Origin of the sequence: Paenibacillus shenyangensis (assembly GCF_000346635.1) — a bacterium.
In the GTDB taxonomy this organism is placed as follows: Bacteria; Bacillota; Bacilli; order Paenibacillales; family Paenibacillaceae; genus Saccharibacillus; species Saccharibacillus dauci.
The window spans coordinates 57672-115342 of record NZ_AOIG01000006.1 but is presented as its reverse complement, the minus strand read 5'-3'; the positions used below and the strand labels follow the sequence as shown (position 1 = coordinate 115342).

At 47.8% G+C, this 57671-nt stretch carries 44 protein-coding genes and 1 other RNA gene (2 of these 45 cut by a window edge); 44 read left to right on the top strand and 1 reads right to left on the bottom strand.

The genetic code is table 11. The features are described from left to right. From hrcA to thiI, 42 genes are all read left to right on the top strand, one after another. Positions 1-914 carry the 3' portion of a heat-inducible transcriptional repressor HrcA gene (gene hrcA / locus H065_RS0104655; protein ID WP_017811856.1) on the top strand. It extends 118 nt beyond the left edge of the window, so 914 of the gene's 1032 nt are visible here — the last part of the coding sequence; the start codon falls outside the window, past its left edge; its stop codon occupies positions 912-914. Between the two features lie 98 nt (positions 915-1012). Beyond that, positions 1013-1612, top strand: a complete 600-nt coding sequence (grpE, locus tag H065_RS0104650; protein WP_017811855.1) for a nucleotide exchange factor GrpE — start codon at positions 1013-1015, stop codon at positions 1610-1612. Positions 1613-1804: 192 nt separating this feature from the next. Continuing rightward, the gene (gene dnaK, locus H065_RS0104645) at positions 1805-3637 is read left to right on the top strand and encodes a molecular chaperone DnaK (RefSeq protein ID WP_017811854.1); all 1833 of its coding nucleotides are present in this window, start codon (positions 1805-1807) and stop codon (positions 3635-3637) included. A gap of 262 nt (positions 3638-3899) precedes the next feature. Next, complete coding sequence (dnaJ, locus tag H065_RS0104640) at positions 3900-5021, top strand: molecular chaperone DnaJ (RefSeq protein ID WP_017811853.1); 1122 nt, start codon at positions 3900-3902, stop codon at positions 5019-5021. Positions 5022-5186: 165 nt separating this feature from the next. Further along, positions 5187-6164, top strand: coding sequence for a 50S ribosomal protein L11 methyltransferase (gene prmA, locus H065_RS0104635; protein ID WP_017811852.1), 978 nt, complete (start codon positions 5187-5189; stop codon positions 6162-6164). Positions 6165-6167: 3 nt separating this feature from the next. Next, a complete protein-coding gene (locus tag H065_RS0104630; RefSeq protein WP_017811851.1) occupies positions 6168-6851 on the top strand; it encodes a site-2 protease family protein in 684 nt (227 codons plus the stop codon). A gap of 411 nt (positions 6852-7262) precedes the next feature. Further along, entirely contained in the window at positions 7263-7826 is a 564-nt protein-coding gene (gene ahpC, locus H065_RS0104625) for an alkyl hydroperoxide reductase subunit C (protein WP_017811850.1), read from the top strand. A gap of 39 nt (positions 7827-7865) precedes the next feature. Then, positions 7866-9395 carry an alkyl hydroperoxide reductase subunit F gene (gene ahpF / locus H065_RS0104620; RefSeq protein ID WP_017811849.1) on the top strand — a complete coding sequence of 510 codons (1530 nt, stop codon included), beginning with the start codon at positions 7866-7868 and terminating at the stop codon, positions 9393-9395. 487 nt (positions 9396-9882) lie between these two features. Continuing rightward, positions 9883-10653, top strand: coding sequence for a 16S rRNA (uracil(1498)-N(3))-methyltransferase (locus H065_RS0104615; RefSeq protein ID WP_017811848.1), 771 nt, complete (start codon positions 9883-9885; stop codon positions 10651-10653). Positions 10654-10656: 3 nt separating this feature from the next. Continuing rightward, the gene (mtaB, locus tag H065_RS0104610; RefSeq protein WP_017811847.1) at positions 10657-12003 is read left to right on the top strand and encodes a tRNA (N(6)-L-threonylcarbamoyladenosine(37)-C(2))-methylthiotransferase MtaB; all 1347 of its coding nucleotides are present in this window, start codon (positions 10657-10659) and stop codon (positions 12001-12003) included. A 174-nt stretch (positions 12004-12177) separates the two neighbouring features. Beyond that, the gene (locus H065_RS0104605) at positions 12178-13548 is read left to right on the top strand and encodes a class I SAM-dependent rRNA methyltransferase (RefSeq protein ID WP_017811846.1); all 1371 of its coding nucleotides are present in this window, start codon (positions 12178-12180) and stop codon (positions 13546-13548) included. A 274-nt stretch (positions 13549-13822) separates the two neighbouring features. Next, positions 13823-17344 carry a helicase-exonuclease AddAB subunit AddB gene (gene addB / locus H065_RS0104600; RefSeq protein WP_017811845.1) on the top strand — a complete coding sequence of 1174 codons (3522 nt, stop codon included), beginning with the start codon at positions 13823-13825 and terminating at the stop codon, positions 17342-17344. Continuing rightward, positions 17337-21341 (top strand): helicase-exonuclease AddAB subunit AddA, encoded by a 4005-nt coding sequence (addA, locus tag H065_RS0104595; protein WP_017811844.1) that lies wholly within the window; start codon positions 17337-17339, stop codon positions 21339-21341. Before addB ends, addA begins: the two co-directional genes overlap by 8 nt. A gap of 275 nt (positions 21342-21616) precedes the next feature. Further along, positions 21617-22804, top strand: a complete 1188-nt coding sequence (locus H065_RS0104590; RefSeq protein ID WP_017811843.1) for an exonuclease SbcCD subunit D — start codon at positions 21617-21619, stop codon at positions 22802-22804. Between the two features lie 158 nt (positions 22805-22962). After that, positions 22963-26406 (top strand): AAA family ATPase, encoded by a 3444-nt coding sequence (locus H065_RS0104585; RefSeq protein ID WP_017811842.1) that lies wholly within the window; start codon positions 22963-22965, stop codon positions 26404-26406. Positions 26407-26460: 54 nt separating this feature from the next. Continuing rightward, positions 26461-26829: a histidine triad nucleotide-binding protein gene (locus tag H065_RS0104580; protein WP_017811841.1), complete on the top strand. Its 369-nt coding sequence runs from the start codon at positions 26461-26463 to the stop codon at positions 26827-26829. 300 nt (positions 26830-27129) lie between these two features. Continuing rightward, positions 27130-27303: a 30S ribosomal protein S21 gene (rpsU, locus tag H065_RS0104575; RefSeq protein ID WP_005547957.1), complete on the top strand. Its 174-nt coding sequence runs from the start codon at positions 27130-27132 to the stop codon at positions 27301-27303. A 15-nt stretch (positions 27304-27318) separates the two neighbouring features. After that, positions 27319-27762 carry a GatB/YqeY domain-containing protein gene (locus H065_RS0104570; protein WP_017811840.1) on the top strand — a complete coding sequence of 148 codons (444 nt, stop codon included), beginning with the start codon at positions 27319-27321 and terminating at the stop codon, positions 27760-27762. A gap of 263 nt (positions 27763-28025) precedes the next feature. Further along, entirely contained in the window at positions 28026-29447 is a 1422-nt protein-coding gene (locus H065_RS0104565) for an NfeD family protein (RefSeq protein WP_017811839.1), read from the top strand. 273 nt (positions 29448-29720) lie between these two features. Further along, entirely contained in the window at positions 29721-30725 is a 1005-nt protein-coding gene (gene floA / locus H065_RS0104560; RefSeq protein WP_017811838.1) for a flotillin-like protein FloA, read from the top strand. A 15-nt stretch (positions 30726-30740) separates the two neighbouring features. Further along, entirely contained in the window at positions 30741-31355 is a 615-nt protein-coding gene (locus H065_RS0104555) for a YqfB family membrane protein (RefSeq protein WP_017811837.1), read from the top strand. Between the two features lie 224 nt (positions 31356-31579). Then, positions 31580-32551: a PhoH family protein gene (locus H065_RS0104550; RefSeq protein WP_026136033.1), complete on the top strand. Its 972-nt coding sequence runs from the start codon at positions 31580-31582 to the stop codon at positions 32549-32551. 69 nt (positions 32552-32620) lie between these two features. Next, complete coding sequence (locus H065_RS0104545; RefSeq protein ID WP_017811835.1) at positions 32621-34867, top strand: HD family phosphohydrolase; 2247 nt, start codon at positions 32621-32623, stop codon at positions 34865-34867. Continuing rightward, entirely contained in the window at positions 34864-35364 is a 501-nt protein-coding gene (gene ybeY / locus H065_RS0104540; RefSeq protein ID WP_017811834.1) for an rRNA maturation RNase YbeY, read from the top strand. The genes H065_RS0104545 and ybeY overlap by 4 nt, the downstream gene beginning before the upstream one ends. Further along, the gene (locus H065_RS0104535; protein ID WP_017811833.1) at positions 35364-35732 is read left to right on the top strand and encodes a diacylglycerol kinase family protein; all 369 of its coding nucleotides are present in this window, start codon (positions 35364-35366) and stop codon (positions 35730-35732) included. Before ybeY ends, H065_RS0104535 begins: the two co-directional genes overlap by 1 nt. Before the next feature lie 454 nt (positions 35733-36186). Beyond that, entirely contained in the window at positions 36187-36591 is a 405-nt protein-coding gene (cdd, locus tag H065_RS0104530; protein WP_017811832.1) for a cytidine deaminase, read from the top strand. Between the two features lie 85 nt (positions 36592-36676). Further along, the gene (era, locus tag H065_RS0104525; protein WP_017811831.1) at positions 36677-37579 is read left to right on the top strand and encodes a GTPase Era; all 903 of its coding nucleotides are present in this window, start codon (positions 36677-36679) and stop codon (positions 37577-37579) included. A 208-nt stretch (positions 37580-37787) separates the two neighbouring features. Next, entirely contained in the window at positions 37788-38537 is a 750-nt protein-coding gene (gene recO / locus H065_RS0104520; RefSeq protein ID WP_017811830.1) for a DNA repair protein RecO, read from the top strand. A 586-nt stretch (positions 38538-39123) separates the two neighbouring features. Further along, positions 39124-40002, top strand: coding sequence for a glycine--tRNA ligase subunit alpha (glyQ, locus tag H065_RS0104515; protein WP_017811829.1), 879 nt, complete (start codon positions 39124-39126; stop codon positions 40000-40002). Positions 40003-40004: 2 nt separating this feature from the next. After that, a complete protein-coding gene (glyS, locus tag H065_RS0104510) occupies positions 40005-42080 on the top strand; it encodes a glycine--tRNA ligase subunit beta (RefSeq protein ID WP_017811828.1) in 2076 nt (691 codons plus the stop codon). Between the two features lie 139 nt (positions 42081-42219). Further along, a complete protein-coding gene (locus H065_RS0104505; RefSeq protein WP_017811827.1) occupies positions 42220-42702 on the top strand; it encodes a YaiI/YqxD family protein in 483 nt (160 codons plus the stop codon). 42 nt (positions 42703-42744) lie between these two features. Further along, positions 42745-44577 carry a DNA primase gene (gene dnaG / locus H065_RS0104500; RefSeq protein WP_017811826.1) on the top strand — a complete coding sequence of 611 codons (1833 nt, stop codon included), beginning with the start codon at positions 42745-42747 and terminating at the stop codon, positions 44575-44577. A 41-nt stretch (positions 44578-44618) separates the two neighbouring features. After that, the gene (rpoD, locus tag H065_RS0104495; protein ID WP_017811825.1) at positions 44619-45746 is read left to right on the top strand and encodes an RNA polymerase sigma factor RpoD; all 1128 of its coding nucleotides are present in this window, start codon (positions 44619-44621) and stop codon (positions 45744-45746) included. A gap of 165 nt (positions 45747-45911) precedes the next feature. Continuing rightward, positions 45912-46739, top strand: coding sequence for a hypothetical protein (locus H065_RS0104490; protein ID WP_017811824.1), 828 nt, complete (start codon positions 45912-45914; stop codon positions 46737-46739). Next, positions 46736-47506 (top strand): tRNA (adenine(22)-N(1))-methyltransferase, encoded by a 771-nt coding sequence (locus tag H065_RS0104485; RefSeq protein WP_026136032.1) that lies wholly within the window; start codon positions 46736-46738, stop codon positions 47504-47506. Before H065_RS0104490 ends, H065_RS0104485 begins: the two co-directional genes overlap by 4 nt. Beyond that, positions 47482-48597: a Nif3-like dinuclear metal center hexameric protein gene (locus H065_RS0104480; protein WP_017811822.1), complete on the top strand. Its 1116-nt coding sequence runs from the start codon at positions 47482-47484 to the stop codon at positions 48595-48597. Before H065_RS0104485 ends, H065_RS0104480 begins: the two co-directional genes overlap by 25 nt. A gap of 113 nt (positions 48598-48710) precedes the next feature. After that, an RNA gene (rnpB, locus tag H065_RS26850) (RNase P RNA component class A) lies at positions 48711-49114 on the top strand. 498 nt (positions 49115-49612) lie between these two features. Continuing rightward, positions 49613-50113: a YpuI family protein gene (locus H065_RS0104475; RefSeq protein ID WP_017811821.1), complete on the top strand. Its 501-nt coding sequence runs from the start codon at positions 49613-49615 to the stop codon at positions 50111-50113. A 172-nt stretch (positions 50114-50285) separates the two neighbouring features. Beyond that, positions 50286-51122: a GNAT family N-acetyltransferase gene (locus tag H065_RS0104470; protein ID WP_017811820.1), complete on the top strand. Its 837-nt coding sequence runs from the start codon at positions 50286-50288 to the stop codon at positions 51120-51122. 166 nt (positions 51123-51288) lie between these two features. Next, positions 51289-52122 carry a lytic transglycosylase domain-containing protein gene (locus H065_RS0104465; RefSeq protein ID WP_017811819.1) on the top strand — a complete coding sequence of 278 codons (834 nt, stop codon included), beginning with the start codon at positions 51289-51291 and terminating at the stop codon, positions 52120-52122. Positions 52123-52339: 217 nt separating this feature from the next. Next, on the top strand, positions 52340-53485 hold the full coding sequence (locus H065_RS0104460; RefSeq protein ID WP_017811818.1) for a cysteine desulfurase family protein: 1146 nt from the start codon (positions 52340-52342) through the stop codon (positions 53483-53485). Positions 53486-53494: 9 nt separating this feature from the next. Further along, a complete protein-coding gene (thiI, locus tag H065_RS0104455) occupies positions 53495-54721 on the top strand; it encodes a tRNA uracil 4-sulfurtransferase ThiI (RefSeq protein ID WP_017811817.1) in 1227 nt (408 codons plus the stop codon). Positions 54722-54907: 186 nt separating this feature from the next. Here the strand turns inward: thiI and H065_RS0104450 are convergent, their stop codons facing one another. Further along, positions 54908-55588: a TerC family protein gene (locus H065_RS0104450; protein ID WP_017811816.1), complete on the bottom strand. Its 681-nt coding sequence runs from the start codon at positions 55586-55588 to the stop codon at positions 54908-54910. 346 nt (positions 55589-55934) lie between these two features. Between H065_RS0104450 and H065_RS0104445 the strand changes: the two genes are divergently transcribed. Then, positions 55935-56432 carry a hypothetical protein gene (locus H065_RS0104445; protein ID WP_017811815.1) on the top strand — a complete coding sequence of 166 codons (498 nt, stop codon included), beginning with the start codon at positions 55935-55937 and terminating at the stop codon, positions 56430-56432. A gap of 155 nt (positions 56433-56587) precedes the next feature. Further along, positions 56588-57671, top strand: the 5' portion of a protein-coding gene (gene typA, locus H065_RS0104440) for a translational GTPase TypA (protein ID WP_017811814.1). Its footprint extends 761 nt past the window's final position; 1084 of the gene's 1845 nt are visible here — the first part of the coding sequence; its start codon is at positions 56588-56590; its stop codon lies off the right edge, out of view.

Sequence of the window (57671 nt, the reverse complement as noted above, 5' to 3'; positions counted from 1 at the left end):
CGACCATTCGTAATGAAATGGCCGATCTGGAGGAACTGGGATTCCTGGAACAGCCGCATACTTCAGCCGGACGTATTCCTTCCCAAAAGGGATATCGTTATTATGTGGATCATCTGTCCCCGGTTGAAGCGGTCAACACCGCCGAAGTCAAGGAACTGAAGCGTTTCTTTGCTGAAAAGCTGTCCGCAGCGGAACAGCTCATGCAGCATGCTGCAATGGTGCTGTCCAATGTGACCAACTATACTTCCATTTTACTGGGGCCTGAGGTATTCCATACCTCACTGCGTCATTTCCAGCTGCTGCCACTCGATCATGAGACAGCTATCGCTATTATGGTTACCAGTACAGGACAGGTCGAGAATCGCAAAATCCGGATTCCCGAGAACGTGTCCGCTTCCGAACTGGAACAGATGGTGAATCTGCTCAACAGCAGACTGGTAGGCGTGCCTTTATATAAATTAAAAACCCGCATTTTCACGGAAATCAGCGAAGAGATGCAGCGCCATCTGGAGCATTATGAAGAAATGATGTCCACGCTGAACTCGGCATTTGATCACGAACAGGAACAGAAGATTTTCCTGAGCGGTGCGACCAATATGCTGATTCAACCGGAATTCAGGGACATGGACAAAGTCAAAAGTATTCTGGATTTGCTGGAAGAGACGCCAACGCTTACCCGCCTGATGGCAGAAGCTTCTGCTCCCCATGGCATACAGGTACGTATTGGTGCAGAAAATGCGCACCAGGCTTTTGAAAATTGCAGTCTGATTACAGCCACCTATGAGCTGGATGGCGAATCATTGGGTACTATTGGTATACTGGGACCTACACGCATGGAATATGCAAGAGTGATGGGCATTCTGAATATGCTCTCACACGATGTGACCCGAATACTCAAACAATGGTATCGTTAATTGTTCTCTCTGATGACTAACATATATCGTTTGAATGTATCAGGAGCTGTAGTATGAATCATAATGAATGACGAGCTATTATAAGGAGGTGAACAATCTTGAATAAAGAGCAATCCTTTCAAGAAAACAACAACCCGGAAGATCAGGACATGATGAATGATATCCAGGCTGAAGACAACAATGTGGCTGAAGAAACTGTAGAAAATGCAGACTCCACTACAACGTTTGCAGCTGAGGAAGTAGTATCCCGTGCTGAGCTGGAGCGTGTGCAGGCACATGCAGATGACCAGACACAGCGCCTTTTGCGCGCGCAGGCAGACTTTGATAACTTCCGTCGCCGTACACAAAAGGAAAAGGAAGAACTGGCGAAGTACGCTTCTGCCCAGCTCATTACTGAACTGATCCCGGTTATTGATAACTTTGAACGTGCGATGGCAACCAAGCCGGAAAATCCGGAACTGGAATCTTTCTCCAAAGGCGTAGACATGATCTTCCGCCAGCTGTCCGACGTACTCAAAAATACAGGTCTGACTCCAATGGAAGCGGTAGGACAACCGTTCAATCCGGAATTCCATCAGGCAGTCATGCAGGTAGAGTCCGACGAATACGAAGAAGGAATCGTCGTGGAAGAACTGCAAAAAGGCTATGTACTGAAGGATAAAGTTATCCGTCCAGCCATGGTCAAAGTCAGCGGCTAAACGCTTGGCATTCGCAAGCGTAAGCAAGCAGCTGGTATGTTAAACGCGAGCAAGCGCTTGGTGCTATAAACGTATACAAGTGCCTGGCGTTATACACCGAAGCTTCTATACTTCGATAAAAGTAATTTTGCTTGAGTAAAATATCTAACATTCTTTCAAAAAAACATAGACGTTACAAGGAGGAAATTAAGCATGAGCAGAGTAATTGGTATCGACCTTGGTACAACGAATTCATGTGTGGCAGTAATGGAAGGCGGCGAGGCAGTCGTTATTCCTAACCCGGAAGGCGCACGTACAACCCCTTCCGTAGTTGGTTTCAAAAAAGACGGCGAGCGTATCGTTGGTGAAACAGCAAAACGTCAATCCATCACGAACCCTGATCGTACAATCAGCTCCATCAAGCGTCACATGGGTACAGATCACAAAGAAACTATCGATGACAAAAACTACAGCTCCCAGGAAATCTCCGCGATGATCCTGCAAAAGCTGAAATCCGATGCAGAAGCTTACCTCGGACAAACAGTAACTCAAGCAGTTATCACGGTTCCAGCTTACTTCAACGACAGTCAGCGCCAGGCAACCAAAGATGCTGGTAAAATCGCTGGTCTGGAAGTTCTGCGTATCGTCAACGAGCCGACAGCTGCAGCACTGGCATACGGTCTGGAGAAATCCGAAGACCAAACGATCCTGGTCTATGACCTGGGCGGCGGTACATTTGACGTTTCCATCCTGGAACTGGGCGATGGATTCTTCGAAGTTAAAGCAACCAGTGGTGACAACCACCTCGGTGGTGACGACTTTGACCAAGTCATCATCGACTATCTGGTAAGTGAATTCAAAAAAGATCAGGGCATTGACCTGAGCAAAGATAAAGCAGCTGTACAACGTCTCAAAGACGCAGCTGAAAAAGCGAAAAAAGAACTGTCCGGCGTACTGACAACGACAATCTCTCTGCCATTCATCACGGTTGCAGACGGCGTACCTCAGCACTTGGAAGTTAACCTGACTCGCGCGAAGTTCGAAGAGCTGTCCGCTACTCTGGTAGAGCGTACACTCGGTCCTACTCGTCAAGCGATCAAAGACTCCGGTCTGAGCGCTAGCGAAATTGACAAAATCGTACTGGTGGGTGGTTCCACACGTATTCCTGCTGTACAGGAAGCAATCAAAAAACTGACTGGTAAAGAGCCTCACAAAGGCGTTAACCCGGATGAAGTTGTTGCACTGGGCGCAGCTGTTCAAGCAGGCGTACTGACTGGTGACGTGAAAGACGTAGTCCTGCTGGACGTAACTCCACTGTCCCTCGGTATCGAGACTGCTGGTGGCGTATTTACCAAAATGATCGAGCGCAACACAACGATCCCAACAAGTAAATCCCAAGTGTTCTCCACGTATGCGGATAACCAGCCTAGCGTTGAAATTCACGTTCTGCAAGGTGAGCGCGAAATGGCAGCCGGCAACAAAACACTGGGACGCTTTATGCTGGGTGATATCCCTGCTGCACCACGCGGCGTACCACAAATCGAAGTTAGCTTCGATATCGATGCCAACGGTATCGTTAACGTATCTGCAACAGACAAAGGTACAGGCAAGAGCCAAAAAATCACGATCACTTCTTCCAGCGGTCTGAGTGATGAAGAAGTAGAGAAAATGATGAAAGATGCTGAGCTGCACGCTGAAGAAGACCGTAAACGCAAAGAACTCGTTGAAGTTAAAAACAGCGGCGACCAGCTGATCTACCAAGTAGAGAAAACCATCAAAGATCTTGGCGAAAAAGCGGATGCTGGTGAAGTCGAAAAAGCAAATGCTGCCAAAGACAAACTGAAATCCACGCTTGAAGGCGAAGATGTAGAAGCGATCAAAGCAGCTACAGAAGAGCTGAGCACTGTTGCACAGGCTCTGGCAGTTAAACTGTATGAGCAGGCTGCACAGGAAGAACAAGCAGCTGGCGGCGCAGAAGGCGCTCCGAAAAACGACAATGTCGTTGATGCAGAGTATGAAGTTGTAGACGAAGACAAAAAAGACTAAGCGTCGTCTGAATAAATCAGTACGCTTTTGTTAATAAAATCGATGTTTGCATCACAAAATATCGTATACAAAGCGCTGCGTATTACAGGCGCGATCAGCTAGTGCTTAAAATGGGAAGGTCAAAGCCGGGGCATCCCGTGCTTTGACTTTCATTTTTTATGTGAACATGGTATAACACACAGAGTGCTATATTACGGATAAATAAGACCGGTGTCCTACCGGCATACCAATAGCAAACCGATAAAGGAGTGGAGGTGGACCGATGGCGGATAAGCGCGATTATTATGAGGTACTGGGTATAGGCAAAGATGCTTCCGAGGATGAAATTAAAAAATCCTACCGGAAGCTTGCACGCCAGTATCACCCGGACGTCAACAAAGAGCCGGATGCGGAAAGCAAGTTTAAGGAAGTCAAGGAAGCCTATGATGTACTGAGCGATTCATCCAAACGTGCACAGTATGATCAATATGGACACATCGATCCCAATCAGGGTGGATTTGGCGGAGGAGGATTCTCTTCCGGCGGATTTGGCGATATCTTTGATATGTTCTTTGGTGGCAATGGTGGCAGACAGCGTAACCCGAATGCACCGCAGCGTGGTAATGATCTGCAGTACACGATGAACCTGGAGTTCAAGGAAGCCATCTTTGGCAAAGAGACCGATATTACCATCAATCGTACCGAGAATTGTGATGTATGTGATGGTTCCGGCGCCAAGCCGGGTACCGAGCCGAAGACCTGTTCCGTATGTCATGGTTCCGGTCAGGAAGAAGTGGTACAAAATACGCCGTTTGGCCGTATGGTAAACCGCCGCAGCTGTTCCAACTGTGGAGGTACAGGTACCATTATCGAAGAGAAATGTAATAATTGCAGCGGTAGCGGCCGTGTAAGAAAGCAACGTAAAATCCATATCCGCATCCCGGCAGGGGTGGATGATGGTTCACAGATGAGAGTGAATGGCGAAGGAGAAGGCGGTGTACGTGGAGGTCCTCCGGGAGATCTGTATATCGTATTCCGCGTGAAATCGCATGATTTCTTCGAGCGTGAAGATGATGATATCTACTGTGAGATTCCGCTTACATTTACCCAGGCAGCGCTTGGAGACGAAGTGGAAGTACCGACGCTGACCGAGAAAGTCAAAATCAAAGTACCTGCAGGTACCCAGACCGGCACTTATTTCCGCCTCAAAGGCAAAGGTGTGCCACGTCTGCGCGGTACCGGACAGGGTGATCAGCATATCAAGGTGGTCGTGGTCACTCCAAGTAACCTGACCGACGATCAAAAAGATCTGCTGCGTCAGTTTGGTTCACTGAGCGGCGAGAACACGCATGAGAACGAGCAATCTTTCTTTGACCGTGTAAAAAGAGCATTCCGCGGCGATTAAGCCAGCGTTTGATCAATATAATCGATGAATAAAACAGGATAAAGCGTCCCGGTTCTATCAGGAACCGGGCTTTATTTTGCCCAAACGTAACCCTTTTGAATTATAATGTTAATCTGTAGTACAATGAAGCGTAATGTACGCTCGAAAACAGGAGGAACTTAAACTATGTTATGGCATGAACTGACTATACATACAACTGAACAAGCAGTGGAGATGATCTCCAACTTTCTGCATGAAGCAGGCGCAGGTGGTGTAACGATCGAGGAATCGGGTACACTGAACAAGCCGCGCGACACATCTTATGGACAATGGTACGAAATGCCGCTTAATGATATTCCCGAAGGACTGGCTGTCGTCCAGGGATATTTTGCCGAAGCGACCGATATGGATGCTATTGCTGCCGAGATCGGTGAACGCACCAGTCAGCTCAAAGAGTTCGGTATTGATGCAGGCGTGGCGACCATTTCAGTGAAGACCGTGGATGAGGATGACTGGGCCAATGCCTGGAAGCAGTATTTTAAGCCGATTCGTGTATCGGAACGTCTGACCATCAAGCCTACCTGGGAAGACTACACCCCCGAGAGCCCGAAGGAACAGATTATCGAACTTGATCCGGGTATGGCATTTGGTACGGGTACACATCCGACCACTTCCCTCTGTCTGCGCGCACTGGAGACCGTTATTCATGGCGGTGAAGAAGTGATTGATGTAGGTACAGGTTCCGGTATTCTGGCGATTGGTGCGATGAAGCTGGGAGCAAAAAGTGTGCTGGCACTGGATCTCGATCCTGTGGCTGTATCCAGTGCCGGAGAGAATACGCGCCTGAACGGGCTGGAGCAGGACATTACGGTCTATGAGAGTGATCTATTGTCCGTACTCAAAGCAGACCCGGACAGCCTGAATGTGAAGCTCAACGTCACGCTGCCGGTACAGGTAGTTGTAGCCAATATTCTGGCAGAAATTATTCTGCTCTTTATCGATGATGTCTACGAAGCACTCAAGCCTGGCGGTGTCTATATCGCTTCCGGTATTTATAAAAACAAAGAAGACGATGTACGTCAGGGACTGGAAGCTGCCGGTTTTGTAGTGGAAGGTGCGCATCGTGATGAAGACTGGATCGCATTTGTAGCGAGAAAGAGGTAAGGAATGGATTTTCTGAATAAAGTTTTATTTGTACCCTTGAATATTTTGCCGTTTTACGTGCTGGCACTCGTAATCGGCTTTACGGTACATGAATTTTCACATGCCTATGTTGCCAACAAGTTTGGTGATCCTACAGCGCGTTTGTTAGGACGGGTAACACTGAATCCGGCTGCTCATATCGATCTGCTCGGTATGATTCTGTTGCTGATTGCAGGGTTTGGCTGGGCACGTCCAGTGCCGGTGAACCGGGAGAACTTCAGTCGTCCGCGTCTGATGGGGATTCTGGTATCTGCAGCAGGGCCGGTCAGCAATCTGCTGGTTGCGCTGCTGACGGCGATTATCTACTATGCACTGAATTACTTTGGACTGATCGGTTCGTTTGCCAATAACCGGATTGATATTGCCATTTATACTTTTGTGGAATATATGATTCTGATGAACTGCTTCTTGTTTATCTTCAATCTGATCCCGCTGCCGCCACTGGATGGTTATCGCATTCTGTCCGATTGGCTGCCTCCGCGCATCAGTGTACGTCTGCAGCGCGTCGAGCAGTGGGCCATGCTGCTGTTCCTGCTGCTTGTCTTTATCCAGCCGCTGCGGGCCGTAACAATTCAACCTCTGTATCAGCTTGCCAATACGCTGGGTGGAAGCTTCTATACCCTGGGTAATCTATTATTTGGTGGTTGATACCAAATAACCAAACAATCTTGATTGTATGATAAATATGTACTTTATACCGCTGACTGGAGTTTATTCCGGTTAGCGGTATTTTCGCTTTTCATGAAATTCATGAAGATCAATATTCTTCTTATTGGGTACTAACAGGAAGAAGCGTGAAAATGCTTTGCAATCAAAAAGGATAAATATGAACAATTATTGAACTTTCACAAGGTGCCATGAACTCTTCAAATGGGCAAGAAAACGAATAATCTCCTATAAAAAGGAAGAAAATTCCTTTCCAAAATGAAGATTAAGTGAAGTCACCCACATCGCTTGACATGACCCTGTGTATAGTATGATAATGATTCTCAGATTATACTTATTCTAATTACATTTTAGGATAACCAAAAAAATATTGGAATCAGGAGGAATTTTATTATGTCTCTTATCGGTAAAAAAGTAGATGGTTTTAACGCAAAGGCTTTCCACAATGGTGAGTTCATCGATGTATCCGAACAAAACTTCCAGGGTAAATGGAGCGTTGTATGCTTCTATCCGGCTGACTTCACTTTTGTATGCCCAACTGAACTGGGTGATCTGCAAGATCAATACGCTACACTGAAAAACCTGGGCGTAGAAGTATACTCCGTATCTACAGATACTCATTTCACACATAAAGCATGGCATGATCATTCCGATGTAATCGGCAAAATCGAATACATTATGATCGGTGATCCTTCCCAGCGCATTTCCCGTATCTTCGACGTTCTGGACGAAGAAGAAGGTCTGGCACAACGCGGTACATTCATTATCGACCCAGCAGGCATTGTTCAAACCGTTGAAATCAATGCTGACGGTATCGGCCGCGATGCAAGCACACTGGTAGACAAAATCAAAGCAGCTCAATACGTTCGCAACAATCCGGGTGAAGTTTGCCCTGCAAAATGGAAAGAGGGCGCCGAAACCCTGAAACCAAGTCTGGATCTGGTTGGTAAAATCTAAGCTTAAACTGAAACATTTAACAGTAAGGAGCATGAGCAAATGGTATTAGATGCAGAAATGAAAGTCCAATTGTCGCAGTATCTTCAGATGCTGGAAAGCGACATCGTGCTGAAAGTCAGCGCTGGCGGTGATAAAACATCCCAGGAAACGCTGGCACTCCTTGACGAACTGGCTGCCATTTCGCCGCGCATCCAAGTGGAAACAGCTGTACTGGAACGTACGCCAAGCTTCAGTGTAAACCGTGTAGGCGAAGACACCGGTGTTATATTTGCCGGTGTTCCGCTTGGTCACGAGTTCACTTCACTGGTCATGGCCCTGCTTCAGGTAAGCGGCCGTGCGCCGAAAGTAGATGACAGTCTGATCGCTCAGGCAAAAGCAGTCAAAGGCCCATACACATTTGAATCGTATGTCAGCCTGACTTGCCATAACTGTCCGGATGTCGTTCAGGCGCTGAACATTCTGAGTGTACTGAATCCGAACGTCAAGCATACGATGATCGAAGGCGGCGCATTCAAGCATGAAGTAGACAGCAAGAATATCATGGCAGTGCCTACCGTATTCCTGAATGGCGAGCCGTTCGGCAGTGGACGCATGTCCCTGCAGGATATTCTGTCCAAACTGGGCGCAGGCCCGGATGCAGATGAACTGTCCGAGAAAGCTCCGTATGATGTGCTTGTAGTTGGTGGCGGTCCTTCCGGCTCCAGCGCAGCGATCTATGCAGCACGTAAAGGTATCCGTACTGGTCTTGTAGCCGAGCGCTTTGGCGGTCAGGTGATGGATACAGTCGGTATCGAGAACTTTATCAGTGTGAAATATACTGAAGGTCCAAAACTCGCAGCCAGCCTGGAAGAACATGTGAAGGAATACGGCGTAGATATTATGCCTTCCCTGCGTGCCAAGCGTCTTGAGAAAAAAGACCTGGTTGAAGTAGAACTGGAAAACGGTGCGGTACTGAAAAGTAAAACCGTTATTCTGTCCACCGGCGCACGCTGGCGCAATATCGGCGTACCAGGTGAAGAAGAATTCAAAAACAAAGGCGTAGCGTACTGCCCTCACTGTGACGGTCCGCTGTTCGAAGGCAAGCATGTAGCTGTCATCGGCGGTGGTAACTCAGGTATCGAAGCAGCGATCGACCTCGCTGGTATCGTTAAGCACGTTACTGTTCTTGAATTTGCTTCGGAACTAAAAGCCGATTCGGTTCTGCAGGATCGTCTGTATAGCCTGCCGAATGTAACGGTTATCAAAAACGCGCAAACCAAAGAAATCACTGGTGACGATACGGTTAACGGTATTACCTATATCGATCGTGACACGATGGAAGAGCAGCATGTGAAACTGCAGGGCGTATTCGTTCAAATCGGTCTGGTGCCTAACACCGACTGGCTGAAAGATACACTCGAACTGACTCGCATGGGCGAAATCGTCGTAGACAAACACGGTGCAACCAGCCTGCCTGGCGTATTCGCTGCCGGCGACTGCACAGACAGTGCCTACAAGCAGATCATCATCTCCATGGGCTCCGGTGCTACCGCAGCACTGGGCGCATTTGATTACATGATCCGCAACTAATCGATACAGACAACCGCTAATCTGGCAAAAGATAACCCGCTGTTATGCTCCTTGCTTTTATTAGTGGTTGGAAGTACAAATGCAACTTCAAAAACTCCCTTTTCCGTACACGGATCATCCGGTGCAGGAAAGGGAGTTTTTTTCTTGATTCGGATCTGAACTATTTTCATCCCGGTGCCAAAGTGGCATGGTAAAAGGATTCCGGTGTACAATTTGAACTGAGACCCTAGCCCTCACTGTCCAAAAGTTGTATGATAGGGATTCAGGTATTTCACTCCAATAGGGTGCTGTATGGCCTTGAGAAGTCCGGCTTGTCTATACAGACCGGGCTATTTGAATGTCATTCGGAGAACGTATACCGTATCTATTGTAGTGATGAAGCAGGCTGTATAAGATAGCACAAATGTTATACCGGATACCAATCGAGGGTACACCAATTAGCTACACCATTATAGTACGAAAATGTCATACAGAAAGTGGATGAGTGATGCAGCGATATTTTGTACCGGCACAGCAGTTCAGTGAGCATGAAGTAACGATCACGGGTGATGATGCGCGGCATATTATAAGAGTAATGCGTTCACAAGAAGGCGATAAGCTGATTGCTTGTGACGGCAACCAATTGGATGTACTGGCCGAGATCAGCAGTATGGATGAAGGTGTCGTTACGGCACGCATTGTGGAACGGTTGGAGCAGCTGTCCGAAACAACCGTACAGGTTACGATTGCCCAGAGTCTGCCCAAAGGCGACAAAATGGAGACCGTGATCCAGAAATGTACGGAGCTTGGAGCTGCAGCGTTTGTTCCTTTTTTGTCAGAGCGTACAGTCGTGCAATACGATTCACGCAAAGAAGAGAAGCGTATCCAGCGCTGGAGCAAAATTGCCAAGGAAGCTGCAGAGCAGAGCCATCGCAGTCGTATTCCGCAGATCGGTCAGCCACTTAGCTGGAAGCAGCTGCTGGCGACGTTTGCGCAGTATGACCTTATCTGTTTTTGTTATGAAAAGGAAAATGGCAGCCAGCTGCGCGATGTGGTTCAGCCATTTGCTGCCGGATTGCAGCAGAAGCCGGATACCGCAGCGCAAGTGCTGATTGTAGTCGGACCGGAAGGCGGATTTGCCGAACAGGAAGTGGAGGCTGCCGAGCAGCATGGTGCTGTACCTACTGGACTTGGCAGACGCATTCTTCGCACAGAGACAGCGGCGATGACAGCGCTGGCGTGCATTATGTATGAAACCGGAGAAATGGGAGGAATTTAACTTATGCCATCTGTAGCGTTTTACACGTTGGGCTGTAAAGTCAACTTTTATGATACTGAAGCCATATGGCAGCTGTTCAAAAATGAAGGCTATGACCAGGTCGATTTTGAAGAACAGACTGCGGATGTATATGTGATTAATACCTGTACCGTAACCAATACCGGAGACAAAAAAAGCCGTCAGATTATCCGTCGTGCGGTACGCCGCAACCCGGATGCCGTTATCGCGGTTACCGGCTGCTATGCACAGACGTCCCCGGCCGAGATTCTGGATATTGAAGGGGTCGATCTGGTGGTAGGTACCCAGGATCGCGACAAGCTGATGGATCATATTCGTACCCTGCAGAGCGAGCGTCAGCCGATCAATGCTGTACGCAATATTATGAAGACACGCGAATTCGAAGAACTGGATGTACCGGACTTTGCCAATCATACTCGTGCTTTCCTCAAAATCCAGGAAGGCTGCAATAACTTCTGCACATTTTGCATTATTCCATGGTCTCGCGGGTTATCCCGCAGCCGCGCAGCGAGCAGTGTAATTGCCCAGGCGCATCAACTGGTAGCAGCAGGCTATAAAGAAATTGTGCTGACCGGGATTCATACCGGCGGTTACGGAGATGATCTGGAAGATTATGATCTGGCCGATCTGCTTTGGGATCTGGACCGGGTCGAAGGACTGGAGCGTATCCGCATCAGTTCGATCGAAGCCAGCCAGATTGACGAGAAAGTGCTGGATGTACTGAATCGCTCCTCGAAAATGTGCCGTCATTTCCATATCCCGCTGCAAGCAGGCGACGATAACGTTCTGAAACGGATGCGTCGCAAATACACTGTAGCGGAATATGCAGAGAAAATCCGCCGCATTCGCCAGTCGATGCCAGATGTAGCCATTACAACCGATGTGATTGTAGGCTTCCCCGGTGAGACCGAAGAAATGTTCCAAAATGGCTACGAGATGATGAAGTCGATCGGATTCTCCGAGATGCACGTGTTCCCTTATTCCAAACGTACCGGCACACCGGCTGCACGAATGGAAGATCAGGTGGATGAAGAAGTGAAGAATGATCGTGTACATCAGCTGATCGATCTGTCCGAGCAGATGCAGCTGTCCTATGCCGAGAAATTTGTAGGTCATGTACTGGATATAATTCCTGAGAACAACGACAAAGGATTATACGGTGAAGGCATGATTGCCGGCTACAGCGACAACTATTTGCAGATCGCTTTTGAAGGATCTGAGGATCTGGTAGGCAAGCTGTGCCGCGTAAAACTTACCGAACCCGGTGTCAACACAAGCAAAGGTCAACTGGTTCGTGTATTGGAACAGACTCCAACTCCACTGGCCCAGTAGGAACTTTTATATCGTTTTATAACAGACAGGATACGACGAAAGGATTTCACTTTACCGTTCGGTTAAGGTGAAATCTTTTGTTTTGATCAAGCATGCATCTGTGTGCATACACACAACCGGCAGCCAATTAGCAAGTTGACGGGCTGTACGGACTTTATGAGGGAGTGACCACTATTGGCAAGCATTATTTTGCATCAGAAACGTAAAAAAAGACTCGAACAGGGGCATCCATGGGTATTTGAAGGCGAGATTGCCGAGGTGGAAGGTCAGCCGGAACCCGGTCAGATCGTCAGCATTTTGAATCACCAGCGCAAATTTTTGGCTTCCGGTTATTACAATCCGGCATCCCGTATTACTGTACGCGTAGTATCCCATCAATCACTGGAAGATCTGGATACTGCCTTTTTTGCAGAACGATTTGAATGGTGCCTCAAGCATCGGACACGCTTTTTGGGTGGAGAAAATGCATATCGACTCGTCTACGGAGAAGCGGATTTTCTGCCAGGATTGATTGTAGACCGATTCGGCGAGATTCTGGTTGTGCAGCTGTTGACACTTGGTATGGATCGTCGTCGTCAGCAGATTATCGATGCGCTGGTACAGGTGATGCAGCCTGCCGGTATCTACGAACGCAGTGATGTATCGGTACGCAAACTGGAAGGACTGGAAGAAGTCAAAGGTGTAATGTACGGAGAGTGCCCGCGTCATGTGACGGTATCCGAGAACGGACTGCTGATCAAGGTCGATATTGAAGAAGGTCAGAAAACCGGCTATTTCTTCGACCAGCGGGAGAACCGCGCTTCGATTGCACCACTGATGCTGGGCTGGGGCGAACGCAGCGGTATTCAGCTGACCGAGGTGGAACAGGATGGGGAGCAGGCAATGCTGCCTGTTAACCGCAAAGGCAAAGTCGTCGATTTCCCTTATTGGGACGGCGCTACGGTGCTGGAATGCTTTTCCCACACCGGCAGCTTCACACTGAATGCATGTAAATACGGAGCCAAAAAAGTAACCTGTCTCGATATTTCGGCTCATGCGATCGAGAGTGCACGTGAAAATGTACGCCTGAACGGATTCGAAGAGCGGGTGGAATTTGTAGTTGATGATGCGTTTGACTATCTGCGCAGCAATGCCAAGGGACTGGAAGAACGCAATCAGCGTGCAGCTGCCGATTCGGGACAGGATACGTCCAAGCCGATGACAGCTGGTGGCGGAAGGAGCTGGGATGTGGTCATTTTGGACCCGCCTGCTTTTGCCAAAACCAAAAGTGCGGTACCCGGCGCCGTTCGTGGGTATAAAGATATTAACCTGCATGGCATGAAGCTTGTTAACGAGGGTGGTTATCTGGTAACGGCGAGCTGTTCTTACCATATGCGTCCTGATCTGTTCCTGGAGACGATCCAGGATGCAGCCAAAGATGCCGGCAAGGTACTGCGTCTGGTAGAATGGCGAGCAGCCGGCAAGGATCATCCACAGATTCTTGGCGTCAACGAAGGTCATTATCTGAAATTTGCGATCTTTGAAGTACGCAGCAAAAACTTTTAAATTATAATTGGATCAAGATCGGCAGTCTTCAACCAAGATGAATGATTGATCTCATAATCCCCTCTTCCGAGACACACTATATCGTGTATTGCAGGCAGAGGGGATTTACATATGAAGACTGCATATTGGTGAACAGGATTGAATTTCCCACCGAATTGTATTACTCTTAATAAGATAGATATAGGAACAAGTGTTCTTTTTTTGTTGAGGTTTTCAACGAGTATACGTACAGGTTTGAATATAGATTTTATTTTGCAGGAATGAAGGTGATTTGATGCCACTCAAGTTTATGCTCGGTCGTTCCGGTAGCGGCAAGACGACCACAATTATTCAGCGAATTATCGACCAGATCAAGGAGCAGCCGGATGGTCCACCTATTCTGCTACTGGTACCGGAGCAGGCGTCATTCCAAGCGCAGTATGCACTGATCCGTACGCCGGAGCTACGGGGAAATGTGCGGGCACATACGTATGGTTTCCGCCATTTTGCCGAGTGGATCCTTCGGGAGACCGGTGGATCGGCACGCACGCCTATCGGAGACGAAGGTAAAAAAATGCTGCTATACAAGCTGATTCATGCTCATCAGCCGGAACTCCGGTTATTTGGAGCATCCAGTGATCAGTTTGGATTTATCGGTAAACTAAGTGAGTTATACACCGAGTTCAAGCATCATGCGCTGACTTCGGAAGAACTGGCACGCTATGTACAGCAGCCGGGAGCACAGCGCTCGCCGCTACTAAGTGACAAGCTTCATGATCTCCAGCGCATTTACCAGGAGTACGAGCAGGGATTGGCAGGACTATATGTGGATCGTGACGATACACTGACTGATCTGGCCGCGGCTATTCCGCAATCGGAAACTCTCAATAATGTAGAAGTATGGATCGATGGGTTCCATAGCTTCAGTCCACAGGAATATGCAGTAATCGCAGCCCTGCTGGAAAAAGCGGTATCGGTAACAATCACCCTTACACTGGATCGTACCTATGATCAGGAGCCACCCCAGGAGATGGAGCTGTTCCATCCGACCGCGCTAACGTATCGCAAACTGTCTCAGCTGGCAGAAGCGCTGGACGGAGCTGCTCTGCCATCGATCGAGAATCTGTCGGCATCTCCCGATAGTATACCGGTTCGTTTTCGCGGCAGTTCCCAACTGGCCCATCTGGAATATGGATATCGTCACCGGAGAGTGTGGCGTCCTTCTGGTGCTGATGAGAGCACTCGGGAACAGGATATTGCGATTCACAGCGCACTGGATCGCCGTTCGGAAATAGAAGCGGCTCTGCGCGAGATGGTACGACTCGCCCGCGAAAAAGGTGCACGCTGGCGTGATATGGCATTATTCGTTCGTACACTGGACGATTATGAATCGATGATCGAGCCATTGATGCAGGATTATGATATTCCCTATTTTATGGATAAAAGACGTGGTGTTCTGCATCATCCGCTGGCAGAATTCCTGCGTTCGGCGCTGGATATTGTGATGTATCACTGGCGATATGAAGATGTATTCCGCTGCATCAAAACAGGCATGCTGGTTCCGGATGACGGCCGTGTCAGTACGGAAGATCTCGACCGACTCGAAAATGCAGTACTGGCGACTGGTATTCATGGGTCACGCTGGACGGATGGACGCCCATGGCGGAATATTCCGGGCATTCATGTGGAGAATGAAGAAGATCGAAGCGAAAGTCAGCGTGCGGCTGCCCAGCGTATCGAGCAGGCACGGGAACTGGTCACCAGTCCGCTGATGACTTTTGAGAAGAAAATCAAAAAAGCACGTCATGCTACCGAAATGTGCATCGCCCTTTATCAATTGATCGAAGACTGCAATATCGCCGGACAACTGGAACAGATGAGCGGCAGTGCTGCCCTGGCAGGCGATCCGCTCCGGGCACGCGAACACGTGCAGATCTACGGTAGCATTATGGATCTGCTGGAGCAGATGGTAGATATTATGGGTGAAGGTGAACTGGATCTGACCACATTTGCCGGTCTGCTGGAGACGGGACTGTCCGGTCTGCGTCTGGGTATTATCCCGCCTGCGATGGATCAAGTGCTGATCGGTTCGATGGATCGTACCCGTCCAATGGATATACGATATGCATTTGTACTGGGTGTAAATGATGGGATTGTTCCTTCTGTATTTGTAGACGATGGCATTTTGAATGAGATGGAGCGGACGAGTATGTCCGACGATGGACTGGCTCTGGCGCCGGGAATTACGCGCCGTCAGCTGGACGAGCGTTTTCTGATTTACAATACGCTGACGATGGCCAGCGACAAACTGTGGATCAGTTACTCGCAGACCGACCACGAAGGTAGAGGACTGCTGCCATCAGAAGTCATTACCCAGGTACGCAGTTTGTTCCCTTTTCTGCAGCATCAACATAACCATCCGTCAGCAGAACAAGAGAGCGACCGGATCAGTCATCCGGCAACCACGCTGCCGCTGTTGATTGGACAGCTGCGTGACTGGAGCAGGGGAAGCCATATGCAGCCGGCATGGTGGCATGCCTATAACTGGTATACAGCACAGGCACAATGGCAGCCCCAGCTGCATATGCTGCTTGACTCACTCTTTTATGAAAATAGTGGTCGTCAGTTGAATGAGGATACGAGTCGTCATCTGTATGGAAGTGTACTGAGAACAAGCGTCTCGGGTATGGAGCAATTTGTCTCCTGTCCGTTTGCCCATTTTGCTGCTCGTGGACTTAAGCTGCGTGAACGGCAGGAATACAGGCTCAAGGCACCGGATATCAGCAAGCTGTTCTATGCTTCTCTGACCGATCTGGCCAAAGATCTCAAAAGTCAGGGCCGTAAATGGGGAGATCTCAGCCCCGAAGAATGTATGCAGGCTGCTGAAGCTGCTGTGGACAAGCATGTGCCGCGGCTGCAGGGCGAAATCCTGTTCAGTTCCAAGCGATATGGCTATATTACGCGCAAACTGCGTGAGATTGTAAGCAGGGCTTCCGTGATTATTGGAGAGCAGTCGCGTCGTGGAGACTTTGAACCATGGTATCTGGAACTGGTATTTGGTCCGAATGGGGATTGGCCGCCGCTGCGGTTCACGCTGGAGAATGGCTGCACAATGGAAATTGTCGGCAAGATTGACCGCGTGGATATGGCAGAGAGCGATCAGGGACTGCTCGTGCGCATTATCGATTATAAGTCCAGTCAGACCGATCTGAAGCTGCATGAAGTTTATTATGGATTGGCACTGCAGATGCTGACTTATCTGGATGTACTGTTGACTCATGCAGAAGATATGCTTGGACAAAAAGCTTCGCCAGCCGGTGCGCTCTATTTCCATGTGCATAATCCGCTGCTGCAATCCGGCAATCGTCTGACGCTGCAGCAGTCCCAGCAGGAGCTACTCAAGAAATTCAAAATGAAAGGTCTGCTGCTCGCTGACCGTGATGTCATTGGCCGGATGGATATGGAGCTGGACAAAGGATACTCGGCTATTTTACCGGTAGCTGTGAAAACCGATGGAGGATTCTATAGCAGCTCTGCTGTCGCTTCTCCGGATCAGTGGGATGAACTGCTGCGTAATGTCAGACAGACGGCCCGTGATATTGGAACAGGTATTACCGATGGACAGACCGATATTACACCGTACCGGATGGAACAGGAAAAAGCTTGCACATTTTGCGCTTACAAATCGGTCTGCCAGTTTGATGAATCGATCAAAGGCAATGCCTATAATATACTGAAAAAGCCAAACAAAAATGAAACGTGGGAGCTGCTGCAAAATCAGCAAAGCACGCAGAAAGGAGATCATTCCATTGACTAGTAGACCAACCGATTATCCCGAAATGCCAAGACCGTTAGATAGTACATGGACCGAAGACCAGTGGAAAGCCATCTCCCTGCGTGGCGGTAATATGCTCGTCGCTGCTGCAGCCGGCTCCGGCAAAACAGCAGTGCTGGTCGAGCGGATTATCCGTCAGGTGACGGATACAGCACACCCACTCGATGTAGATCGGATGCTTGTAGCTACCTTTACCAAAGCGGCTGCGACAGAGATGCGTCAACGGATTCGGGCAGCACTGGACAAAGAAGTGCTGCAGCGACCGGAAGATGAACGATTGCGTCGTCAATTGGCTCTGCTCGGTCAGGCTTCGATTACAACCCTGCATTCATTTTGTCTGGAAGTGATTCGTCGTTATTATTCACTGATTCCACTGGACCCGGGTTTTCGGATTGCCAGTGAGAACGAAAGCAGACTGCTGCGGCAGGAGATTCTGGAAGAGCTATTTGAAGAAAAGTACGGCGAAGAAGAAGAACGGGACTCCAAGCAGTTTCATCGTCTGATGAATTGGTTCGGCGGGGAACGAAGTGATGATGCAGCGATTGTACTGGTTGAACGGCTGTATCATTTTGCCCGCAGTCATCCATGGCCGGAACACTGGCTGCGTCAGACGGCTGCTCATTTTGAAGCTGCCGATGGTACAGTACTGCAGAATACTCCATGGGTGAGTTATATCATGCAGGATATCAGGGTCTCGCTGGAAGGTATGGAAGCACTACTGCAGCAAGGAATTGATACAGCGCGTCTGCCGGGTGGTCCGGCTGCCTATGCAGACAGTCTGAATGAAGATCTGGAATTGATTCATCAGCTGCAGGACGCTGTGATGCAGCAGCCATGGACAGAGCTGTACCTCACTTTCCAGAATGCCGGATTCGGCAAGCTCAAAGCAGTACGCAAGGAAGGTATTGATCCCAATCTGCAGGAGACTGTCAAGCAGCTACGGGAGAATGCCAAAAAGTCGCTGGCAGATCTGAAAACGTCCTTTTTTGGTCGTACACCGGATGAGTTCGCCCAGGAGCTGCGTGAAGCGGCTCCGCTAATGAGCGAGCTGGCCGAGCTGGTTATTCGCTTCAGTAATAAATACCAGCAGGAGAAACAACGCCGCGGTTGGGTCGACTTTTCCGATCTGGAGCATTATGCTCTGCAGATTTTGCGTGATCCGGCATCGGTGCCTGATCATCTACAGCCTTCTGCAGCCGCCCTGGAGTATCAGGAGCGATTCGAGGAAGTCATGCTGGATGAATATCAGGATACCAACTCGGTTCAGGAACAGCTGATTCGTTTGATTTCCCGGCAGGAACAGGGCAACCGGTTTATGGTAGGCGATGTGAAGCAGAGTATTTACCGCTTCCGTTTGGCTGAGCCGGGATTGTTTATGGAAAAGTATCATACTTACACAGAAGACTGGCAGAGTGAGGGACGACGAATTGATTTGTCCCGCAACTTCCGCAGCCGTCAGCAGGTCGTAGATGCCGTTAATATGATTTTCCGTCAGGTGATGAATGAGAAAGTATCGGAGATTCGTTATGACGAGCGAGCTGAACTGGTGGCCGGTGCCAAGTATCCCCCTGGAGAAGAACAGGCATATGCACCGGAGTTCTGGCTGATCGATCGGACGGGTGCTGAACGAACAGCAGATGCTGAAGACACAGCAGAATTGCCTGTGGGATCTGCTGCCGACGAAGCGGAACTGGAGGCAGCGCGACTGGAAGCTCAGGCTATCGCAGCACGTGTGCGCGAGATGGTATCGCCAGATGGGCGTCCACTGATGATTTATGATAAAAGTATAGACGGACTGCGTCCGGCTGAATACCGGGATATGGTTATATTACTGCGTTCAGTATCCATATGGGCACCTATGATCGTGGAAGAACTGCAGCTGCTTGGTATTCCTGCTTACAGTGATCTGGAGCAGGGTTATTTTGAAGCAGTAGAAGTGGATATTATGTTGTCTCTGCTGGAAATTATCGATAATCCGCAGCAGGATATTCCACTTGCTTCGGTACTGCGTTCTCCCATTGTCGGCTTGAATGAAGATGAACTGGCTGCAATCCGTCTATTTGGCAAAGACCTGTCTTATTACGAAGCGATGCTACTGGCAGCCGAGCAGACAGCTGAACACCCAGGAAGCTGGAACAGCAAGCTTCTGCGCTTTATAGAGCAATTATCCAATTGGCGTGCCCGGGCACGTGAAGAGGAACTGGGCGAATTGATCTGGCGGATTTACCGCGAGACCGGATATGTGGACTGGCTGGGCGGACTGCCTGGAGGCATCCAGCGGCAGAACAACCTGCGGATTCTATACGATCGTGCCCGGCAGTTTGAACGTTCCACCTCATCCCGAGGATTGTTCCGTTTCCTGCGCTTTATCCGCAGACTCAAAGATAATGGTGGCGATCTGGGATCGGCTGTATCAGGAACGCAGGAGAATGCGATTCGGGTTATGACAATTCACAAAAGTAAAGGGCTGGAATTCCCGGTCGTTTTCCTTGCTGGCATGTCCAAAATGTTCAACATGCAGGATCTGAATGCTTCTTTCCTGATGCATAAAGAACTTGGGTTTGGTCCCAAATTTGTAGATGAGGATACTCGGGTCAGTTATCCGATGCTGCCTAATCTGGCAATCCGCCGACAGGCGCTCAACGAACTGCTGGCAGAAGAGATGCGCGTACTCTATGTCGCATTCACACGTCCAAGGGACAAGCTGATCATGATCGGCACGGTACGTGGACTGGATAAGAAAATCTCAGCCTGGAGCCAGATCCAGAATTCGGATCAGCTGGAACTGCCGGATCACCTGCTGGCACGTGGACGCAGTTATCTGGATTGGCTCGGTCCAGCCATGATGCGTCACCGTTCGGCAGCCATATTCCGTGAACGAAATGAAGCAGCAGCAGGTCCTTATTCCGATTGTCTGGTAGCCGATCCATCTGATTGGCAGATTCGTATTATAGATAGCCGCGAGCTGCGTATCACGGATGAGAATGATGAACTGAGTTATGCAGGTCCACGCGAGAATGATCCCAAATGGCAGGCACTCCAGGAAAAAACCGAAGTAACACTATCACAAATCCACGACCATTTGCATACAGATACAGATACAGAGGATTGGCAAAGGATCGTTTATGATCGTCTGTCATGGCAGTATCCTTATGAGAATGCTGTGCATACTCCGGCTAAAACTACGATCAGTGAGCTAAAAAGACAGCTGGCAACCGAGGATGCTCCAGATGCCGATCTATGGGAAGGCATCTGGAATCTGCAGCCACTGCTGAATTCCTTTCCCAACCATAATGCAGAATCTGACCATACAGCTTTGTCTACATCTTTATCTCAGCCGAGGGAAGCGGCCAATAACGATACAGTAGAAGACATGACGACCTACAACCAGACATCGCCATCCAGTCTGTATCATGACGGTACACTCAAGCTGCAACGTCCCAAGTTTATGGAGAAACGCGGCTTGAGTGGCGCGGAACGGGGAACAGCTTATCATACGATGATGCAGCGTATTCCTCTGCATGCAGGTCCGGTTGATGCAGCGCTGGTAGATCAGGTTAGAGAACAACTGGTGGAACTGCAGATTTTGACGCAGCCGGAAGCCAAGGCTATAAAAACGGTGGATATTACTGCTTTCTTCACAAGCGAACTTGGGCAGCGTCTTATCCGTTCGGAATGGGTCAGACGCGAGATGGCTTTCAGCTACGGTATTCCTGTAAATGAACAGAACGATATTATGCTTACCCAGGGGATCGTTGATTGTTTGTTCCGTGAAAATGGACGAACTATTCTCATCGATTACAAAACTGATCGCATCGTAGCTCATGAAGGTGGTCTGACATCCTTGGAACAACGGTATCGTCTTCAGCTGGAATTATATGCACAGGCTGTTCAGGAATCGCTTGGACAGCAGGTGGATGAGTTATGGCTTTACTTCTTTGACGGTGCAACAGCAGTTAGACTAGATGGAGACAAATAATAAGTCTACTATATATGCTCATTTTCCGTGTGCCGATCACTGTTGTCCTGATCAGAATCAGTTATGAAGAGATAGGGACAGCAATATAAAGTCAATAGTATAAAGTCAGTAAAAATAGAAAAGTATAATTAACTATGATCAAACGTCATTAAGCAGCACTATTTGCACAAAGTGGTGTATGTACAACAACATGTATAACCAAGTACGTAACTGTCAGGGCCGCCTGTTCAAGGGCAGCCCTGCAGTTATGATGATAGATATAGAGGAGGAGTCCCATGCGTATTTTACATACGGCGGACTGGCATTTTGGCAAAACCCTGGAGGGCCGCAGTCGGCTGGAAGAGCAGATTGCCTTTGTGGAAGAACTAACCCGGATTGCTGATGACCAGCAGGCAGATCTTATTCTGATGGCTGGTGATGTGTATGATTCGGTCAATCCACCGGCAGCTGCAGAGCAGCTATTTTATGAAGCGGCAGCCAAATTAACTGCCAATGGCCGTCCAATGGTCATTATTGCAGGCAATCATGATCAGCCGGAACGAATCTCATCGGCGACGCCGCTCGTTCGTGGCCGGGGGATTCACTTATTAGGTGTCCCGGTATCAGAAGGAATACAGATTCATATTCCGCGTACATCCGAGACCGCTGTTATTGCGCCGCTCTCTTATCCATCCGAAGCCCGGTTGAATGAACTGCTCACAGACGACAATGAAGAGAATCTGATCCGGCGTGCTTACAGTGAACGAGTAGGTCTGCTGATGAAACAGCTGTCGGCAGGATTCCGCCCGGATACCGTTAATCTGGCGATGAGCCATGTGTATGTACTGGGTGGGGTAGAGACCGATTCGGAGCGTCCGATTCAGGTGGGTGGTGCCTATACGGTAGATCCGTCAGCACTGTATACTGGAGCACAATACACGGCCCTGGGTCATTTACATCGTGCTCAGGCAGTGAAAGGAGAAGGCATGATTCGCTATAGCGGTTCTCCGCTCGCTTACAGTTTCTCCGAATCCGGACAGGCCAAATCTATTACCATGCTGGATATACAGCCTGGTGGTATTCCGCAAATGGAAGAGATTTTTCTGACGAGCGGCCGCCCGTTGGTACGCTGGAAAGCCAAAGGTGGTTTGACCGAAGTCTATCAGTGGCTCGAAGAAGGCAGAGACCCTAATGCTTTTATCGATCTGGAGATCTCCTTACAGGAAGCACTGGCGATGAGCGATATTCAGAATTTGCGCAAAGCCTGCGGAGGAATCGTGAATATTCGCCCGGTGTACCCGGAGACCGAGATGCAGGAGCAGTTCAGTGAACGCTCGCAGCTGCCGGTACATGAATTGTTCCGTAAATTTTATGAACGTCAGACCGGTGGAGCTGTTCCGGAAGATCGACTGGTTGAGCTGTTCCTGGAACTGATTGATGCTGAAGATACGCTGGAACAATTGAATCAGGATCAGAATGAATAATATGAAGTGAGTACAACAAATACACAAACCAAATACACAAACGAATTCATTATCATCTTTGTAGATGGACAAAACAGCCGAGATTCGGGCTGGATCGATCCATATCACCATTGAAATACAAGAAAGCAGATTATATGTACAGATAGAGGGGATGCAGTATGAAGCCGATTACCCTGAAATTATCAGGCCTGCAAAGCTATCGTGAACAACAGGAGATCGATTTTACCGTTCTGTGCGAGACTGGTCTGTTTGGTATATTTGGACCTACAGGCAGCGGTAAATCCACTGTGCTTGATGCGATTACACTGGCTCTGTATGGCAAAGTGGAACGAGCACAAAATGGAACACAAGGTATTCTGAATCACTCCGAAGATGCCGTTTTTGTCTCCTTTTCATTCGAACTGCTGTCCGATCTGGGACCCCATACTTACCGGGTCGAACGCCGATTCAAGCGTACAGGTGACCATACGGTCAGCAATACAATGAGCCGGTTTATTGAATGCCTTCCTGATGGAGATCGTGTTATGGCGGACAAGCTAGGTGACGTGACCCGGTGCGTCGAAGAATATATTGGCCTCAAAATGGATGATTTCACCCGGGCTGTTGTACTGCCGCAGGGCAAGTTTGCCGAATTTCTTTCTTTAAAAGGCAGCGACCGGCGTCAGATGCTGCAGCGTTTGTTCCATCTCGAACGTTATGGCGACCGTCTGATGCAGAAGCTCAGTCAGCGGGTCAAGGAAACTGACAACCAGCTGGGCCGTCTGGCGGCTGAACAGGCTGGTCTTGGCGATGCCTCCGCCGAAGCGGTGAAGCTATCCAAAGAACGACTGCAGGCAGCTGTACAAGAGGCAGAGCAGGTACGCCTCCAATTACAGGAAATCACGGCACAGGCTGAACGACTGAGCCGCATACGTGAATTAATGAAGGAACAATCGATACTTCAGGTCAAATTAAAGGATCTGGATCAACACGAAGCAGATATACAAGCACTGGAGCAGCAGCTTCATGGAGCGGCTGCCGCGAATATACTACTGCCACTGCTGGATGCCTGGAAAACAGCACTTGCTCGCTTGCAACAGGAAGAAAGCCGTTCAGTCATGTTGCAAGACCAGCTGCAGCAAGCTGCTCAAGCTGCTGCACATGCTGCCGAACGTGAAAATGAAGCCAGACAGGCCCTGTCCCAAAATGAGCCGCGTCTGGTGCTGCGAATCGAGCAGCTTCAGCAGGCACTAAAGCTTCAGCAAGAGTGCAGCAGCCTGGAGAAGTCGCAGACGTTGCTGAATGCTCAATTGGAGCAGACACAGCAGCAGCTGGCTGAATTACGGCGTCAGTCAGAGCATGAACAGACTATGCTGGAAAAAGCAGAAAAACGGCGCGAAGAGCTGTCGATTCAGCTCAAAGCCTGTGAGGTGCGCAATCAGGACCGTAAAGAGTTGCAGGACGCCCAGCAGCGGCTGTCTGCACTGGATTCAGCGCGTGTTCGTCTGCAGGACATCCAGCAGGAGCATGAGGGTTATCGTCAGGCAGACCAGCGTGCTAGTGAAGCATGGAATGCACTGGAAAAGCAACAATTGCAGCGTAGCCACGAAGAAAATAGATTTTACCAGGCTGCTTCTCGGTTACTGCAGCAGCATCAGCAGAATGAACAGCAAATATCCAAATTTCAAAATGTTCTCCGGGATCATGAGCAGCAGTATCATCAGGCATCACGTGCTGCTGAATCTCATCGTCTGGCGGCAGTGTTGGCAGCGAGCTTGCAGGAAGGTGAACCTTGTGCAGTTTGTGGTTCGGTACATCATCCCGATCCAGCTGCAGTGCTTGCAGAAGCCAGCGGTTCGGCCGATAATCATGCAGAGCAGCTGAACCAGTTGGAGATGCTTCAGCAGGAAGCACGGCAGCTAAATGACCATATTCGTTCCCGACGCTTTGAACTGAACAATATATTGGGCGAATGGGAAGGAAATGTACCACATTCACAGTCTGTGAACGTTCCTGAGCAAGCAGACAGTGAACTGGGAAGTATAACACATACCCCTTCGGAAGATCCGGAGACAATAACCGATCCTGCGGCGATGAATACATGGTTCGCTACTGCTCGTCGACAAAACGACATACTGGAGCGTGAGCTGAATACACTCAAACAGGAGATCAGATCCTGGCGTCAGCAGCAGCGCGAATGGTCCCAGCGAACAACAGCCTTGCAGACTGAGCAGCAAAGTGCAGCCCGGCTGCTGGAGCAGTCCGTTATTCGTCTAAATACTGCGCAGCAGACGGTAAATAACCTTCTACAGGATTGGCAGTCCAATCTGGCTCATCTGACCGAAGAATCCGCTCGTGAAGGATTTGCCCGTATTGCAGCGCTGGACGAGCAGGCAGAGAAGATTCGGGAAGGTCTCGAAAAGAGTACCCCTTATATCGAGGAACGCCAAAAAGCGCTGCGTCACTATGAACAGCAGCAGAATCAGCTGGACAGACAGCATATTCAGGACAGCACCAGGTATGAAGGCGAACAAAAATTGCTGCAGGAGAAAAAGAATCGTCTGCAAGAATGGATTGGCAGCGATTCAGCCGATCAGCTAATCGGGCAGGTGGAATCAGAGCTGGCCCGTTACCGTCAGGAATCCGAGAGCTGTGTCTGTCAGCTGCGTGAAGCAGAGCAGCGTCAGCAACAGTCTGCGCAGGCATTGGCATTATCCGAACAATCTGCTGCTTCTGCGAGAGAACAGGCTGATCAGACCGGACAACAGTGGCAGCAGGCACTGGATGCTTCTCCTTTTGCCAGTGCGGACGATGTGAATGCTGCCCGGATGGAAGAACAGCAGCTGCAGCTCAGCCGTCAGCGAATAGATCTTCATCGTGAACAGCAGCGGGAGCTAACCCTTCATCTGCGTGAAGTAGAGACCAAGCTGGATGGACAGAGCATTACCGAGCAGCAGTGGGAAGAAATCCAGCAGCGCTGGACAGAGGCCCGTCAGGCGGATGAAACTGCTCTGGAGAACAGAGCCAAGGCTTCAAGAGACTTTGAAGATCTGGAGCATCGCCATGTGCGCTGGCTGGAGCTGGAGAATGAACGTACTACGCTCGCCGTGGAAGCCGGACATTTGTCCAAACTGCAGGCCAGTATGCGTGGCAATGCTTTTGTAGAATATATTGCCGAAGAGCAGCTAATGCAGGTGAGTCTCGCTGCCTCGGAACGTCTTCGTTTCCTGACCAAGCAGCGCTATTCGCTGGAAGTGGATTCCGGCGGTGGATTTGTTATTTGCGATAATGGGAATGGCGGAATACGGCGTCCGGTATCGACATTGTCCGGTGGAGAGACTTTCCTGACTTCATTGTCGCTTGCTCTGGCACTATCTGCCCAGATCCAGCTGCGGGGACGTTATCCATTGCAATTCTTTTTCCTGGATGAAGGATTTGGTACACTGGACCCCGAACTTCTGGATACAGTGGTAACTTCTCTCGAGAAGCTGCATACGGACCGACTGTCGGTTGGTATTATCAGCCACGTGCCGGAACTGCGGATGAGGCTGCCGCGCAAGCTGATCATTGTGCCTGCAGAACAGGCAGGCAGTGGCTCCAAAGTCATGCTCGAGAAAATGTAAATTGCAAAGTAGCATGTATTCTAATTCATCAAAAATTCAAAGGAGCTATTTCTTATGACACAATCTGACTGCTTATTTTGCAAAATTGTAGAAGGTAGTATTCCAAGTAACAAAGTATACGAAGACGAACAACTGCTGGCGTTCCATGATATTGCTCCGGCAGCACCTGTTCATGTATTGATTATTCCCAAAAAGCATATCGATTCCATGAATGAAGTAACCGAAGAAGATCTTCCACTGATCGCGGATATCCATCGCACAGCGATTAAGCTGGCTTCTGAACTGGGAGTTGCCGAGAGTGGATACCGTCTGATCAACAATTGCGGTCCGGATAGTGGACAGGCCGTTCAGCATATTCATTATCATCTGCTTGCCGGTACCAAGCTGGGTGCATTGACAGGAATCTCTGATTCTCATGCTTAATGATCGATTTTGATAGAGGCAGAGTAAGAATGATTTCTATCTGTGTCCTGTGTATTACAAGATTCACGAGTGTGGTTTTCAATAATTATTCATAAAAGTGATTAATTTCCTATTTTTAGCTAAAATTAGGCTTAAAATAGTGTTTCCAATCCCCTAAAAACCGGGTATATAATATAACGTTAAAAAAATGACTGGAAAAAGCCCTGTTCAGGTTGACACTTCGTTCAACTTTCACCTATAATGAAAGTTGATAAGCCGTGTTATTTTTCCGGACGGTCTGGTCGGAGGGAGGGAAAACTGGTGTCTGAAACGAAAGTTCGCAAAAACGAAACAATTGATGCAGCACTTCGTCGCTTCAAACGCTCCATCGCTAAAGATGGCGTTCTGGCTGAGGTGAAAAAACGCAAACATTATGAGAAGCCGAGCGTAAAGCGTAAGAAAAAATCCGAGGCTGCGCGCAAAAGAAAGTTTTAGGAGGATTTATCCGTTATGAGTCTTAGCGAACGATTGAACGAGAATATGAAGCAGGCCATGAGGGACAAGGACAAGTTTAAATTGTCTACGATCCGCATGGTGCGTTCCACGATAAAAAATCTAGAAATAGATTTGAAACGTGATGTGAACGATGAAGAAGTGCTTGATATTCTTAGCCGTGAGATCAAACAGCGCAAAGATGCCCTCCAAGAATTTGAAAAAGCAGGTCGTGACGACCTGACAAGCAACCTTAGAGCTGAAATTGAGATCATTTCAGAGTATCTTCCCGCCCAGCTTTCTGAAGAAGAAATTAAAGTCATTGTACAGCAGACCATCCTGGAGACCGGTGCTTCTTCAAAAGCCGATATGGGAAAACTGATGAGCGCCTTGATGCCTAAGGTCAAAGGTCGCGCAGACGGAAAAGTTGTGAACCAAACAGTTCAACAACTTCTGCAATAAACAAATTCAAAAGCACCTTCTTTCTATAGAAAGAAGGTGCTTTTTTCTATCTTTTTCTTTAAACGGCTAGGGCTTATCTAGTTTTACCAGGAAATGTGACATTTTGATGAAACGTATTCATTGGTTTCACGTATAATAAAAAGAGTAGTTTTACCATTTCTAACTGTATTTTCGTATCGTGAGTCTGGGACCGTAGTATCCGTAGCAAGGCAACCTTCCGTATAACGAATAAGGTCTACTTGAACAGAAAGGGGCTACAATGCATGACGAACAAAACAGACGGTCGGACATATCAGCATCGTGTTCTGATATGGATATCCATGCTACTGTTAATAGTTACGATGGGTATTACGTCGGTGCATTCGGTATTTGCCGCAGCACCATCAACAGCTTCAAACGGTGCGGTCTATGTTATACCGGTTGATCGCGAGATTGAAGGAGGGCTGCAGAAGTTTCTGGCACGTGGTTTCCAGGAAGCACAAGATAATAAAGCCTCATGGATCGTGCTACAGATGAGTACACCCGGAGGAGAGATTCAAGCTGCAGAAGGCATTGGGGAAATGCTTCGCAATAGTCCGATTCCTACAGCCGTCGTCGTTCAGGACAGAGCAGCTTCGGCAGGAAGTTATATTGCTCTCAATGCAGACAAAATCTATATGCAGCCAGGCAGTACTATTGGTGCTGCAGCTGTAGTCGATAGCAGCGGTCAGCCTGTTAATGATGCCAAGCTGGTTGCATACTGGAAAGGTGAAATGCGTGCTGCAGCCCAGCTCCACTCCCGTAATCCTGATATTGCAGCCGGAATGACCGATGTCAATATATCCGTAGCTATGCCGGAAATTGGTCAGACTAAGGAAAAAGGGCAAATCATTTCTCTGACAGCACAGGAGGCTCAGAAGGTAGGGTATGCAGACGGAATCGTCTCTTCGGTAAACGAGGCTGTAGCGACACTTGGACATTCGCCAGCTGATATGGTTCTTGTAGAACCGTCAATTGGTGAGAATATTGCTCGTTTCCTTACACTGCCCCTTGTAGCGACTATTCTGTTGTTTGTCGGAATCGCAGGTATCGCGATGGAGATTCTGATTCCCGGCTTTGGAGTTCCTGGTGTTATCGGTGTAATCGCTTTTGGTCTTTATTTCTTTGGCGGTTATGCGGCAGGCTTCTCGGGTTCAGAGACATGGCTTCTGTTTGGAGTTGGTCTAGTACTTCTTGTACTGGAGCTGTTTATACCAAGCTTTGGTATTCTGGGTATTCTGGGAGCAGGCAGTTTGGTGACTGGTGTTGTCAAAGCAGCCTATGATACGAGTAATGCGCTGATATCACTTGGAATTGCTTTTGCAGCAGCAGCCGTATTTGTATCCATTATGGCTGTTGTATTCAAGAAGCGTGGTATCTGGAACCGATTTATTTTAAGTGAACAGCTTTCTTCGGATCAGAATTATATGTCCAATCTGCAGAGAGAATTGTTGCTTGGCATGGAAGGCGTCAGCCTTACTCCTCTCCGTCCATCCGGTACAGTAATTGTAGATGGACAGCATCTGGATGTGGTAACCCAGGGTGTCTATATTGATAAGAATTGTCCAGTACGCATTATTCGTATTGATGGCAGTCGGATCATTGTAGATGAGAAAGTCGCAGATACAGAAGGGCACGAGGGGATAGATCCACATCATGTTACCTGATCGCTTATGGCAAAGAAGAACGTAGCTTTTGCGTGCCAGCTGGCAGGCATCTTGAATGACAGTAGACTCTCTTGATCTTTTACTGCTGGTCTGCTGCCGTTCTTACATATTTACCTGCTTGTTATAGAGCTGGATAGTTAGGGATACTTCATCTTTATAGGGATGGATATATTGCATTTTGATTAATATTTTAAATGGATGCCGTCCAGCTATTGGGATCGTTCATCCAACGATCTGTTTTAACCAAATTTTAAATGGAGTGTGATACAGCCAATGAGCCCAAGTATTTTGAGTTTTCTGTTAATCGCCGTTGTTGTCATTGTTGTACTCAGTGTATTTTTCAGTTTCTTCCCGGTAGCCCTGTGGATCTCCGCCGTTGCTTCCGGTGTACGCGTCAGTATTATTACGCTTGTAGCCATGCGTTTGCGCCGCGTTGTACCTTCACGTATCGTTAATCCGCAGATCAAGGCGCACAAAGCCGGTCTGGGACTGAATTTGAATCAACTGGAAAGTCATTATCTGGCTGGTGGTAATGTAGACCGCGTGGTGAACTCGCTTATCGCCGCTCAGCGTGCCAATATTCCGTTGGAATTTGAGCGTGCAGCAGCGATTGATCTGGCAGGCCGCGATGTGCTGCAGGCCGTACAGATGAGCGTTAATCCAAAAGTAATTGAGACACCTGTTGTAGCGGCTGTAGCCAAAGACGGTATCGAAGTTCGTGTTAAGGCCCGCGTAACGGTACGTGCGAATATCGATCGTCTGGTCGGTGGTGCTGGTGAAGAAACAATCATTGCACGTGTTGGTGAAGGTATCGTTACAACTGTAGGTTCGAGTACTTCCCACAAACAAGTACTTGAGAATCCGGATCTGATCTCGCGTACCGTGCTTCAAAAAGGACTGGATGCCGGTACGGCTTTTGAAATCCTGTCTATTGATATCGCGGATGTGGATGTAGGTAAAAATATCGGTGCTATGTTGCAAACCGAACAGGCGGAAGCCGACAAACGTATCGCTCAGGCCAAAGCAGAGGAAAGACGTGCGATGGCAGTTGCACAGGAACAGGAAATGAAAGCTCGCGTGGTCGAGATGAGAGCACGTGTGGTCGAGTCCGAATCCGATGTACCACTGGCCATGGCAGAAGCACTGCGTAAAGGCCAGATGGGTGTAATGGATTATATGAATCTGAAAAATATCGAAGCAGATACGCAGATGAGAGGCTCCCTTGGCAAGGTGAACGATCCGAATCAGGGTGGCAATGATCAGCACCCGAATAAATAAGGATGTGTTGAATCAATGATGGACTGGATTTTTAGCAACATCTATATCGTGGTGATTATCGGCTTTGCTATTTTTACAGCAATCAGCAGTCGTTCAGGCAAAGGCAAAGCATCAAGGCGTCCATCTTCCATGCCGACTTTTGGTGGCAGCCCCCTGACTGGAGATCGTTCGAATCGTGAAAGCGCGCCACCTCTGCTGAATGACAATGGCAATAGCGCAGAAGAAGCACAGCGCCGTTACCACGAAGCGCAGCAGCGCTATAACACCTCTAATGACAGTTCGTATGAGCAAGATGAGAACTGGGGCGAAGAGGATCGTCGATATTCGAACGAATCGGAGCGGAGTCTTAGCAGAGAAGGTATGGGTACTGAAGGATTATCCAGTCGTCAGGCAGCAATGAATGAACGTCTGAACAGCCTGGAATCCAATCTGAATCAGCGTACGCATGGTATGACAACCGGTGGAGTATCTTTGAGAGGCACTGATGTACAGACTGAAACGGCACAAGCTGGCGCCCAACAGGTTCAGGCCGAGCAGCTACGGCAGGGGGTAATCTGGGCAGAGATTTTGGGACCACCACGTTCACGTCAATCCCAGGTCCGAGGCCGCCCAGCTAATCGCAATTCCTGAGAGATTCCGCTTTATGGCGAGAGTGTCTACAATGATGTTACTTTTTATGAACCGGTCTCCCAGAGGCCGGTTTGTTCTTTAACCCTGCTTCAAATAGAAAGATACGGGTGAATAATAAAACCATATGCCTCCAAAAAATTTTGCATGAGCACGCATACAATGGTAAAGTTTATGAGGAAGGCAGCATATACACCAATTCTATATATTGAGGAGATTGAGGCTATTTGTCAGAGCAAACGCAAAGCGTCAGAATACCCTTGCAAAATGCAGAAGAAGGCTTGTCATTGTTCGGTGCACAGGATAGTTTCCTGAAAATTATCGAACGCGAAATGGAAGCTAATATTGGCAGCAGAGAAGCCGATATTGTGATTCAAGGTCCTGTTCCGATTGTAGATAAGGTGCAGCAGTTATTTGAAGTACTGCTGGAACTGATCCGCAAAGGATATGTTCTTACCGAACGGGATATTTTATATGCTATTGAGCTTGCGAAGGATATGCGGGCAGATCAGCTGCTCGACTTATATAAAGGGGAAATTACCCAGACGTTCCGTGGCAAACCGATCCGTGTCAAAACAATCGGTCAAAAACATTATGTATCGACGATTCAGAAACGGGATATTGTGTTTGGAATTGGCCCTGCGGGAACCGGTAAAACCTACCTGGCGGTGGTACTTGCTGTAGCTGCCCTCAAGGAAGGCAAAGTGAAACGTATTGTGCTCACCCGTCCAGCTGTTGAAGCAGGCGAGAGTCTTGGTTTCCTGCCAGGTGATCTTCAGGAAAAAGTGGATCCTTACCTGCGTCCGTTATATGATGCGCTTTATGATGTTATGGGACAGGAACAGACTGCCAAGGCACTGGAACGTGGCTTGATCGAAATTGCGCCGCTCGCTTATATGCGTGGACGTACGCTGGATGATTCATTTATTATTCTAGATGAAGCGCAGAACACGACGCCGGAACAGATGAAAATGTTCCTGACGCGTCTTGGTTTTGGTTCCAAAATGGTAATTACGGGAGACGTTACCCAGATTGACTTGCCACGAGGCAAAAAGTCAGGTCTGGTAGAAGCCCGTCTTGTGCTGGACGGCATTAAAGAGATCGGATTTGTTACATTTGGCGAGCAGGATGTGGTGCGCCATTCACTGGTACAGAAAATTATCGTCGCCTATGACAGAGCATCGGAAAATCTGGAATAGCAGGCAGGCGGTCAGTGGGTACGCAGCAGCCGCACATTTTGAATATTCAGAAGTGAGAGGACTGTATGTATGATTTCCAAGGAACCGTCCCAACGCAATTCGTTCTACTCCAGACTGGCAGGATGGAAAAGCAGCAGGGGAACCCGCTATATTTTATTTGCAGTACTGCTTGTTCTTTTTTATGGAAGTCTGGCGCCCAATCTGGTACCGCAGCGTTTTGATATTCAGGTCGGTGCGGTCAGCGAAAAAGATATCGTGGCACCTATGCAGATTCCCAATAACAAAGCGACACTGCAGGCTCAGGAAACGGCAGCGGAAAAGGTCGAAGCGGTATACACCATTGTATCTATGCATAGAGATACCGTCATGTCACAAATGCTGGAACGTATTGAGTCGCTGAATCAGGACGATCAGATTTCCAGTTCGGACAAGGCACAAATATATAGCCAGGAGATTCCACAGCGTATTCGTAATTCGGTATCCAATTTTATCCGGAATCACCGCGAATCCGGTAACTATTCGGCGCAGCTAATGGATGAAATGCAGAAGACCATTTCCAATCAGACATACAGCATTCCCGAAGAGACCTTTCTGAAGATTCCGCGTCTGTCTACGGAAGAAGTTCAGCAGTTGAGTCAGGTAGCCACATCGATTGTCTCACGGCTAATGAGTGATCAGATTACAGATGCACAGGCTGCCAGAGCACGCGTAGCAGAGTTGGTCAGTACCAGCTCCCTTAATAGCCGTACGGCACGCGAAGTAGCGCAGGAACTAATTCGTGCTACGCTGACGGCTAACAAATTCTACGATGAAGAAGCGACCAAAGCTGCCAAAGTAGAAGCAAGGGAAAATACACCTGTTGTATATGTGAAGCAGGGAGATATTATTGTGCCTGCAGGGCAGGTTATTACCCAGGAAATGTACACGTTGCTGGATGAGAATAATCTGCTCAAAAACGAAGTGAATTACTGGCCTCAGCTGGGCCTGCTGCTATTTGCTTTTCTTCTGGTGCTGGGGATTTATGTATTCTTCCGTCAGAATGCCCAGAGAGGGACGCCCTACAATAACTCGCAGCTGCTGATGCTGATCCTGATTTTTGCGATCAGTATTGTAAGTTTCCATCTGGTACGTATTTTGCAGACCGGTAACTTCCCGTACTTTGGCTATCTGGTTCCGGCAGCGCTTGGAGCCATGCTAATTACGGTGCTGCTGGATATTCATCTGGCTTATGTATGTTCGGTAATACTGAGTATACTGGTCAGCGTAATTTTGAATATGCGGCAAAATGAAATATTTGATTACCAGTTTGGAATGTTTACATTGGTCGTCTCGCTTACAGCGATTCATTGTATACATCGTGCAAGCCAGCGTTCAACTATTCTCAAGGCAGGGATTATGACTTGTCTGTTTGGAGCATTGACGGTACTTGCACTTGTGTTATTAAATGATGAGAGCTGGACACGTATGACCGTAATGTATGCACTCGGTTTTGCTTTTATCGGTGGGTTGCTGACGACTGTGCTGGTACTTGGCTTAATGCCATTTTTCGAGACCACATTTGGTATTCTGTCAGCACTCAAGCTGGTGGAACTATCCAATCCGAATCATCCACTACTGCGCAAGCTGTTGATTGAGACACCAGGTACCTATCATCATAGTGTAATGGTAGGTAATCTGTCTGAAGCAGCTGCCGAAGCAATTGGGGCGAATGGGCTGCTATGCCGTGTCGGTTCGTATTATCATGACATTGGTAAAACCAAGCGTCCTGGTTACTTTATCGAGAATCAGAACCATATGGAGAACCCTCATGACAGTATAGATCCGAAGCTCAGCAAGTCGATTATTATCGCACATGCCCGTGATGGCGTAGAGATGCAAAAGGAATACAAGCTGCCCAAGCCGATTCGAGATATCGCCGAGCAGCATCATGGCACCACCTTTTTGCATTTCTTTTATCACAAAGCTCTCAAGCTGGCGGAAGAGCATGGAGTGGAACCTGATTTTACAGAAGATGATTTCCGGTATCCGGGTCCCAAAGCACAGACCAAGGAAGCTGCTGTGGTAGGGATAGCGGATAGTGTGGAAGCAGCGGTGCGTTCTCTGAACAAGCCGACAGTAGAACAGGTAGAGACCATGATTGAGAAAATTATTAAAGGACGTCTGGATGATCACCAGTTCAATGAATGTGATCTTACAATGAAAGAGCTGGATGTTATCGCCCAGACTCTTAAGGAAGCCGTAATGGGGATTTTCCATTCCCGTATTGAATATCCGGAAGACATCAAGAAACCGGAGATAAAGGAGAAAAAGGTATGAGTTTGCAGCTCGCTTGGGAGAATGAACAAACTGAATATGAAATTACCGGTGAGCTGATCTCGCTGCTGGAGCAGATTTTGCAAAAGGCAGGCGAGCAGGAAGCAGTTCAGGAAGGTGAGGTTGCTCTTACATTTGTCGATGATGAGACGATTCACCAGCTGAACAAGGAGTACCGGAATATCGATCGTCCGACCGATGTGCTTTCTTTTGCCATGCATGAATCCATGGATGATGAAATGGAGATCAACTATGGTACCGATTCTGCAGCAGATGGCGAACAGTTGCCGGGGGATATGCTCGGGGATATTATTATTTCGATTCCGCGTGCGATAGCACAGAGCGAGGATTACGGACATTCTGTTGAGCGTGAGATCGGATTTCTGTTTGTGCATGGATTTTTGCATTTGCTCGGCTATGACCATCAGGATGATGCGACTGAAGCGGAAATGATGGGCAAACAGGAAGCGGTATTAGAGCAGATCGGACTGACCCGCTAATGAAAAAGAGAACGTGGAGAGCTGTATTTTATTCTGCGATTGAAGGCGTGATCGCAACCTTCCGTACGGAGCGCAATTTCCGTGTGCATGTGCTGGCAACATTGGCTATTATTGCAGCTGGTTGGTTTTTTCATGTCGATGTTGGAGACTGGATGCTGTTGACGCTTGCCATTGCGATGGTGCTTGGCGCGGAACTGATGAATACCGCTGTTGAAGCTGCTGTTGATTTATGCTCTCCCGACTGGCACCCATTTGCCAAAAAGGCTAAAGATGCTGCGGCAGGTGCTGTGCTGGTCGCTTCTCTTGCTGCTGCTGTCATCGGTGCTGCTGTTTTTATCGGACCGGTACGGATCTGGTTGGGTTTTTGAATTAATGAGCTGGACGGATTGGATTTCGTCCGGCACCTATAAAGAACCTTTTTCTGAAGCCCGTAGGGGTAGCAGGAAAGGGTTCTTTTGATCGTTACGTTATAAATTTTTTGGACGAATTGAATGACTATCTGCTGAATGCAGTTTCGCTATGGGCGAATAGGCATAAATCGTGTAAAATAGAGATATACGGCTGTAGGATCAGTTACAGATTTTGGAGTCTGAACGACAGCCATTTTCCAAGTAGACTCAAATACAGTCAATGTATACAGGGACCTCTTCAATCATGGGCAATACCATTTCTTCATACCGAAATGCTTATCTGATCATACTTGTCTGATTATGAACCAACATTATGGATGAGATGCGTGACCACAACAAGGCGCGCTTATTTGATAAAGCAAGTTGCAGACTACAGAATAGTGAACATGAAGTTGAATTTTAGGGGGACCCTATGGAAGCATCACAATTACTACAAGAAGCCATTATCGCGCGTGCCAAAGCTTATGTACCTTACTCCCACTTTTCGGTAGGAGCAGCCCTGCTGGATGCGAGCGGCAAGGTGCACCATGGCTGCAATATTGAGAATGCGGGATACTCTCCCAGCAATTGTGCAGAACGTACAGCGCTATTCAGTGCTATTGCACAAGGGCAGCGCCCGGGTACTTTCAAAATGCTTGCCGTTGTCGGAGAGACCGATGAGCCGATTGCTCCATGTGGTGTATGCCGTCAGGTAATGGTAGAGCTGTGCCATCCGGATATGCCTGTACTGCTTGGCAATATGAAAGGCGATACCCGAATGACCACGATTTCGGAACTGCTTCCACATGCATTTGGGCCATGGAATCTGGATCAATAACTATACAGATTTGCCATGCCTGAAACGGATTCATTATTTTTAACAACCCTGGCGGATATCATACCGCTGATGAACGGAGTGTAATATGTCAAAAAAACAATTTAAATCAGGATTCGTCGCTATTGTAGGTCGTCCGAATGTAGGGAAATCCACCCTCATGAATCAGGTGATCGGTCAGAAAATTGCGATTATGTCCGATAAGCCTCAGACGACACGCAACAAGATTCATGGTGTCTATACAACAGATGAGATGCAGATTGTATTCCTGGATACACCGGGTGTGCACAAACGTCAGTCCAAGCTGGGCGATTTTATGAATCAGACCGCACTGAATACACTGAACGAAGTAGAAGCAGCATTGTTCCTCGTTGATGCGGCTGAAGGATTGGGCGGTGGTGACCGTTTCATTATTGAACATCTCAAAAAAGTAAAAACACCGGTTTTCCTTGTTATCAATAAAATTGATCAGGTTGCTCCGGAACAGCTGCTGCCGATCATCGACAAATATCGTTCGCTGCATGAGTTTGCCGAGATTGTACCGATCTCTGCGAAATTGGGTAATAATGTGAACACACTGCTGGAACAACTGGGCAAATATCTGCCGCAGGGACCTCAGTACTATCCGGACGATCAAGTAACCGATCACCCCGAGCAGTTTGTCTGCGCCGAGCTGATCCGTGAGAAGATTCTCCAGATGACACGTGAAGAGATCCCGCACTCTATTGCGGTAACGATTGAAGATATGTATACCCAGGAAAATGGTCTGGTAAATATCTCGGCTGTCATTTATGTAGAACGTGATTCCCAGAAAGGAATCATTATCGGCAAGCAAGGAGCTCTGCTCAAGGAAGTGGGCAAGCGCGCCCGTATGGATATCCAGAATCTGCTGGGTTCCAAAACCTTCCTGGAACTATGGGTAAAAGTGAAAAAAGACTGGCGTAACCAGGATCGGGTCCTCAAGGATCTGGGCTTCCACCGGGACGCTTAAAAATGGGGAACAGAGCATTGATGCAATGCTCTGTTCCTTTTGTAACCTGCTGTTCATCATAGCTGTCTATTTTAATATCATGGAGTATCATAGAGCGTTCCTATTTCTTTGAGGTACTCCAGTTCGGTTAAATATACCGTCTCATTTCATTGCTCCAACCAGCCCTAGATATAAAGGCTGGAATTTTATACAGATCAGGAGATGACGCATGCTATACAGAGTGCAAGGTATCGTCATCCGCAGCATGGATTACGGGGAAGGCAACAAAATCATGACTCTCTGTACGGAAGCACATGGTAAAGTTGCCGTATTCGTGCGTGGAGCCAAAAAAGCCAGAAGCCGTCACGGTGCGCTGGTACAGCCGTTTACGTATGGCGAGTTTTCCTTTATCCGTAGCGGTACGGGGATGGGAACGCTGAATCAGGGAGAAGTGATTGAATCCAATCACAAGCTGCGTGAAGATATTACACTGGCTGCTTATAGTGCTTATGCCTGCGAATTGGTGGATAAAGCCCTGCTGGATAATGAAACCGGTCATTTCTGGTTTGACCAGCTCAAATCGTACTTGTCTTTTCTCGGTGAGGGCCGCGATCCGGTTGTTCTGACTTCTCTGTTCGAGATGAAAGTACTTCAAGCAGCCGGATATGGACCACAGGTCGATGCCTGTATGTTCTCGGGAGAGACAGAGGGCAAGTTCTGGATCAGTGCTGGCCTGGGAGGCATTTTGTCGGAGAAAGAACGCCGTCAGGATCCGGCAGCTGCACTTGTATCGCCAGGAGTACTTAAGTTGCTGCGTCTGTTCAGCAGACTGGATATCCGCAGGCTTGGCAATATTGATGTCAAGGATGAGACACGTGCAGAGCTAAAAAAAGTCATGAATTCTTTTATGGAAGCTCAACTGGGTCTCAAATTGAAATCACGCCGCTTTCTGGAGCAGCTTGAACGTTACGAGATATAAATACAATCCGAATATGCAGGTATGCGCTAGAGAAAATAGATAGATACGATAAGGAACGCTATATCCATTTGTCTTGTATTTTATTTGTTCATTATTTTTGCTATCGTATACTGCATTTCTGAAGGGAGAATCTTGCACATTCGGTGAGCTTGGCAATCCTGCTGCAAAACAGCGTTGACGAACTACGCTAATTCCGATATCATCTAACATAGAAATTGTGTCTTCTGAAGACACACATGATGCGTTGACCGGTATAGTAGATTACTGATTACCGTCACTAGCGAGTCAGGGATCGTGGAAGCCTGACGACGACCAGTAGTTGAATGGCAGCCGTGAGCATATGAGCTGAATATGGAAAAGTGGATGACATGCAAATGTCTTCAAATAGGGTGGAACCGCGGGAAATGAACCTCTCGTCCCTATGTCTGTAACCAGGCGTAGGAACGGGAGTTTTTTGCGTGCGTTGCAGATACCTATTTCAGCGAGATCGCATGACCGGTTGCTGACTGCAGAAGCGGATACACATATACATTGTGAGCCTTTTCGGCAGTAGCAATCCCACTATGAACATAAAGGAGTAATGTCAATGAACTTCCAGCAAATGATTTTGACGCTGCAAAACTTCTGGGCCGAGCATAACTGTATGATTGTCCAGCCTTACGATACGGAAAAAGGCGCGGGTACCATGAACCCGATGACATTCCTGCGCTCGATCGGTCCTGAACCGTGGCGTGTCGCTTATGTAGAGCCTTCCCGTCGTCCTTCCGATGGTCGTTACGGAGAGAACCCGAACCGTCTGTATCAGCATCATCAGTTCCAGGTGATCATCAAGCCTTCACCGGACAACATCCAGGAAATCTATTTGGATAGCCTCAAAGCACTCGGTATTGAGCCGCTGGATCATGATATTCGCTTTGTTGAAGATAACTGGGAGAACCCGTCACTGGGCTGTGCAGGTCTGGGCTGGGAAGTATGGCTGGACGGTATGGAAATCACCCAGTTCACTTATTTCCAGCAGGTAGGCGGTATTGAGACGAACCCGGTATCGGTGGAGATCACTTATGGTATGGAGCGTCTGGCTTCCTATATTCAGGAAAAAGAAAATGTATTTGATCTGGAATGGGTGAATGGTATGACCTATGGCGATGTATTCCATCAGCCGGAAGTCGAACATTCCACGTATACATTCGAGGTATCCGATGTACCTATGCTGCTTAATCTGTTCAGTACTTACGAACAGGAAGCCAAACGTGCGATGGATCGGCATCTCGTATTCCCAGCTTATGATTATGTACTGAAATGTTCACATACATTCAATTTGCTCGATGCGCGCGGGGCAATCAGCGTAACCGAGCGGACTGGTTATATTACCCGTGTACGGAATCTGGCGCGCCAGGTAGCCGCCACGTATCTGGAAAATCGTGAGAAGCTTGGCTTCCCGATGCTCAAGAAAGGAGAGATGTAATCATGGCGAAGGACTTATTGCTCGAAATTGGTCTGGAAGAAGTACCTGCCCGCTTCCTGCGTGCAGCGATGAATCAGCTGCGGGACAAAACCGTCAAATGGCTGGATGATTCGCGTCTGACTCATGGCGAAGCCAAAGCTTTCGCAACCCCGCGCCGTCTGGCAGTATGGGTGAAGGATGTTGCAGAGAAACAGGAAGATATCAATGAGGAAGTCAAAGGACCTTCTCGCAAGATTGCCCAGGACGAAAGTGGCAATTGGAGCAAGGCTGCACTTGGATTTGCCCGCAGTCAGGGAGTAACTCCCGAAGAATTTACATTCCGTGAAATCGGCGGAGTAGAATATATCCATGCACGCAAGAGCAGTATTGGTACAAGTACGGATGCGATTGTAGCCGAAGCGCTGCAAAACATTATTACATCCATGAACTTCCCGAAAAATATGCGTTGGGGTGCTCATGATTTCCGCTTTGTTCGCCCGATCCGCTGGATGGTGGCATTGTGGGGACATGATGTTATTGATTTTGAAATTACTGGCGTTCAGACAGGTCGTGTTACACGCGGACATCGTTTCCTCGGAACCGAGACCGAGATTGCCGAGCCTACTCTGTATATGGAAGCTCTGCGTGAGCAGCATGTTATTGCTGACGTGGAAGAGCGTCAGGCTATGATTAGCGCCCAAATCGCTCATCTGGCCATGGAGCAGAAATGGAATATTGATGTAAAGGAAGACCTGCTGGAAGAGGTATTGTTCCTCGTAGAGACACCAACCGTGCTGTATGGTACGTTTGATCCGGCTTTCCTGAATATTCCGCAGGATGTACTGATTACTTCGATGCGTGAGCATCAACGCTATTTCCCGGTACTGGACAATGAAGGCCAACTTCTGCCTTATTTCGTAACGGTACGTAACGGAGACAGCCGCTCTCTGGATGTAATCGCCAGAGGTAACGAGAAAGTACTGCGTGCCCGTCTGTCGGATGCGAAGTTCTTCTACGAAGAAGATCACAAAATGAAGATCGAGGATGCGGTAGCTAAGCTTGATAATATCGTATTCCACGAAGAAATCGGAACACTGGGCGAGAAAGTACGCCGTATTCGTCAGATTGCCGATCAATTGGGTGCTGCGCTGCAGGTGCCTGCTGAGCAAGCTATTAATATTAGCCGCGCTGCCGATATCAGCAAATTCGATCTGGTTACTCAGATGGTATACGAATTCCCTGAGCTGCAGGGCGTTATGGGTGAAGATTATGCACGCAAAGCAGGCGAGAACGAAGAAGTGGCTCGTGCTGTCTTTGAACATTACCAGCCGCGCTTTGCAGGTGAAGCTGCTCCGGCATCACTGACCGGTTCACTGATCAGTATCGCGGACAAAATCGATACGATCGTAGCCTGCTTCTCGATCGGTATTATTCCGACCGGTTCACAAGATCCTTATGCTCTGCGTCGTCAGGCAGCAGGAATTGTCCAGATATTATTGGAACGCGGATTGGCACTGACGCTGGAACAAATTTTTGATATTACACTGAATATTCATGAAAATTTAAGGAATATGAAACGTACTTCCGATATAATACGTATAGAGTTAAATGAGTTCTTTGGACTGCGTGTGAAAAAACTGCTGTCCGAGACACTCCGTTATGACGTAGTGGATGCTGTGATTTCGGCAGGATTCAGTCATATTGGCTCTGTAGTATCACGCGGTAATGATCTGATGCAGGCTGTAACCGAAGTCCCTGACTTCAAGCTGATCATCGAATCGTTTGAACGTGTATCCAATCTGGCTGCCAAATCAGCTGGTACAGTTGTGAATCCGGCTTTGTTTACCGAAGCAGGAGAAACCGAACTGTTTGCGGCATGGGAATCGGTGAGTGCGTCTTACCATAGTCTTCTGGCGGACAATCGTACAGGCGAAGCATTAACCTTACTGGCTACACTTCGTCCAGCCATCACAAGCTTCTTTGACCATATTATGGTTATGGTAGACGACGTAGCTGTACGCGAGAATCGTCTAGCTCTGCTGGCGCTGATTGACCGCGATATCAAACAGTATGCAGATTTCTCTAAACTGGTTAAATAATATATTATATACTAACAGATACACCTATACGGAACGACGATGAGAATTGATGTCGTTCCGTATTTTCGGCTTTGTAAACGAACGTATGATCCGTGAATGGGTCTGCTGTTTCATGGAATCTGGGAAAGGAGGGCATGCATTGCAATCGGAACCGCTACACCGTATCCCGACTATTGTAGTTGATGGCGATGCCTGTCCGGTCAAAGCGGAGATTGCCGGAACAGCGCGCTCTTTTGGAGTGCCTGTGCTGATGGTGTCTTCATTTGATCACCGGATTCAGGCGGAAGAAGGGGTACGGGTTGTTCAGGTAGACCGCAGCGATCAGAGTGCGGATCTGTATATTGTGAATCATGTTCATGCCGGCGATATTGTCATTACCCAGGATTACGGACTGGCTACAATCGCGCTGGCCAAGCAGTGCCGAATTCTGTCTTTTCGGGGCATGGAATTCCATGCGGATAATATTGAATTTTTGCTGGCTCGCCGACATGCACAGGCCAAAGCAAGACGTCAGGGTAAGTATGGTAAAGGGCCTAAACCGCTTACATCGGACGATAAGAAAAATTTTCAGGCCGAACTGGTAAAACTTTTAACAAATTTGCAGGAATTTCATTCGCAGTAGCGAATATTATTTATCGTGTGAAAAGAGATGAAGGTGGTAACGATGAACACCGGATATAGCGGTGGTATTCCTGATGAAGTCATTGAAGCGGTACTTCAGCATAATGACATTGTTGACACGGTAGGCAAGTATGTTCATCTGACCAAACAGGGCAAGTACATGAAGGGCCTCTGTCCGTTTCATTCGGAAAAGACTCCTTCGTTCACAGTCACACCGGAACGCCAGATTTTTTACTGTTATGGATGCGGCGCGGGCGGCAATGCCATCAAGTTCAGAATGGAAATTGATGGTCTGTCTTTCCCGGAAGCGGTCAGATTAATGGCGGAAGAATCACATGTCCCTTATCAGGATGGAAAAGGAGCGGCAGCCACTCCGCAGAACAAGGAGCTGGAACGCCTGCTTCAGGCTCATGAATGGGCCGCCAAGCTGTTTCATTATCTTTTGAAAAATACGGAACACGGGAAATCTGCAATGGAGTACCTGCGTGCCCGCGGATTTGGTGACAAGCTGATAGATCAGTTTCAGATTGGCTATGCGCCGGATCGCTGGGATACGCTTGTGCAGTTTTTTGAAAAACGTTCGTTTGATCTGAAAGAGATGGAAAAAGGGGGACTACTGTCTCCCAGACAGAATGGTTCAGGGTATGTAGATCGCTTCCGCGGACGGGTCATGTTCCCGATTATGAACCGCAGCGGAAGAGTAATTGCATTTGCAGGACGGATACTTGGTGAAGGTCAGCCCAAATACCTGAATTCGCCGGAGAGTCGACTGTTTAACAAAAGCCGTACATTGTACAATCTGAACCTGGCTAAAGGACCGATCCGCAAGCAGGGACAGATTGTATTAATGGAAGGCTTTGGAGATGTGATTGCAGCATGGGATGCGGGGGTACAACATACTGTAGCGACAATGGGCACAGCATTGACTGAAAATCATGCTTCACTGATACGTACGCTAACCGAAGAGGTCGTGGTTTGTTATGACGGCGATAACGCTGGACAGGCAGCTGCACTCAAAAGTATCCCCATTCTGGAAGGTGCAGGTCTGCACGTGAAAATCGCTGTTCTGCAAAACGGTCTGGACCCTGACGAGTATATTAAAACGTATGGTCAGGAACGTTTTGTAGATCAGATTATTCATGGCGCAGTGTCTACGACCAAATTCCGGCTGATTTACACCAAAAAGAATTATAACTTGCTGGAAGAAGACGGCAAGGCGGCTTATGCGCAGGAGGCAATTAATGTGATCGCGCATCTGGGTTCGCCGACAGAGCGGGAAGTGTATCTCAAGGAACTTTCCACCGAAGTAGGCGTATCTCTGGAGAGTCTGAAGCAGGACTGCAATCTGGCGCGTCAGACACTGAATCGCAAGCAGCCATCATCTGGTCAGCAGGGTAATCGAAATGGCAGTGGCGGGAATGCAAGAGGCTCGCGCAAGCAGCCAACTGCTCCTACCCTGCTACCTGCCTATCATGTGGCAGAGCGGCGGTTACTGTCGATTATGCTGCAGGATGGGGAGGCGGCTACTCATGTGGCGCAGGAGCTGGGAGAAGCTTTTAATATCCCGGAACATGCAGCTCTGGCTGCGTACATCTATTCGTACTATGCGCAGGGCAAAGCGCCTGATATCAGCCGGTTTATTGCATCATTGCATGATGATCGGCTGGAGAAGACCGCTACATCCATCTCCATGATGGATGCACCGCTTGATGAGACACTGCGGGGAATGGATGATTACATTCGTGAAATCAAAAAATTCCCGCAGCAAAAACAGATTGAGCAAAAAAGAGAAGACATGCTGCGTGCAGAGAAGTCAGGAGATTTCCTGCGTGCGGCTCAAATTGCAAGTGAGATTATCGCCCTGGAAAGACAATAAATGTTCTGAGCATTTATTTTCAGGGAGGAGGGAGTCGAAAGATGGCGAACGATCAGCATACTGAATTGGAAACCGAATTAACGCTCGAACAGGTAAAAGAGCAGCTTATTGAGGTAGGTAAAAAGAGATCCTCACTGAACTACAAGGATATCGTAGAGAGACTGGCCGCTTTTGACCAGGATGCAGAACAGATCGACGAGTTCTATGAACAACTCGGAGATATGGGTATCGAAGTAATCAATGAAGGTGACGAAGAAGTTACGAACGATTCCGAGAACGAGCGGGAAAATGGGGATAATGAGTTCAGCTTTGACGATGATCTGGCACTGCCGCCGGGTATCAAAATCAATGACCCGGTCCGTATGTACCTCAAAGAGATCGGCCGAGTACCATTGCTTTCTGCAGACAGTGAAGTTGAGCTGGCCAAGCGTATTGAGCAAGGTGATGAAGAAGCAAAACGCAGACTGGCTGAAGCCAACCTTCGTCTCGTGGTCAGTATTGCCAAACGGTACGTTGGACGCGGTATGCTGTTCCTGGATCTGATTCAGGAAGGTAATATGGGTCTGATCAAAGCCGTTGAGAAATTTGACCATACCAAAGGATATAAATTCAGTACCTATGCAACATGGTGGATTCGTCAGGCGATTACCCGCGCGATTGCGGACCAGGCTAGAACTATCCGTATTCCGGTGCATATGGTAGAGACCATCAACAAGCTGATCCGGGTATCCCGTCAGCTACTGCAGGAACTGGGGCGCGAACCGACGCCGGAAGAGATTGCAGCCGAGATGGAACTGAGCGTAGAAAAAGTACGCGAAATTATGAAAATCGCACAGGAACCTGTATCTTTGGAGACACCAATTGGTGAAGAGGATGATTCTCACCTGGGTGACTTTATCGAGGATCAGGATGCACTAGCACCAGCTGATGCTGCAGCTTATGAGCTGCTCAAGGAACAGCTGGAAGATGTACTGGATACGCTGACCGAGCGTGAAGAAAATGTACTTCGTCTGCGCTTTGGCCTGGACGATGGACGTACACGTACGCTGGAAGAAGTGGGTAAAGTGTTTGGTGTTACCCGTGAACGTATCCGTCAGATCGAAGCCAAGGCTCTGCGCAAACTGCGTCATCCAAGCCGCAGCAAACGTCTGAAAGACTTCCTGGAATAGGAATACTATATCCTTTGCATAAAGGATTATAAAAGGGATCTGCTGCTATTACTGCGGCAGATCCCTTTTTGCTGCGAATAAATGGAAACCCTTTACTTTTTGCATCTATTCAGCGATATATACTATAGGTGTAAAAAATAGGAACGAATGCAGAAGTGGGGGAGTATGGTGAATCAGGATAAAAGGGGAGTTATTCTTGATGAGATTGAATACTGGCGGGAGAATCGGTTGCTGCCAGCGCATTATTGCGATTTTCTGATGAATCTGTATGATGTAAATCAGGAGCGTAGTGACAAAAAGGTATTATCCATGCAGTCTTTCAAGCAGGGCAATATACGAACATGGATTTTCACGTTTCTGATGCTTTGTTTTATTTGTCTCGTCCTACTGTACTTTACAACGTTTCCGTTTTTGGTACAGCTGGTATGTGTGCCGGTGTTTACAGCGCTTTGTTATACGGGCGGAATCCGCTGGCGTAAGCGTAATCCGATCGCATCATCATTTCTGTTGGCAGTAGGGAGTATGTTGATGCTGGGGATGGGCATATTAATTATTCGCCAGCATGGATTGGACCCGTCGCTGTGGATTACTGTACTTGTCATTGGATGTGCGTTAATCTGGTGTATAATGGGATATGTGATTTCCAGTCCGGTGCTGCTGTATATCGGGTTTGGTGCGTTTGTACTGCTGTATGCAGGATTTTTTGCGCGTATGAATCCAGACGCTTCGTGGATCGTATTGCAGGGTCTGTGGCTTCCGCTCAGCCTGTTATTGGTATGGTTTAGCTGGCTGGTTCATCATCGCGGCAAAAAGTTGGCCGCAGTCTATTTTACAAGCGGAATTGCCATTTGGTTTATGCCGGAAGTAGATGAAGTACTGCTTCGCGGACAGGTTCCGGATATTTTTGCAGTGCTGTGTGTGACCAAGATTGCACTGGCTTGCATTCTTTTATTTATACTTCGAAAAAAATGGATAGTGTGGGTGGCTGCATGAAATTATCAACAAGATTAACAAGAATTGCGGAGCAAATTCCAGCAGGGAGCCGGTTGGCGGATATTGGGTCCGACCATGCTCTTCTGCCGGTATTTGCCGTACGTGAAGGCCGTGTAATCAAAGCGGTAGCTGGTGAAGTCAACCAGGGACCGCTGGATGCGGCTCAGCGTCAGGTGAACGAAGCAGGACTCGGTCAGGTGATTGAGCCGAGACTTGGTAATGGTCTGGCTGTACTGACTCCTGGAGAAGTAGATGTAATTACGATCGCCGGCATGGGCGGGGCACTGATCGTAACTATTTTGTCTGAAGGGCTGGACAAGCTCGAAGGCGTATCCCGCTTAATTCTGCAACCGAATGTAGGAGAAGAATTTGTACGTCGCTGGCTGCTCGAGCATGGCTGGTTCCTGTCTTCCGAACAGATTCTGGAAGAGGATGGCCGTACATATGAGATTCTGACTGCTGATCGTCTGGATGATGCGGCAGAGCGTAATGTACAGCTGTATCAGGAACGTCTGCTAACGAACCCGGATGGGCTGCAGGTAGAACTGCATGATTTCAGTTTGCTGCAATTTGGCCCTTATTTGCTCAACGAAGCTTCTCCAGTATTCGTAGACAAATGGAAACAGGAAATCGACAAGCTGGAAAAGGTAGCTGCATCTGTTGGTCGTTCGGATACGGATGAAGCCAAGCTAAAAGTTGCTGCACTGCAGCAGCAGATCAAGCTCGTGAAGGAGGTACTGTTATGCTTGCAAAAGGACAGACCGTAATCCAGTACATGGAGCAGTTTGCTCCCAAATCAATCGCTGTACCCGATGACCGGATTGGTCTTCAGCTGGGTACACTGCAAAAGGATATTACAGGCGTGTTGGTGGCCCTGGATGTAACAGAAGAAGTAATCGATGAAGCCATTGCGCTGAACGCCAATCTGATTATCGCGCATCATGCGATTATTTTCCGGCCTCTCAAAAGTCTGCAGACCAGTACGCCGATGGGCCATCTGTATGAGAAGTTGATCAAGCATGATATTGCGGTCTATATCAGTCATACCAATCTGGATATTGCCGAGGGTGGAGTGAATGACTGGATGGCTGAAGCGCTGGGCCTTCGTCAGACGGTACCGATTGAGCAGACGTCGTCAGATGATTACTTGAAACTGGTTACTTTTGTACCTGCCTCGCATCTGGATGCAGTACGTAGTGCCGTATGGACAGCAGGAGCCGGCCATATCGGCAATTACAGCCACTGCAGCTTTAATACCGAAGGTACAGGCACATTCCAGCCGGAAGAGGGAACGAACCCGTATATAGGTCAGCAGGGCAAGCTGGAGCATGCTGCCGAAGTCCGTTTTGAGACGATTATCCCGACCAGTCTGCGCAACAAAACGGTTCAAGCGCTAATTAAATCCCATCCATATGAAGAAGTAGCCTACGATCTGTATCCATTGGCACTTCCAGGCAAAGCCTACGGTCTCGGACGCGTAGGTAAACTGGATGCGCCGGTGAGTCTGGGTGAATTTGTGGACACTGTCAAAAAAGGCCTGGATGTACCTACCGTACGCGTTGTAGGTGACTTGCAGCGTACGATCAAAAAAGCAGCCGTACTCGGCGGATCAGGCAGTCGGTATGTAAATGGAGCTCTTTTTAAAGGAGCGGACGTGATTGTGACCGGTGATATCGATTATCATACGGCCCACGATGCACTGCTTGCCGGAATTGCCATTATTGATCCAGGCCATAATACAGAGAAGATCATGAAGCCAGGCGTAGCAGGAGTGCTCAGTGCGCGTCTGCAGGCAGATAAATATACGACACCTGTACATGCCTCTGTGATCGATACCGAGGTATTCCGGTTCGTTTAAGTGAGACTTTATGGTATATGCTGTAAAGATAACAATTTAGGGTAAACAAATTTGTGATTGCCTCTTGCCACCGTCAGCTTAAAATTATATAATATGATGTGTTGCGTTCGCGGAAAGTTTAACAGACAATCGCCGGTAGCCGAAAGGCTGCGGGAGGAAAGTCCGGGCTCCGTAGGGCAGGGTGCTGGATAACATCCAGTCAGTGCAAACTGAAGGATAGTGCCACAGAAATGGACCGCCGATGGCTCGCAAGAGTACAGGCAAGGATGGAACCGAGGTGTAAGAGACCCCGAGGAACACTGGTGACTTTGTTCCTGGTAAACCCCATCTGGAGCAAGACCTAAAGAGATACAGCTTTTTTTCGGAAAAGCAGCCTTAGCCCGAGGTGTATCGAGGTTGGTCGCTGGAGCCAAATAGTAATGTTTGGCCTAGATAGATGATTGTCACCAAAAGTGGGAGGGTAGTTCCCGATCGAACCACAACTGGTACAGAACCCGGCTTATGAGAAACTTTCCCAACTAACGCCACGTTTACTCAACAAGTATGATAGCTATTTGGTCATGTATAGCGGATTTATTCGCATGTATGGAATACAGCATCATTACATTTGTACTGACCAATTCAATATCCGCTGTACAAAGGCGGTGTATCTTCCGATAATATTAGGGAGATACACCGCCTTTATGATGGAAAATAGGTAAAATCTGAAATGTTCAATGAAATCTATATCATGGACCTTCCATATACCTTGATTGTTAAGGTAAATGAAAGTAATCTATATGGTATTAAATCAATCATCTGCTGATACATTGATGAGATGATTTTCATGAACATACCTATTGGTTAAAGAAACCATAAGAGCCTGATAGGAAATGCTTAAAAATTGATGTTTGTAAACTGAAGTGGAACTAACACATGAAATGAGTTTTATGGTAGGATGTAAGTTAAATCAGGGTTAAATCATACAACGACCTAACCCAGTCTTAAAGGAACCAATTAAGGGGGAGCTACAGTCATGTCAGCTGCAAATGTCCATAAGTTGAGTGAAGGCACACGGGAAAAGTTGAAACCGGTCATCGAGAAACTGGAAGGGTTTTTGAATGAATATTCTCTAAAGGCATTGGCAGCCGAACAGGGAGAAGATACATTACCTTTTTACAAAGGGTTTCTGGCAGATCTGCGTCACCTGCTGGTATTCTCCGAAGTATCCTATGAGAAATTGGGCGTAGTTTTGCGTCGTGCTAACTTTGATGCAGAATTTGCTGAAAAAGCTCTTTATAACACGTATCATCAGTGCGTAAACAGCTTTTTCTATCCCAAAAATGAGTGCTATTCCGAAGATGGACGTTATGCCTACACAGGACAGGAAGCAATCCGTTTCCGTCAAACGCCTGTGAAGCCGGTCAGAGATATTATTCTGGATATTACCAGAACCTTTGAAGAACTGCGTGATGACCTGTCTTACTATGAAAGTGACTATTTGACACAGCGCCGCATGAATCAGCGCCACGCATAAACTGCTAGCTTATGTATTACGATGAAACTTTAACTGCTAAGGGTGCCTGAAGAGGCATCCTTATTTTTTTGTAATAACAGAATAAACGGTACTATTTTAAATCAAGTTTACATATCCAATATACATATCGATTGCTTGTTCACTATTATGATTAAAAGGAGCTTACATAGACATGGATGCAAGCAATATATCTGCAGCAGGTACAGCTTATACGAGGCGCTATCCGGCTTTTGTATACTCCGTAATGGACGGGACGATAGCAGGCAGTATTTATATACAATCTTCAAATGGACAAACCTATAAACTAAATAACATTCCCCAACAGAATAATCATCTTCGAGCTATGCCTGCTGCATTTCATTTTATTGATAGGCCATTATGGGTGGAGACGCGTATAGGTCTTTATTATGCAGGAGGCGGGAATCCTTCAGAATCCTTTTACGCTATGGTCAGTGAACGCTGCCAGAGAAGTATAGAGACCCTAGAAAGATTTACTTTATTTTCGGGTAGTGCAATATGGAATGAAATGGTATCCCGGCTGCCTGGTGAACTTCGTCAGCTTACCAGACAGGCAATGGATTATTCTTGTGATCTCTTGTCTCAGGATCAACTAAAACGGTCTACGCTGTATGAACTGAAAAAAATAAATGAATCTGTTATTCAAAAAAGCGCGGTTTTTGACGAAAAGTATTATAGGACCTATTGGGGTTCGTCTGTCAACTATCTGCAAAACGGAATAGGTTACGCGATTTGGCATGAAAATGAAGTTATTTGCGAATGTACGTCGATTTTTGCGAATACTTGGACAGCAGAACTGGATATCTATACAGCAGCAGCGTATCGGGGCAAAGGATTGGCGTTAATAGTAGCGAAGTCTTTTATCGATCACTGCATACACACCGGTCGTCAGCCAATATGGGAATGCAGCCTGGATAATGAAGCTTCCCGACAACTGGCATATCGACTGGGTTTTGTACCTTCATATACTTACAGCGTATGGGCGCGTTAGAGAATAGTACCATACGGGAGATTGTTCCTATTTTCCACCTGGGTGATCAGAATCGTCATTCATTCTCATGCCTAACATGTGTAAAAGCAGTACACTGGGAATATAGAGAAATACTTAGACGGATAATCCACCATTCATTTACAAATAGACAGGAGCTACCAACCATATGCAAATTGATCCAAATACAGCAAAGCAAATGCTTGAACTGCGATATCTGAATGCATCAGGCGGAGGCAGCACAAACCCTGCCGCTGTAAATACAAATGATACCGATCAGCTGTTTCAGCTGATGCTGCAGCAAAATATTGGCACATCCAGTGAAGCGCAGAGTTCGGGTGCCAGTGTGCAGGATCTGGCGAGTCTGGTATCTACAGGGACATCTTCTTCGGTAACAGGCAGCACGTATGGAACAGGATCGGCCGACCCATGGTACAATTTTGACCAGCTGCCGGAAGTAAGCCCGGAGAATGCAACAGCTACAGCCCGTGCAGGATTGACCGAAAGCAGCAGCTCGGCATCACTATCCGCTGGGGGGGATGTATCGGCACTTCAGGGAATCGGTGGCGACGATAGCGGAAGCAAAACAACAGCGTACAATGACCTGATCAGTACAGCGAGCAGCAAATACGGTATTCCCGAATCACTGATCAAAGCAGTAATCGATGTAGAGTCTTCCTTTAATCCTCGTGCAGGTTCTTCTGCCGGAGCCAAAGGGCTGATGCAGCTGATGGATGGTACAGCAGCCGGACTGGGCGTAAGTAATTCCTATGATCCTGCCCAGAATATTGATGGAGGCACCAAGTATCTCTCCTACCAGTTGAAGCATTACGATAATAATGTCAAAACAGCCCTGGCTGCCTATAATGCAGGTCCAGGACGACTGCAAAGACTTGGCATTTCCAATGACAATGAACTAATGGCCAAATTCGATCAACTGCCAAAAGAAACGCAGCGCTATATCAGCAAAATCGAAAATGCCCAGAGCAAATATGCTCTTTAAGTTTCGATATTCCCTATAATAAAGCCAACTCTTCGGATAAGAATGTATGATATAATGACAGGCAGACGGTTTTAGCATCTGACTGTAACTTTCAGAAGAAATGGCAGCGACTATTATTTTTGAAAGAGATCAAAAAGCGGAGCGTTATCCGTATTTTGGTCTCTTTTAGTCTTGTCTGTTGCTCGTTTATATAACAGGAAGCAGGAGGTAGGATACAATGAAATACTTTGACTACGCAGCTACGACACCTCCTTATCCCGAGGTCGTACGCGCGATGTCCGAGATCATGGACAAGCATTATGGCAATCCATCTTCGCTTCATCGTTATGGTGAAGAATCGGAGCGACTGATTCGCCGAGCAAGAGAAGTAACGGCAGGCATACTTAATGTACAGCCAGCAGAGATTATATGGACATCGGGGGCAACCGAGAGCAACAATATGGCAATCAAGGGCGTCGCATTACGCAAAGGACGTATGCAGGGACATTTTGTTACTACCATGATCGAACATCCTTCGGTTTACGAGACTTTTCGTCAGCTGGAACTGTTCGGATTCGAAGTCAGTTATGTGAACCCGCAGCCGGATGGAGCGGTATCTCCTGAAGATATACTTGCCGCTATAAGACCCGATACCCTTTTGGTCAGCGTAATGCATGTTAATAACGAGACCGGAGCCGTACAGCCGATTGAACAGATTGCCCGTTTGATCAAATCCCATTATCCAAGAGTGCTTATGCATGTCGATGGTGTGCAAGGTTTTGGCAAAATCCCTGTGTCGCTAAAAGAATGGGGAATTGACCTGTACAGTTTGTCTGCCCACAAGCTGAGAGGACCCAAAGGAACCGGCTTGCTCTATGTCAAACATGGGCTGGAACTACTGCCGCTGCTGGCGGGCGGGGGACAGGAGCAGGGATACCGTTCCGGTACGGAAAATGCTGCCGGCATAGCGGGGATGACCAAGGCCATGCGCCTGATTATCGAACAGCAGCCCCGGCAGTATGAGCATTTGTGCACACTTCGGGATACCGTGCAGCAGGCTATCCGCGATATTCGGGGGCTTGTATGGACCGAAGTTGTATCGGCTGCACCGCATATTATTCATTTTACGTATCCGGGTATGAAGTCGGAAGTAGTACTGCACAGTCTGGAGCAGCAGGGTTGCCTGGTATCTACCCAGTCTGCCTGCTCCTCGCGCAAATCTGTACCCAGCCGTGTACTGGCAGCGATGGGTATGGACCGCACGCATGCCGGCAGCGGTATCCGGATCAGTCTGGGAGACGAGCATACATTGGAAGATGTGGAATACCTGATAGGAGCGCTTCGACAGACAGTACAGTCACTGCGTTCATTGGAGAGGAGATAAACCGGTTTGATGCATAATATTAGTCGCCTGATTCTCAGAATGGGCGAGATTACACTCAAAGGAAAAAACAGAGGTCGTTTTGAAAAAGTGATTGCCGAGCATGTACGCGAAATCCTGCGTCCTTATCCACAGGCACGTGTGCATCGTGAATATGGACGAGTGTATGTAGAGACAGGTGGAGTATCGGCAGAACTGCTAATTGGCCTGCTGCGTAATGTATTTGGCATTGTGGATATTATCCCGGTCAAGCAGGCAAAGCCGGAATTGAATTCTATTATCGAAGCTGCACTGGAACTGATTCGTGAACACGATATACAGGCCGAGACAACTTTCAAAGTGACCGCGCGCCGGGTATGGAAACCATTTCCGCATTCTTCCCAGGAGATGAATCACCTGATTGGTTCCCCGGTGCTGCGTGCCAATCCACTACTCAAGGTAGATGTACGTAATCCGGATATTGAACTGCGAGCGGAAGTACGCGAGGATGCAGCCTATGTATACAGTCAGATCATTCCTGCTGTTGGCGGATTTCCAAGAGGCAGCAACGGTCGGGCGATGCTGATGCTATCGGGTGGCATTGATAGTCCGGTCGCAGGCTGGCAATCCATGAAAAGGGGACTGGAAATTGAATGTGTCCATTTCCACAGCTATCCGTTTACCAGTGAACGGGCCAAGCAGAAAGTTATTGATCTGACCCGTGTACTCGCCGGATATGGCGGCAAAATCAAGCTGCATGTGGTACCATTCACCGAGATCCAGACTGCTTTTACGACGACAGGACAGGATAATCTGATGATTACCCTGATGCGCAGAGCCATGCTTCGAATTACAGCCCGCTTGGCCGAGCAGCAAAAAGGATTGGCTATCATTACCGGAGAAAGTCTAGGACAGGTAGCGAGTCAGACACTGAACAGCATGAATGTGATCGAGCGGGCAACCGAACTGCCGATCCTGCGCCCTCTTGTGATGCAGAGCAAAGACGAGATCATTCAGGTATCCCAGCAGATTGGCACCTATGATTTATCTATTCTTCCTTATGAGGATTGCTGCACGCTATTTGTTCCCAAGTCGCCGGCGACCAATCCGAATCTGCGAATTGTAGAGAAGGTAGAGTCTTTCCTGGAAATGGATGAAATGATTCAGCGTGCGGTAGAACAAACCGAACTGTTGGTGATTGAAGCAGGTTCATCCACAGATTCATCTTCAGCCGAAGCAGTAGAAGAAGACTGGCTGTAATTTATCGTCTATTGCATATATAAAAGCATAACAAAACAGCTGCAACCCTATCCCAGGCCCATAGAGCCGTCGAAAACGGATTGCAGCTGTTTTTTTGTATCTATTCATAAATGCTCATAAATCATATAAAAATCGAATTCGTACCACAATGAGTTGGATATTTTGCACTGTATAGTGGAAAGGTAGTTAAGAAGCTGTACGGTTGGCAGTCTGACGATTTTTCAAATATCCAGCCAGTAGTACACCGATAATAATGAAAACAACGAATATCCATCTCCACAGCGGGTGAGCTTCAAATACACCATGCAGACGATTTTCTTCGGTAATCATATGGGAAGCGGTATATGCAAGTACTGCACTACCCACATAGATAATCCATGGAAAACGATTAGTCAGTTTGATGAAGATCGTACTGCCCCATACTACGATAGGCACGCTGATACACAGACCAATAATCACGAGACCGATGTGCTGGTTAGCAGCACCTGCGACGGCGATAACATTATCCAGTCCCATAGCTGCATCGGCTACGATAATGGTCCAGACTGCACTCCAGAGAGAAGTGCCTGCTTTGACATCTTTATGATCTTCATTATCGGTAAGCAGCTTGTAGGCAATTACAATCAGCAGCAGACCACCAACGACAAGCAGCCATGGAATCTGCAGCAGCCAGATAACGGCAATTGTTGCTACAATTCGAATGATAACCGCTCCAAACATACCGTAGAGAATAGCTTTTTTCTGTGTTTGCTGCGGCAGCTTACGTGCAGCCAGACCGATAACAATAGCATTATCGCCTGCCAGAATAAGGTCGATAAAGATGATGTTTAAGAGTGCCAGCCAAAAGCTGGCTTGAGTAATATCCAAAATGTCTCCACTCCTTTAAGTTTGCCCAGATTAGCCGATAATAATAATATACCAGCATGTGTCTGGTTACCATGACAGGTTCATCACATGAATCAAGGTGATTCTGCAGATTGGGCATATAGGGAATGCCTGATTCCGTAAATATTCGCAGATCGTCAGATCAAGATGGCATGTTGTATTAATAACCAGAATAACCGTAATACTAACCGCTGGATCTGTTGTATACAGTGGGCGAGGGACTCCTTTCGGGTAGTCTTTTTGCGGAAGATCGGCTACACTAAATGTATGGAAAAACACTGGATCAGCTGCTGTACCGGAATAAAAACGGCTGGGAGGAAAGCGTAATATGACGAATCGTAATCAGGGAGTTATCGCAATATTTATTATACTAGCCGGACTGGTCATTTTGCTTGGCAAGCTGGGTGTATTTGCTTTTATTGGACATGTTTTCTGGCCGCTGCTTATTTTGCTGCCAGGTGTACTGCTGCAGTTGGTTTATTTTAGCCGCAGCGCTTCTTCGTATGTACTGATTCCGGCAGGTATACTGACCGTATACGGGATTTTGTTTTTCTTTTGCAATATCTGGGGCTGGTCATTAATGGCCTACTTGTGGCCGCTGCTGCTGCTTGGTATTGCTGTAGGACTGTATGAATATTATATGGTTTCGTCTTCTGCCATATCCCGTAATGTTGGTTTTGCTGCGGTTGTTCTGGGTGCATTATCTATCATTTTTCTCTTTTTCAGCCTGCTGGGAGCATCGGCTTTCTACCTGATCGCTTTGCTGCTGATTGGCGGCGGAATATGGATGCTGTTCAGCCGAACTAATTCCAAAAGAGGCTGGTAATAAGTATGATTAAGCTTGATTTATGTGAGTTATGCCGTATAATGAATAATGAATCAGTTTACTAATGACGGTTTTTACAATTTTTTTATAATAAATAGTAGAGCGTCGGCTTCGTTGACCGACGCTCATTTTCTGGAGAGGATTTGGAGAATTTTATGCATTTGAGAGAGAATATCCGCAATATCGCCATTATTGCCCACGTTGACCATGGTAAAACAACACTGGTGGACAAACTGTTGCAACAATCCGGCATTTTCCGTGATCACGAGACTTTGCAGGACCGCGCAATGGATTCCAATGATTTGGAGCGCGAACGCGGTATTACGATTCTGGCTAAAAATACAGCTATTACCTATAAAGATTATCTTATTAATATCGTGGATACTCCGGGTCACGCCGATTTCGGTGGTGAAGTAGAACGTATTATGAAAATGGTTGATGGTGTACTGCTGGTTGTTGATGCTTATGAAGGTTGCATGCCGCAAACGAAATTCGTACTGCGCAAAGCACTGGAGCACAACCTGACACCTATCGTTGTCGTGAACAAAATCGACCGTCCGGCAGCTCGTCCTGCTGAAGTTATTGACGAAGTACTGGAACTGTTTATCGAGCTGGGTGCTAACGATGATCAGCTGGACTTCCCGGTTGTTTATGCTTCTGCATTGAACGGTACTTCCAGCATGGAAGATGATCCTGCCAAACAGGACGATAACATGCAAGCAATCTACGAAACTGTAGTAAGCAAAATCCCTGCTCCAACCGAAGATACAGAACAGCCGCTGCAGTTCCTCGTTACACTGATGGACTACAACGAATATCTGGGTCGTATCGCTGTTGGTCGCGTTAACCGTGGTATTATCCGTCAAGGTCAATCCGTAACGGTTATTACCCGCGAAGGACAGAAGAAAACAGCACGTGTCGAGAAGCTGTTTGGATTCCAGGGTCTGAAACGTGTCGAAGTTGAAGAAGCAGGTGCAGGTGACATCATCGCACTGGCTGGTATCAAGGATATCAACATCGGTGAGACAATTGCTGATCCACAGAATCCCGAAGCACTGCCGGTTCTGAAAATCGATGAGCCTACACTTCAAATGACGTTCCTCGTGAACAACAGTCCATTTGCAGGTCGTGAAGGTAAATGGGTAACATCGCGTCGTCTGCGTGACCGTCTGTTCAAAGAGCTGGAGACTGATGTGAGTCTGCGTGTAGACGAAACAGAAAGTCCAGATGCTTATGTCG

Excerpts from the sequence above, each read along its gene's own strand:
- dnaK (WP_017811854.1), top strand. The coding sequence starts at position 1,805 with ATGAGCAGAGTAATTGGTATCGACCTTGGTACAACGAATTCATGTGTG.
- dnaJ (WP_017811853.1), top strand. The coding sequence starts at position 3,900 with ATGGCGGATAAGCGCGATTATTATGAGGTACTGGGTATAGGCAAAGAT.
- prmA (WP_017811852.1), top strand. The coding sequence starts at position 5,187 with ATGTTATGGCATGAACTGACTATACATACAACTGAACAAGCAGTGGAG.
- H065_RS0104630 (WP_017811851.1), top strand. The coding sequence starts at position 6,168 with ATGGATTTTCTGAATAAAGTTTTATTTGTACCCTTGAATATTTTGCCG.
- ahpC (WP_017811850.1), top strand. The coding sequence starts at position 7,263 with ATGTCTCTTATCGGTAAAAAAGTAGATGGTTTTAACGCAAAGGCTTTC.
- ahpF (WP_017811849.1), top strand. The coding sequence starts at position 7,866 with ATGGTATTAGATGCAGAAATGAAAGTCCAATTGTCGCAGTATCTTCAG.
- H065_RS0104615 (WP_017811848.1), top strand. The coding sequence starts at position 9,883 with ATGCAGCGATATTTTGTACCGGCACAGCAGTTCAGTGAGCATGAAGTA.
- mtaB (WP_017811847.1), top strand. The coding sequence starts at position 10,657 with ATGCCATCTGTAGCGTTTTACACGTTGGGCTGTAAAGTCAACTTTTAT.
- addB (WP_017811845.1), top strand. The coding sequence starts at position 13,823 with ATGCCACTCAAGTTTATGCTCGGTCGTTCCGGTAGCGGCAAGACGACC.
- H065_RS0104590 (WP_017811843.1), top strand. The coding sequence starts at position 21,617 with ATGCGTATTTTACATACGGCGGACTGGCATTTTGGCAAAACCCTGGAG.
- H065_RS0104585 (WP_017811842.1), top strand. The coding sequence starts at position 22,963 with ATGAAGCCGATTACCCTGAAATTATCAGGCCTGCAAAGCTATCGTGAA.
- H065_RS0104580 (WP_017811841.1), top strand. The coding sequence starts at position 26,461 with ATGACACAATCTGACTGCTTATTTTGCAAAATTGTAGAAGGTAGTATT.
- H065_RS0104570 (WP_017811840.1), top strand. The coding sequence starts at position 27,319 with ATGAGTCTTAGCGAACGATTGAACGAGAATATGAAGCAGGCCATGAGG.
- H065_RS0104565 (WP_017811839.1), top strand. The coding sequence starts at position 28,026 with ATGACGAACAAAACAGACGGTCGGACATATCAGCATCGTGTTCTGATA.
- floA (WP_017811838.1), top strand. The coding sequence starts at position 29,721 with ATGAGCCCAAGTATTTTGAGTTTTCTGTTAATCGCCGTTGTTGTCATT.
- H065_RS0104555 (WP_017811837.1), top strand. The coding sequence starts at position 30,741 with ATGATGGACTGGATTTTTAGCAACATCTATATCGTGGTGATTATCGGC.
- H065_RS0104545 (WP_017811835.1), top strand. The coding sequence starts at position 32,621 with ATGATTTCCAAGGAACCGTCCCAACGCAATTCGTTCTACTCCAGACTG.
- ybeY (WP_017811834.1), top strand. The coding sequence starts at position 34,864 with ATGAGTTTGCAGCTCGCTTGGGAGAATGAACAAACTGAATATGAAATT.
- H065_RS0104535 (WP_017811833.1), top strand. The coding sequence starts at position 35,364 with ATGAAAAAGAGAACGTGGAGAGCTGTATTTTATTCTGCGATTGAAGGC.
- cdd (WP_017811832.1), top strand. The coding sequence starts at position 36,187 with ATGGAAGCATCACAATTACTACAAGAAGCCATTATCGCGCGTGCCAAA.
- era (WP_017811831.1), top strand. The coding sequence starts at position 36,677 with ATGTCAAAAAAACAATTTAAATCAGGATTCGTCGCTATTGTAGGTCGT.
- recO (WP_017811830.1), top strand. The coding sequence starts at position 37,788 with ATGCTATACAGAGTGCAAGGTATCGTCATCCGCAGCATGGATTACGGG.
- glyQ (WP_017811829.1), top strand. The coding sequence starts at position 39,124 with ATGAACTTCCAGCAAATGATTTTGACGCTGCAAAACTTCTGGGCCGAG.
- glyS (WP_017811828.1), top strand. The coding sequence starts at position 40,005 with ATGGCGAAGGACTTATTGCTCGAAATTGGTCTGGAAGAAGTACCTGCC.
- dnaG (WP_017811826.1), top strand. The coding sequence starts at position 42,745 with ATGAACACCGGATATAGCGGTGGTATTCCTGATGAAGTCATTGAAGCG.
- rpoD (WP_017811825.1), top strand. The coding sequence starts at position 44,619 with ATGGCGAACGATCAGCATACTGAATTGGAAACCGAATTAACGCTCGAA.
- H065_RS0104490 (WP_017811824.1), top strand. The coding sequence starts at position 45,912 with ATGGTGAATCAGGATAAAAGGGGAGTTATTCTTGATGAGATTGAATAC.
- H065_RS0104485 (WP_026136032.1), top strand. The coding sequence starts at position 46,736 with ATGAAATTATCAACAAGATTAACAAGAATTGCGGAGCAAATTCCAGCA.
- H065_RS0104480 (WP_017811822.1), top strand. The coding sequence starts at position 47,482 with ATGCTTGCAAAAGGACAGACCGTAATCCAGTACATGGAGCAGTTTGCT.
- H065_RS0104475 (WP_017811821.1), top strand. The coding sequence starts at position 49,613 with ATGTCAGCTGCAAATGTCCATAAGTTGAGTGAAGGCACACGGGAAAAG.
- H065_RS0104470 (WP_017811820.1), top strand. The coding sequence starts at position 50,286 with ATGGATGCAAGCAATATATCTGCAGCAGGTACAGCTTATACGAGGCGC.
- H065_RS0104465 (WP_017811819.1), top strand. The coding sequence starts at position 51,289 with ATGCAAATTGATCCAAATACAGCAAAGCAAATGCTTGAACTGCGATAT.
- H065_RS0104460 (WP_017811818.1), top strand. The coding sequence starts at position 52,340 with ATGAAATACTTTGACTACGCAGCTACGACACCTCCTTATCCCGAGGTC.
- thiI (WP_017811817.1), top strand. The coding sequence starts at position 53,495 with ATGCATAATATTAGTCGCCTGATTCTCAGAATGGGCGAGATTACACTC.
- H065_RS0104445 (WP_017811815.1), top strand. The coding sequence starts at position 55,935 with ATGACGAATCGTAATCAGGGAGTTATCGCAATATTTATTATACTAGCC.